Here is a 57671-nt window from a genome sequence, read left to right as displayed (position 1 = left end):
CCAATCCAATGCCTGCGGCTGTCCGCTGCTGAAACTCAGGCGCAAATCGTTGCCTTCCAGCACGGCGGTAATTTGCATGCCGCATTCCGGCCACTCCCAGTGGGCCGACGCCATAGATTGCCGTAATGAACTCACTTCATGGGGTATCTTAGGACTATTCACCAGCCTGTCGCCGACGCTGATTTGCAGCGTGGCCGGATCAATATCAAACAGCGCGGATCCCTGCTGCAATCGCACGGCATCGGCAGGGGCAAGGGTAAGGGCGAACAGGATCAGGCCGGCGACCAAAGTGATAGAGAACGGATTTTTTTTCATCAGGGGGAAAGTTCACCTTATGATTAAACGGAATTCAGCGTGGCCACGATACGGTGTAAAGCATAAACGGAGCATCAAGACAGGCGGCATAACCCACAAAGCAGATTAATACCATGAAGGGGGTACTGTATGAGGGAGGATAGCTAATTTAGTTACAACATACATATGTATAATTATCATTCTTACATTAGCTACATTTGATAAACCACACTTTCCGCCAGGGCCGGTGGCGCCCTATAAGGTCCCCTGACCGGCCGCTGTCCGGAAAGGGGGGAATAACGCCGTTATCCTGGGTTAAAATAAAAGCCGGCTGCTACTTCAGATTAGGAAAACACAGGCGACGCACCGCCAGTTCCACACCCCTGACTTCGGCCAGGCCTTTTAACCGACCGATGGCGGAATAGCCGGGGTTGGTTTTCTTATGCAAATCATCCAGCATTTGGTGTCCATGGTCCGGGCGCATGGGAATAGGGCGCTGGTCGCCCATATCCTGCCGGCGCTGTTCTTCCCGTAAAATGGCGGTAACAACTCCCACCATATCCACGTCGCCCTGCAAATGCGCCGCTTCATGGAAGCTTTTGGGGTTCTCTTCGCGGACGGTAGAGCGCAAATGGGTAAACCAAATGCGATCGCTGAAGGTTTCCGCCATTTTAACCAGGTCGTTATCCGCCCGCACGCCGTAAGAACCGGTACAGAAGGTGAAGCCGTTGGTGGGGGCGGGGACGGCCTCTTTCAGCCACTGCATATCCTCAATGGTGGAGACGATGCGCGGTAAGCCCAGGATCGGACGCGGCGGATCGTCCGGGTGTACCGCCAGACGGATACCCGACGCTTCGGCCACCGGCACGATTTCCCGTAGGAAATAGGCCATATGTTCGCGCAGGGCCGCTTTATCGATATGGGCATATTCCGCCAGGCGCGCCCTGAACTGCTCGAGAGTATAACCCTCTTCGGCCCCCGGCAGGCCGGCGATGATGTTATTGGTCAGTTGGGTAATATCCTGCTGGCTCATATGATCAAAATAGGCTTTTGCCTGTTTTTTCTCATCATCGCTGTAATCCGCCTCAGCACCGGACCGCCGCAGGATGTGCAGCTCGAACGCCGCAAAAGCGATATGGTCGAAACGCAGCGCCTTGGAGCCCTCCGGCAATTCGTAGCCCAGGTCGGTACGCGTCCAGTCCAGCACCGGCATAAAGTTATAGCAGACGGTATCGATACCGCATCGGCCGAGATTGCGCAGTGTTTGCTGATAGTTGGCAATGTGCTGCCTATAGTCGCCGGTTTGGGTTTTGATTTCCTCGTGCACCGGCACGCTTTCCACTACCGACCAAACCAGATTCTTGGCCGCCAGTTCCGCTTTGCGCTTTTCGATTTCCTCTACCGACCAGACTTCGCCGTTGGGAATATGGTGCAGGGCGGTCACCACGCCGGTTGCGCCGGCCTGGCGGATATCGTCAAGGGAAACCGGATCGCCTGGTCCGTACCAACGCCATGTTTGTTCCATAGTTCAATCCTCATCATACAGGTAATTAAGCCGCAACCGCCGGCCAGTCAACCGGCGGTTTTTCAGCAAAACAGTCGGCTACTCGTTTATAACAGCGGGGATGGAGGTAAAAAGATAGCCGTCGAACCCCGGGTCCTCGCTGTCGGATAAGGTCAATAAAGTCTGTTTGACGTTTTCCAGATGCTGCCACATCGCCTGCCGGGCCTTTTTCGGGTCCCGCTGCTGTAAAGCCATCAGTATGCCATGATGATCCTCAAGCCACTTCAGGCGGTAATCCTGCCCGACAATATGGGTGTGTAATTTTTGCCACATGGGACTGCTTTGCCGGCGCAGCCACAGGGTATAGACCATCTCCTCCAGCAGGGCGTTTTGCGTGGCGCGGGCAATCAGCAAATGGAATTTTTCATCGCCGTCATAATCGGTCAGGCCCGCTTCCAGCGATTGACGTTCGTGGGCCAGCGCCTGCCGCATCTCGGCGATATCGGATTTATTCACCTGCGTCGCGGCGAAAGCCGCCACCTGGCTTTCCAGCAGCTGGCGCGCCTGCAGCATTTCGAAAGGGCCGACATCATCGCCGAAGGGTTGGTAATCACTCTGCCGGCTGCTGTCTTGTGACGGCAAGCGCAGCACATAGACGCCGGAGCCGCGGCGGACCTCGAGAATATCTTCCACCTCCAGCATTACCAGCGCTTCGCGAATCACCACCCGGCTGACGCCCAACAGCTCGGCGATATCCCGCTCGGGGGGCAATCTGGAACCCACCGCATACTGACCTGATGCCAGCAGTGTTTTCAACTGCGCACCGACCTTTTGATACAACCGTTTCGGTTCCGCCATTGCTTAACTCTTCCTTTGATTGACTGGATCGCGCCGATGCGGCAATTTCTTACATTTAACCGCTGATAATCTCATAGCGGGCTCGATAGTCGCCCGTTGTCTAAATTGGTTATCCAATTTAACGGTCATTGCCAGACAGGATGCTGGCTCCGGACAGCAAAGTCAAAAGTTCCGGCTGAATTGGTTGATCAAGTTCACAAATCTAATAAATTAAACAGACCAATATGGTATTTTTACCAAAATTGGTATGATATCTATCGCGGTCACATCATAGGCACCACGGGATCCGACATGATCCTGATGGCTCTCTTTATTGTCCTTTCTTCATGGAGAACACATGGACACCACCATAGCCACCGCCGAACTTCCCGCCGCCATTTCCCAGCCTGCCTACGATCGCGGCATGCTGCGCAGCCGTATCGTCCATCTGGGATTCGGCGCCTTTCACCGGGCCCACCAGGCTTTATTGACCCACAGGGTTTTATCGCTCGAGGGTGGGGATTGGGGCATCTGTGAAATCAATCTGGTGGGCGGCGAGGAGCTGATTAGCGCTTTGCGCCAACAGGACCATCTGTATACGGTGCTGGAAAAGGGCGCCGAAGCGAGTCATGGACATATTATCGGGTCCGTACATGAATCAATGCATCCCGCTTTCGACGGCATGGAAGCGGTACTGGATAAACTGGCCGAACCCCAGGTGGCCATCGTCTCGCTGACCGTAACCGAAAAGGGCTATTGCATGCTCGCGGGCGGCCGTCATCTCGACTTAAACAATCCCATGATAGCCGCCGATTTAGCCGCACCGCAAAATCCCTCATCCGCGCCGGGCGTTATCGTTGAGGCGCTGCGCCGCCGCCGGGAAAGAGGCCTGGGGGCGTTTACCGTGCTGTCGTGCGACAATATCCCGGAAAACGGCCATGTGGTCCGGCATGCGGTGCTTGAACTGGCCCAGGCGCAGGACGCCGGCCTGGCGCAGTGGATAGCATCCTCGGTCACTTTTCCCAATACCATGGTGGATCGTATCGTGCCCGCTGCGACGCAGGATACGCTAAATGACATCGCACGGGTGTTGGGGGTCCGGGATCCCTGCGGTATCGCCTGCGAACCCTTTATCCAATGGGTGGTGGAAGACAATTTCGTCGCCGGCCGTCCGGCGTGGGAAAAGGTCGGCGCCGAGCTGGTAAAGGAAGTCTTGCCTTATGAAGAGATGAAGCTGCGGATGCTGAACGGCAGTCACTCGTTCCTGGCCTATTTGGGTTACCTGGCCGGCTACCAATATATTGACGCCGCTATGGGCAGCGATACCTATCGCCGGGCTATCCGCGCGCTGATGATGAATGAACAGGCGCCGACGCTGAGTATCACCGGCGTGGATTTAGCCGCCTATGCGGATCAGTTGGCTGAGCGGTTCACCAACCCGTCGCTGCGCCACCGGACCTGGCAAATCGCCATGGATGGCAGCCAGAAACTGCCGCAGCGCATGCTGGATCCGATTCGCTGGCATTTGCGCCACGGCGGCCGGTTTGATTTCCTGACGCTTGGCGTGGCGGGGTGGATGCGTTATGTGAGCGGGGAGGATGACCGCGGCCAACCCATCGATATTCGCGATCCGTTGCTCAAAGAGATCCGTTCCGTCTGCGAAACCGGCCCCGACGGAGCTGAACGGGTCAAAGCCTTGTTGTCACTGGGGCATATTTTTGGTACGGACCTGCCGGGAGACAATGATTTTGTCCAGAGCGTGACCCGAGCCTACTTGCTGTTGCAGCAGCAGGGTGCGGAGAAAACCGTTAGCCAACTGGTGCAAGAGGGTATCCGCTAATCCAGGAGCGTTCGCCAAGCCGCGGGCGTCAAACCGGCAAAAAACAGGCAATAATTCCAAAGCGTAGAGAGCGAGGTATATAACGGTCCGGGAACCCGTTATGATAGGAAATGCAGTCTGATCTTCTTAGGGGAAAAGCGCTATGGGGAAAAAGTATTCATCGCTGCAAATGGGTTTTCACTGGGTTATCTTCATTCTGATCGCCACTGCCTACGCCGCCATGGAACTCAGAGGATTCGCCCCCTATGACAGCGCCCTGCGAAAAGGGATAACGACCTTGCATTATACCGCCGGCGTCAGCGTACTGATCCTGATGGTACTGCGCATCCTGGTGCGTCTTGCCGCTCAAACGCCGGCCATTGTTCCGCAACCGCCGCGCTGGCAGATGATTCTGGCACACCTGGTACACGGCGTGATGTACCTGATGTTTGTCTGCCTGCCGCTGCTCGGGCTGCTGACGCTCTATTTTGGCGGCAGGGAGTGGGTCTTTTTCGGTTATGCCATGCCGGTGCGGGATATCCCGGACGCCGATATGCAGTCCCGGTTGCGCGATATCCATGAGCTGATTGCCAACACCGGCTATTTTATTATCGGCCTGCACGCGGCGGCGGCGCTGTTTCATCATTATATAATGCGCGACAACACCCTGGAGCGAATGCTGCCCGGCAAGCCCCGTTAAAAATAAGGTTCCGGCGAAACATTATCAGATTCTTTAATCAATCGATGCACCGCGGGTAATTTGGTTATTGTCCATCGACGTTATTTAGGTGATACAATTATCGCCTTGGATTGAACATAGAGTAACAAAATGAAAGTGTTAACTTTTGGTGAAATGATGCTTCGATTGAAACCGCTCGGCAACAATCGCATCATTCAGTCGGATGTTTTGGAAGCAACCTACGGCGGCGCTGAAGCCAACGTCGCCGTATCTTTAGCCCTTTTAGGCAATGACGCTGCGTATTTGACCAAATTGCCGGGCAATCTGCTGGGAGACACGGCGCTGTCCGCGTTGCGTAAATACGGCGTGGATACCTCGAAAATTCTACGCGGCGGCAGCCGTCTGGGCATTTACTTCTTTGAAAAAGGCGCCAGCGTTCGCTCCAGCAATGTGGTGTACGATCGGGCCGGCAGCGCCTTCGCCGAAGCTGCCCGTAATGAGTTCCAATGGGATGAGCTGCTCAAGGGCGTTGATTATTTTTATTTTTCGGGCATCACCCCGGCCATTTCAGCAGAATTAGAGCAGGTGGTTACCGACGCCTGCATTTATTGCAAGGCGCATAACATACCGGTTGTTTGCGATATGAATTACCGCGGCAAGATGTGGAAGCCTGAAAAAGCCCAGGTGGTCATGTCCAAGCTGATGAATTATGTCAGCATTTGTATCGCCAATGATGAAGATTTTGAAGCGACGCTGGGCATAGAAGCCTTCGACGGCGATATGTCCCGCGGCATTGAGCAAAAAGATTCATTCAAAGCCGGCATGCTTGCCGTCGCCAAAAAGTATCCGGGCTGTAAAATAGTAGCCAGCGTCCTGAGAAACATCCACTCAGTGGAAGAAAGCCAATGGATGGGATTATTGCTTAAAGACGGCGAGTTTTACGAAACCACCCGCTATAATTTGCACGTCATGGAAGGGGTGGCCGCCGGCGACGCGTTTGGCGCCGGGTTGATGCATGGACTGCTGCATGGGTTTGGCGCACAGGAAAATATTGATTTTGCCATTGCCGCCAGCGTATTAAAATTGACCGTCAGCGGCGATTTAAATCTGGTGCAGGAATCTGAAATACGCTCAGTGATGAAAAAGGGCGGTGGCGCCAGCATGAGCCGGTGAGTTATTGCAAGTATTGACTCTTTAGCACGTCATCCGTACTGTTTAATGCGAAAGAACAGAAGGGGATACCAGCAGGTATCCCCCTAATAAATGTCGGACGGTCAAGCAGAGAGTGTTGTGATTTCTTTGAGTGCTTCAAAGGTAAACTGATATAGCCATTCATGGTTGTTCCTGCCAAAATTTTTCAAAAGATGCTTTTTCCTCGCCGCACGGCTAAAACCAAAAAAATTCGCTAATGTTATTTCGATAAATTCCGATTAAGTTAATATTGGCACCGTTCCCGTTATTGGGGCATCGTGATTATTGCCTATAAGTCCCGCCGGTATACTCGGCTTGAGGTGTTCATATCAGGGCAGCAAGGGTTGCTACTCAGGCTGTCATTGACTGATGATCCTTAGTTCGATTAAAAACACAGCAATTAAAAAAGGAGCGTGTAGTGCGATCATTTCAATTAGGGAATTTTGCAATTACCACTGTCATTGCCTGCTCTTTGAGCGGATGTGCATATCGAGGCAATCAACCTACTGGGCCAAATATCACTGCTCTAGCGATAACTCTGCATCTTGAAAAAGACGAATCCTACAAAAGTAATGAGCAATGGAAGGGGCTTATGGCGATGATGAAACTGGATCATGATGTCGCACCTGCGTCAGGTGATTATGCATTGTTTGAATGGGCGAATGTCAAAACCACTGGAAATGAGGATCAGGACTATCTTAAAATAGTCACAACAACGCCAGGTAATAGTATGTGGGCATATACCTTTTATCATCAGAGCTCCCATGATCTTTTAAATAAAATAATCAATGAAAACACGTATCCAAATGATATCCATAGAATTGGACCTTGGGTAGAAGTGATGGATATTTTTTTAAATACGCTAGCTAAGCCGGGTGAGGTCGATAGAATATATAATGATTATTCGCGGGATCGTCAAAAAATGGGGCTAATCACAGTGAGCGAAAAAATATTTAAAAATAACTTGTCTTATGCGGCAGAAAATAGAGATACGTTTGGTCAAATATATATGAATATATTTGAACAAAAAGCTAATGTTGTTGATCCGAATGAACAATACATAATGAAAAACATTAGAGTTAGAATAGAGATACATCCCACTAATAAAATAGAAAAAGCCATACAAAATCAATTAAATAAATTACCGTTCAATGAGGATGTTTTATACTCGAAAGAGGGCAAATATCAAGGGGCATTGTCATTAAAATTAGGCATTCATAGTGCTAACTACACAGAGGATGAAATAGTTCGTATGATAGATACCAGTCTTGCACGATGCCATAGCATAGCCGAGCGTACATATAACCCCAAAGCCGAAGAGTTGTGCGGTCAGGAAATAATCCAAACAATACCTAAATGGGTTAATGAAGCTGGTATCTATCTACCATAACGCATTTAAATCTGTTGCCAAAGAGATTGTGCAGTCTGGGAAAATGCGTTGTTTATCTGCTGGACTAGATTAATGGGGACGGTAAATCTTTACACCTAAGAGCCGGTTCCGACTGAGATGCGGAGTTTTGTCTTGACCATCATACTGTACTGCTTTTTTTCGATGGTAACTGTCTATAGAAAAGAAGTCGTTTCCCCTGTATTTTTATTCATGGCGTGAGAAACGCGACGCGTTTGATCCGCGGCAGCGCATGGTCCTGCTGACCGAAAGTCCTGTATAGGGCAATATTAATGTCGTTATTGTGAAAGGAACCGGGGATGTCGGTAAAAGATACGCTGTTGGCGCTGTTGGTGGTGGTCATTTGGGGCGTTAATTTTGTGATTATCAAGATAGGCCTGCACGGCATGCCGCCTTTTTTATTGGGCTGTTTGCGGTTCCTGCTGGTTGCGATTCCGGCCATCTTTTTTATCCCGGCCCCCAAAATCCCCCTAAAATGGCTGGCGTTATATGCGTTAACCATCAGCTTCCTGCAGTTTGCCTTCCTGTTTGGCGCCATCAATATCGGCATGCCCACCGGCATCGCCTCATTGATTCTTCAATCCCAGGTTTTCTTCACCATTATTCTGGGCACGTTTTTCCTGTCGGAAAAAATCAAGGCCATGCAGATTGTGGGTACGCTCATCGCGGCGGCGGGCATAGGGATACTGGTTGAGGGCGGCATGACCAATACCTTGTCCGCCATTCCGCCGCTCGGGTTGTTATTGACACTCACCGCCGGGCTGTTCTGGGCGTTTGGCAATATCAGCAATAAAATCATTATGACCAACTCGCCCAAGACGCCGATTCTTTCGCTGGTCGTCTGGAGCGCGCTGATTCCGGTTGTTCCCTTTTTACTGTGTTCCTGGCTATTTGAAGGGCCCAAGGCCATCGTTGACAGTCTTGTCAATATCAAGGCGCCCACGATATTTTCACTGATTTATTTGGCTTTTATTTCCACCATTATCGGCTACGGCTTATGGGGTAAGCTATTGTCCCGCCATGAAACCTGGCGCGTGACGCCGTTTGCGCTGCTTGTGCCGGTTGTGGGACTCACCAGCGCCGCGTTGATTTTGGGTGAAATGCTCAATGGCCTGCAATTTATCGGCGTTGCCGTCATTATGCTGGGGCTGCTGATTAATGTTTTCGGCCCCCGCTTGATGAACCGAAAAGCGGCGCATCAGATTTAATATCCTGACACTTCTGTATAGAATGGTATCAATTGGTTGTTTATTGCATCATATGATTTTTTGCTATATTGGCAGGTGATAAAAAAACGCTTAAACATTATTGATGCTCTTTGGTAGATATTTAAATTCATATTTCTATAGCATCCATTATGCAAAGTTGATTTGTTATTAATCCCTTTATAAAATAGGGGGTTTACGGTAACAAAAAAATGAGTTTCAGTAAAAGCATTGCTCTTATGGTATATGGCTTTTGATCGAAATGTTTTGATACCATTATCGGCTGTTTAACATACATACTGTCCTGGTAAATCGCGCCGGCGGATTGCGTGAGCATCCTTCCGGCTAACAGCAGAATTCTCTTAGTTCCCCCTTTGATGCATTCATCTCAATATGGATTTCTGTTATATTGACGTCCAGATCACTAAATACCTTATAGGACGATACCGCTCAATGATTAACCGATTCGCCCTGGCCGCTATTGCGGCTGCCTTTGCGCTGACAGGCTGTGCAAATCAAGCGGCCAATAAATCCGCTTCTGATTTTTCCGCCGGTGAAACCCTGGTCACTATTACTGATGTCCCCACAACGGCCTCCGATGGCTCGACCGTATACGTCACCGTTGACGGTAACGACGCAGCGGCACTGATAGGTGGAGAAAGCGTATCGCTGCATGTACCTGCAGGCAAGCATCAGATCGGCGGCTATGCCCGGTCGCTGGTCGGCCATGTCACCATCCCTTCGGTTCAGGTCACTACCACACCCGACAGCGAGAAGCATGTCGTTTATACGTTAGTGAACGGTAAACCGGTATTTGCCGAACGGGATGACGCCGCGAAATCAAAGAAGAAGACAGCTGCGGCAACACCTGCACCCACCACGACACCTGCACCCACCGCAACGCCGGCAGCCACCACGACACCGGCAACCACCACGACACCGGCGGCCACCACAACACCGGCAACCACCACAACGCCAGCAACCACTACAACGCCAGCAACCACCACGACACCGGCGGCCACCACGACACCGGCGGCCACCACGACACCGGCGGCCTCCACAACACCGGCGGCCACCACAACGCCGGCGGCCACCACGACACCGGCGGCCACCACGACACCGGCAACCACCACGACACCGGCAACCACCACGACACCGGCAACCACCACGACACCGGCGTCCACCACGACACCGGCGTCCACCACGACACCGGCGGCCACCACGACGCCGGCGGCCACCACGACACCGGCAACCACCACGACGCCGGCAACCACCACGACGCCGGCATCACAGTGATAAAAGATTGCCGCCAGGTCTCTTTTCCATTGTCATGATCTTCTGCGGCGCATCCCCGGTATGCGCCGCTGTCAAATATTGTCGCGAAGGTATCAAAACCCGATTGCTCACCAGGGTACGGTTTTTCCAAGATAATCAAGATAATGCAACCCGGAGCGCCCCTCGTGCGCCTCGATGGTGCCTATGAGTGCCGGAATGCTTTCTTGTATGCTCAAACGTGCTTCCGGTCCCCCCATGTCCGTACGTACCCACCCGGGGGCCATAAGCAGCAATGTCCGGGAATCTCCGCTGTGCCGCGCGGCAAAGCTGCGCATAAACATGTTCAGCGCTGCTTTGCTGCCCCGATACACCTCGTAATTACCGTTTGTATTATTGGTGATGCTACCTTGTCCTGAAGACATCACGCCAATGGTCCCGGTGGGCGCAACAAGATCCTGCAACGTCTCGATCGCCCGCATCGGGCTCAGAGAGTTCGTTACCATCACCCTGATAAACTCATCGGTGGAGACGTCCGCTATGGTTTCGCCATCGTTATTTTTGACGCCGGCGTTCACAAACAGCAGATTAAAACGGCGATGTGCCAGTCTTGCGTGTAATTCATTGACCTGGCGGGGGTCCGTAATATCCACCGTCTCAACTTCCAGCAGGGTGGGAAACTGTTCAGCAATCTGGTTAAGCCGGTCTTTCGAAGAATCACGCCCGGTTGCGACCACCTGCCAGCCGCGCTGCAGATACTCCAAAGCCATAGCAAAACCCAGGCCACGGGATGCGCCGATGAGAAGAGCCGTCTTATGCGTAGAATGTGTTGTCATCAATCATTTCCTCATGGTTTGCGCCTGGTGGCGATGACTCCGGAATCAAGGCCATCTTTGGCTGGTGATTTCATCGGATTTTACCATGCTTAATACCAGGCGGAAGGCGCAGCATCCGCACTGATAACATGCATCAGACGCCTTTCATCCTTTTTCAGGCCAGGATACAATGCGGTATGACTGAACCAGACCTCAATTTACTCATTGCCCTTGATGTGCTTCTTGCCGAGGGAAGCGTGGCCGGCGCTGCGCGCCGTCTTGGATTAAGCGCCTCGGCAATGAGCCGAACCCTCGGACGTCTTCGCACCGTAGCCGGGGATCCGTTACTGGTCAGGGCAGGGCGTCACATGGTGTTAACGCCTCATGCCGAAGCGCTACGCGAACGCGCTCAGCATGCGGTGGCGGAGGCTCGCGCCATACTGAGTCCCTCCACGGCAGAACTGGATTTACCAACGCTTGCGCGAACCTTTACCCTGCGTGCCAACGAGGGTTTTGTGGAGGTTTTCGGTCCTTTGCTTATCGCCCAGGCGGCGTTAATAGCGCCTTCGGTGCGTCTGCGTTTTGCGCCAAAGCCAGAGAAAACTTCATTGCCTTTACGCGAAGGACTGGTTGATCTTGAGATAGGCGTCTTGGGGGAAATGGGACCGGAAATACGTTTACAAATGCTGTTCAAGGACCGGTTCGTGGGAATTGTAAGAAAGGGCCATCCGTTGACACTGCTGCCTGAGGTGACAGCCGGGCAATATGTTTCTTTCGGGCATGTTGTCGCTTCCCGCCGCGGACGGATAAGCGGACCGGTAGATGAGGCATTGGCCGAATTAGGGTTGGAACGTAAGATTGCTGCCGTGGTGCCGAGCTTTTCCGCCGCGCTGGCTGTGGCCATGGCGTCAGATTTGGTGGCGCTTGTGCCGAAATCTTTCCTTAAATATCAATATATTGACAATGATGGCGTAGCTTCCGGCACGCTCTATGCCTTCGAGCTTCCTGTGAAAACCAAAGGGATTACGGTATCGCAGATGTGGCATCCGCGTTCAGAAGTTGATCCGGCTCATCGCTGGCTCCGGCAGTTGGTGCTAAGCGTTTGTCGCCAGCGGGCGCCGGAGCTGCATAACGGTTCTGCTTTAAAGACTGAGGTGCGCTGAATTCAGGCCCGCTGTGAACGAAAAGAAACAGAGTGGAAAAGATCAATTTAACGGTGCGCTACGTGAAATCTGCAAGGAAATGGTAGCCAGTTAGTTTCAGATTTCAAGTATCGTCATCATAAGAGGAGGGTGTTTAGACTGATTCGCCCGGGCTTTTATCAGTTCTTTAAACCATGGATTCAATTTAACATAATATACATTATACGCACCAATAAAGCAGAGGCAAAATTGTTATGCTGCTTTTAAGCTGGTTCAAGGTCACCGGATATGACCGCGGGCAGACATCTGGATCCCACATGTCCGCCGCTAGCCCCGTATACATCAGCCACGTCATTGCAGCGACTGGCGCGGCGAACCAAGGCGCTGACATTCCATTTAGTTGTTTTTTAGTTGTTTGTTCCTGGCTGATCGCCATGCTCCTCCAACTGCTGCACGTCAACAAATACGCCGCCAGGGTCGTATTCCAGCCGGAGCCTTTGCAGTTGCTCCCAGTTCTCAGCGGCGAAGCACCTGCTGGTCTCGCTGGCCCTGGTCTCAAGATCGTACTCATTGATATAACTGCTGCGGGCAATCTCCTGAAGCTCGTCATACATCCGTTTTAACCAATTTCGATTCATACTGTCATCTTTCGCATCGTTCCATTGGGCATAGGTCGTTACAAAAAACTTGCCGTATGCCGAAAATGCTGCTTGCGGATAGGTGGTCACACCCCGCCAGAGAATCACTGCAAGGGTACGCTGGGAAGGCGCGTCTGAAAAATACCGGGATAGGATGGAAACCAATTCCTGCGTGTTATCTGTAAGGATATTGTCGGCACAAAACCTTTTTGATGCCACCATGTTGTTGAACTGCTCGTAAATGGCCTCGAAGTTTGAGGGCTGATCGATGGCCAAAGCTGTAAGTGGCAGCTCCAGGCTGGTTTCAAAAGATTCGCGTAGCGCTTGCGCTTGTTGTGGACTATCGGCAAACGTCAAGATATTTAACAGCGCTGCTGGTGTGCCACCCGATGTCGGGGGGCTGACAGACACCATTGCCTGAAGATTTGTAGGAGGAGATGCGTCTACAAACCGCGCCAATAAATCGTGCAAATGCGTGAAAGGTAGCGTGTATAAGCTGTTGGTTATTACCCGAGGCAGTGAGTAGCAGCTGAGGTAAAAACGGGTCACAACAAAAAACGAACAGGGTCCAGCGCCACGGGCGGCCCAGAACAAGTCTGGCTCCTGGGTTTCGGAAACATGCCGTAGACGACCGTCCGCGGTGACAATGTCCAGGGCTTGTACGTTGAATACGCTCATCCCTCCCCATTGGCTACAGTTGATTCCGAGCCCTCCCCCCAACAGGAATCCGCTGATACCCACATCTTTTACATGCCCTGTGGGAAAAGCCAAACCGTGCAAAGCCAGTGCATGACTCAATTGACCGCTACTGACCCCAGGTTCAACGATGGCGCGCTTGCGCCGGCTATCGATATCAAGTCCCTTCAAGCCGGAAATGTCCAACATCAGCGTATCAAAGCGAAGAAAACAACCGGAATAGTTGTGCCCACTGCCACGTACGCTCACTTCCATGCCTCGCTCCTGGGCAAATACAATCGCGCGAATCACATCGGCCTCAGTCGCGGCGCGTACTATTACCGCAGGTCTACGTGTTGGACCTCGACTTTTCCAGGCACTGGTGAGATACCACTCATCAAAGGCGGGATGCGAAGCAAGACGAACCTCGCCATCCAGTTGCGAAGCCAGCTTCAGTCGAGACAGAGAAGTCTGCGTAGCGGCGGATATTCCCGGATCCTGACTGATGATGGAATAGAGTCGTTGCGGTTTAAACCCCAAGAGAGTCTTGATGCGGGAATTCAAGCGGCCGCACTCGATAAGATTAATTCCTCTTTCGAATGCATAGCGATACACGGCAGACGCGCCCAGGGTGTAAGGGCTGAAATCGGAACTCTCATAATCCATGCCTGCCGACCAGATATGGAGAGCGCCATCTTCCTCGAAGCAGATAAAGCCGCTGACAATTTGCCCGTTCTGTTCTACGACGCTAAGGCGAACCAGATCGCCGCAAAGACGGCAAAAACCGGCCAATTGTGATTCTGGCCAATAATGGGGCGTTCCCAGCCGTTTGGCGGTCGGATAACACAACAGGGCCAGTTTCTCAATTTCATTATCAAAGGGAGGAGCAAGTATTCGAACTCTCGCATCGCTGCGGTTAAAGATACGAAGCTGGCGTACCATTTCGTAACGCCCGTATTTGGGCAAAGACTGCATAAAACTGTCAAAATCCGGAAAAGCATCCAGTTCGATTGAAAATTTATCCACCATGTAGTTTATATCTAGCCCATAACGTTGAGCCTCACGCAAGAGCACACCATCCTGTACATTGAGAAAACAGAAATAACGCGCCTGCTCAGCCTGTGCGATACCCGTAAGAGCATCGAATATTTGGGCATACAGAATAGGGGCATCGCCCAACATCGGTATTGTGGTGTCCGTACAATGTATAAAATGACTAAACAGTCCGCGCTCTTCAGATTCTATCGAGAGCTTAGCGGAGGAAACCAATAACCCTAACGGATCAACGGACCGAAATTCTTGAAGATAAATCGGGACCAGAGCAACCAGCCTTCCCTCGTCCCGCGCAAGCAAATAGAAGATTTTAATGACGTTTAATAAGGGTGACTGCTCAGCCGCGATAAGAAATCGCAGATCGTAAAATATGGGCGCCTTGCTTTGAAGAAAAAACGCGCGATACTCAGCCGGATCTAGGTCTTTAGCACTATTGAGAATATCAAGGGTGGTCGTCATTAAATCCTCCATAGTTTATCGGATTGGCAGATAATTTGACTGAATGGCATAACCGTAACGACTTTGTACTCAAGTTGACTAAAATAGGCTGGCAGATAATTCGGTGGATTGGATATATTTTGTAGCATACATCTTTCATGTGGATCTTGATCAGCATCTCATCATCACCAATTCTAAAAAATTGGAACATCCCCCTTCTTCAATCTCTTTTTAAAGTTATAATATTTTTTCTTTAATATGTTGAAGCGTACTGATATAAATAGATTATCTGACGACAAGACGCCGTATTTTCCGCGACGATATGAGAGCCTGATATAATTCTGTTTTGCAAAATCGCCGCATTCCTTATATAAAAAATATTAATCAGGTTAAAAACCTGAATATACCGATTTATGAAATAAAATAAACCCGCGCTCAGGCAGGTTTATACGATTCGTCTGCAATGGCGATAAAGGCTTGATTTAAAGACGGAGCGTTCCGTCAATCAACGTGCGCACCTCGCCGCCTATCCAGACCTCGTCATCAACGAAGCGTACCGAAATCCGTCCGTCACGCTCTAATGCGGTACCCTGTCGGGCAAGATATTTTATCGCTGTGTTGCCGCCATCGGGAAAACCGGCGCTTTTCAGGATGCGCGCCAAACAGGCATTGGCGCTGCCGGTAACCGGATCTTCCACCAGGGTATGATGCTCAACCATAAAAGCCCGAACCTCATAATCCGCCGGACCGTTCGCCTCATGCAAACCATACACCGCGACGCCATTCACATTGAGTACTGACTGTAACAATTCAATTGCCGCCAAATCCGCGGCGATATCCAGACAGGATTGTGCATCGGCCATGCGCACCATCAGCCAGCTTACTCCCATGTCGGCGATCGTCGGCACGCCGCCGGGAAGGATCGTACCGCTCGGCAAGGCTTTTTTTAGCAGCGCCTGGTGTTCGTCAGATATTGGCTGGAGTGTAACGGGCGGTGCGGCGAATGCCAGTCCGTCATCGCCTTGCAATTTCACCCGCACCAGTCCGACCCCGCACTCCTGCAATAAAAATCCAGGCCGTTTGGGTTTCAAGCCCGCTTCCAGCAAAGCATGGGCCGTGCCCAGGGTCGGGTGCCCGGCAAAGGGCAACTCTTTATCGGTGGTAAAGATTCTCACCCGGTAATCCGCCGCGGGATCCACGGGCTTAAGCACAAAGGCGGTTTCGGAAAGATTGGTCCAGCGCGCAATAGACGACATCTCGGCGTCGGTCAACCCTTCCCCATCCAGGATCACCGCCAGAGGGTTACCCTTTAACGGTTTGGCGCTAAATACGTCGACTTGTTTAAATTTCCGCGGTTTTTGGGTGCGAATTTCCAATTTTTTCTTCCTAAATAGAGCTTAAATTATGTTTATGCTTTTTTTTTACTGAGCCTGAGCTCACTTTCCTTTACAATGATTGTCCTTGCCATCCTCAGGTAAATATTTATGCCCATTCCAAAGCTGACGCAGCAAGACATGACGGAAAGCGAGCAACGCCAACTGAAGACTTTACTTGATAAGGCCCGTATAGCACAGGGTCGTCCGCTGACAAACTCTGAAACGAACCATATCAAGGATGATTATATCGACAAACTCATGGCGGAACGGGAAACGATCGCCAAAAAGGCCAGGGCCGAACATAAAAAGAAAAAACTTAAGCCTGATATCTCAGCAACGTATGAATGGACTTCCAATATGCATACTCGTGGTCGCCGCTGAATTTCTCGGTACGGATATGTCTTGAAAAGCAGGCCAACGCCCCGGGGCGCTGGCCTAAGGTGAGAAATGATTTAACTCGTTTCATTGCGGACGATTCTTTTAGTCGTCTTTCAAACCGCGATAATTAAGCATCGGTTCGATAGCGGGAATTTTTCCACGCCAGTTCACATAGAGCTGTTCCAAATCCTGGCTATTGCCTCGGGATAAAATCCTATGGCGAAAATCCCGGCCATTTTCCTCCGTCAGCCCTCCCCGCTCCTTAAACGCGTCGAATGCATCATCCGCCAGCATTTGTGTCCACAAGTAGGCGTAATATCCCGCGGCATAGCCGCCGCCCCAAATATGCTGAAAATAGCTGGAACGATAGCGCGGCGGCACATAAGGCAAATTAACGTTATCCCGATCCAGCGAGGCGGCTTCAAAGGCGGCAACATCCATATCCGGCCGGGTTTCTTCCAGAGTATGCCAATGCATATCCAGCAGAGCGGCCGCCAAGAGTTCAGTCATGTCATAGCCCTTATTGAATCGAGACGCTTTTTCAATCTTTTTCATCAGGACATCGGGCATGGATTCTCCGGTTTGATAATGCCGGGCGTAATGGGCAAAGATGCTCGGTTCATCGGCCCAGTGTTCATTGAACTGAGAGGGAAATTCCACGAAGTCCCGTGGCGTGGCGGTGCCTGACAGACTGGGGAACTCCTGGTCAGCGAACAGACCGTGCAGGGTATGGCCGAATTCATGGAACAGGGTAACGACATCATCCCAGGACAATAGCGCCGGCTCGCCGTCCGCGGGTTTACTGAAATTAGCCACGTTGTAGATAACCGGTCGGGTGCCGAGCCGGGTGGACTGATCGGCAAAATTGCCCATCCATGCCCCGCCGCCTTTATTATCGCGCTGAAAATAATCAGTATAAAACAATGCCAGCGCGGAGCCGTCTTGATCAAGGATCTCATAGACCTTGACATCCGGATGGTAAACCGGAATATCGGCGCGTGGCGTAAAACTGATACCGTACAACAGGCTTGCGGCGTGGAATACGCCCTGTTCCAGCACCTGGTTAAGCGGGAAATAGGGTTTTATTTCGGCATCATTGAGATCGTATTTATTTTTACGTACCCAATCGGCATAAAATTGCCAATCCCAAGCGGCCAGCTCAAAACCGTCCCCCTGCCCGTCGATTAAAGCCTGAATATCAGCCGCCTCCCGGCGGGCCCTTGCCGTGGCTGCCGGGACAATCTTGCGCATAAAGTCCAGCGCCGCCGCCGGCGTTTTGGCCATTTGATCTTGCAGCGCCCAGCTGGCGTAATCGGCAAACCCCAGCAGTCTGGCCTGCGCAGCCCGTATTTGGGCCAGCCTGAGGATGATGCGCCGCGTATCATGCTCATCGCCTTTTTCCGCCCGGCTGATGGACGCTTTAAAAAGCGCCTCTCGGGTATCGCGACGGCTTAATGACTGCAACAATGGCTGCTGTGTGGTGTTTTGTAATACGAGCAGCCATTGATTTTGCAAACCGTGTTCATCGGCCGCGCGCCGCGCGGCGGCAAGCTCGGCGGCGGTCAACCCTTCAAGCATTGCCGGGTCCGTTATCGCCAGCGCGCCTTGACCGGCGGCGTCCAGCAACAGATGGGTAAAGCGAGTGCTTAATGTCGCCGCTTCCTGATTGAGCAGCGACAGCTGCTGTTTGTCCGCGGGGGACAATTGCGCGCCTGACAGCAGGAAATTTTGGTAGGTGATGTCGATAAGCCGCCGGGATTCCGCGGAGAGGGACAGCTCGTTGCGGCCCTCATATACCGTCTGCAAACGGTTGAATAATGCGCTGTTAAGCTTGATGGCATCGTTCATGGCCGCCAGTTTAGGCGATTGATGTTCATCAATCCCCCGCAGCGTGTCGCTGGTATTGGCGGAGGACATCGCCCCGAAGATACTCATTACCCGCTTTAGTAGTAATCCGGACTGTTCCAGCGCGGCATAGGTATTTTCAAAAGTGGGGGGCGCAACCTGATTTGCTATTGCATCGACTTCAGCCAGATAGGCCCGGATCCCCTCTTCTATTGCCGGATTATAATCCTCTTCCGAGATCAGATTAAACGGCGGCGCTTGATATGGCAGAGTGCTGGCCTGAAAAAACGGGTTCTGGTAGCGCGGTTGTTGCGTCATGCTCGGCTCCTGCACGTATAAAGGGTTACCGCGCCGTATCACCATTATCGGCATGGCGACAAGCGCGGTATTTACGTCAGTTTACCCCAAGCATATCGGGCATGGATAGGCCGATGGCGCTTATGCCCTCTTAGGCGTTTTCCAGGGATGCCATATCAATAACGAACCGATAGCGAACATCGCTTTTCACGACCCGTTCGTAGGCGTGATTGATTTGCTGGACGCCAATCATCTCGATATCGGAGACAATGTCATGTGCACCGCAGAAATCCAGCATCTCCTGGGTTTCCTTGATGGAGCCGATGCCTGATCCCGCCAGGCTGCGCCGTCCATGAATCAACGCACCGGCCGCCAGGGGAACCTTATTCTCCGGAATGCCCACCAGTACCATCGAGCCGTCGATTTTCAACAGGGAAAGATAGGCTCCCCAGTCAATTTCCGCCGCTACCGTGCAGACAATAAGGTCGAAAGTATTTTTCAGCTTTTCGAAGGTGGCCGGATCCTGTGTGGCGTAATAATGATCGGCGCCCAGGCGCAGACCGTCCTCTTTTTTCGATAGGCTCTGGCTGAGTACGGTGATTTCGGCGCCCATGGCGTGACCAATTTTGACCCCCATATGGCCCAGGCCGCCGAGACCGACAATCGCCACTTTTTTACCGGGCCCGGCCTGCCAGTGCCGCAGCGGAGAATAGAGCGTTATGCCGGCGCAAAGCAACGGCGCGGCGGCATCCAGCGGCAGGTTCTCGGGAATGGAAAGGACATAGCCCTCCTTTACCACGATATGATCGGAATAACCGCCCATGGTGGGAGTCTTGCCGTCGCGCTCCAGGCTGTTATAGGTTAACACCAGCCCTTCGCGGTACTGTTCCAGATCCACATCCCGTTCGGCGGAATGGGTACAGGAGTCGACAAAACAGCCGACCCCGACGCGATCGCCGATATTGAATTTTGTTACGGCGTCACCCTTGGCCACCACTTCCCCGACGATTTCATGCCCCGGCACCATGGGGAAAATCGCGCCGCCCCACTCATCCCTGGCCTGGTGGATATCGGAATGACAAATACCGCAATAGGCGATTTTTATCACCACATCATCTTTGTTCGGGGCGCGGCGTTCAAAATAGTAGGGTGTCAGAGGGGCTTTGGCAGCCAGCGCGGCATAACCTTTTGCTTTAGACATACAGCGAACTCCCGATTGGTTGGTTGTAAAGTTGACGGCACAGCTCCGTCACTCTGTCTAACAGGCCTTCCACTTTGCCTGACAACGGCGGCGCCAGGGTAGACTGATATTGTTTCATCATTGCCTGATCCTGCAAAATCGCCGATAGAGCTGAAAAACAGCACATATTATCTATATTAAAACTCTAGGTTAATGGCGGATAAACAATAAATCCGTTTCAGCTGATTTTTAATGTGTTCTGGTTAAAATACGCCGGTATAACGATATATTTAGATATATGAACTAATAATTTAATTATACATAATGTTCACTTTCTTGATTATTTCATTTTTTGCAACAGGCCAACATGAAAAAAATAAATAAAGCCCTGATGGGCATGCTTACCTTTATGGGAAGTATGATGCCTCTGTATGGCGATGATACGGTCCCCTCGGGAGTAAAAACGATAAAGTCATCCAATAAAGCGCCCCCGGGAGGGAAAACTTCGGCGGATGTCATTTCAAATCAGCGTTTTCAGGGAAAAAACGCGCAAAAGACAAATAATAAAACCCACGGCGGCGATGGATTGCTAATCAAACCCTTATTAGGCCATGCCTCGCTGAAAAGCGTCATCTCGGCGGGTGGCGCCGGTAATAGCGGCGGCCATGGCGTCGCCGCCTATGGGGGGGTAAAAAAGCTGAATATGGACGGCAGCACCATAACCGGCGGCGCGGTTAAAAAAGTAAAGACTCTCTTGCCGGAAGACTTAAAAAGCCCTGTTTTTGTCGGTGGGGCCGGAATATTTTGTCAAGCCCCGCCCCTCCAGGCCGTTGATATCACGATTAATAACAGTACGATTACCGGCGGCGCGGCATCCGGAGTCGGTAATCTTCTTGACTCAGTCGGCAATGGCCTTGCGGTGATGGGAAGATCTGATATTTTGCTCAACAACGCCGCTGTCCTCAGCGGTAACAATGGCCGTGGAGGGGACGCCGTTAACGCTGGCGGTGGTTCTGTCACTGTGGTTAAAAGCCTGGTTAAAAGCCATGGCGCCGCGGGTATCGGGGTAACTGGCCCCACTCTTATCCGCGTGGATAATACCAGTAAAATTGATGGGGGCAAGAATGGCGGCATCGGTATTTACACCCGTCACGGCAGCAGCGTGGAATTAAGCGGAACAGTAAAAGGAGGACGTTATGCCGTTTTGTTCAGTGGAGATAATAATACCTTGACGTTACGTAATGGTTTTAATCTACAGGGTAAGATCGCAGCGGACGGAATAAACAATCGGCTGAATTTAATGAGCGCTAATCAAGATGAAAATAGCTTTGACCTAAGCATTATCGGTATAGCCAATAATCGGCAGGGATTTTCCGCGCTTGATAAAATGGGCGAGGGAAACTGGACGCTGAATAATAATAATGTTGCCGCCGGCGGTCTGGAACAGGTTGCCGTAAAACACGGGAGCTTGACCCTGGCCAAAACGGCGATATTATCCGCCGGTGAAGTGTACAATGGCCCGGCTGCTTTTTTAGGCGGCAGCGGGACCATCAGAGGCAACGTGAAAAATGCCGGGACGCTTTATATGGGTAAAATGCAGCCTATCGCCCCCTTTCAGTCCCTGATTATCGAGGGCGATTATCACGGCGAGCAGGACTCCCTTATCCGCTTCAATACTCGGCTGGAGGGGGACGATTCCCTGACCGACCGGCTGGTCGTCCGAGGTAAAATTACCGGCCATAGCCTGGTGCAAATCAATAATTTTGGCGGCGCCGGCGCCAGGACGGATAAAGGCATTCTCATCATCGAGGCGCAGCCGGGTAATAACCCGCCGGCGGCGGACACCTTCAGCCTGAGTCACCGGGTTGTGGCGGGTGCATATGATTATTTTCTTAAACAGGAAGGCAATCGTTGGCTGCTCAGCACCGATTTGCCGGGACAATCCGTCTCCCCTCCCGTTGGAACGACAACATCCGCATCCGAACAAACGCAAGGGAACCTGCCTCCGCCAAAACCCCCGCGTAGTTTTTCCCATAAGGCGCCGGAAGAGGACCTGGAAGCGCAAAAATCCCCGCCTCCGCCAAAACCCCCGCGTACCTTTGATCAGTTAGATGAATCGGCGACGGCTGAAACGAATCAAGTTCTTGTTACTGCATTCACACGCCATGACCAGGGCATTACCGCAGCGGATACCTTAGCTGAAACGAAACACCCGGATGTTGCCTGTTTAACAATGGATGAGGTTCCTTTCACGTTGATGGCGCCAGAGGCTGAAACGGACATAACGGCGGTAAAGCCGATGGCAAGAGAGATTGACCCGCCGGCAACGGCTGATGAAAGTGATTACCACCCTCTTCCCGTCGTGTCGGTAATGGCCGGGCAAGCGCCGCTGCGGCCGGAACCGGGCATTTATGCCGCCAATCTGGCCGCGGCAAATACGCTTTTTATCACCGGCATGCACGACCGTATAGGCGAACCCGCCTACCCCGGCGCCTTGGCTTCCCTTGACGAATCGGTTTATCCCGCCCTATGGATAAGGATGGTCGGCGGACGCAATAAGGCATCCATGGCGAACGGACAAATAGCGACGCGAACGGATAGTCAGCTGGTCCAGCTTGGCGGAGAAATTCTGCATATCGGCGGCAACGGGTCCCAAGGCACGCATATAGGGCTGATGGCCGGTGGCGGACAAAGCCGCAGCCGCAGCCGCGCCGCCGTTACCGGTTATCAGGCAGCCGGGGGAATCGAAGGTTACGCCGTGGGCCTTTACGGTACCTGGCATCAAAACGATTGCGGGCAGAAAGGGCCGTACCTGGACGTCTCGCTGAACTATGGCTGGTTCGATAACCGGGTCAAAGGCGAATCGCTGGCGGAGGAGCGCTACCGCTCCAAGGGCCTGGCAGGAAGCGTTGAAGCCGGTTATCACAGGAAATTCCATGAAGGCTCGCAGGTTAATGCCTATCTGCAGCCCCGGTTGCAATTGACCTGGATGGGTGTGCGGTCCGCGCATACTGAAATAAACGGTGACAGGTTTGTCCTGCTTGGCAGCGGTAACATACAGTCCCGTTTAGGCAACCGAGTCTACATTGAGAAGCATGTCCAGGGACTCAATGGCCGCCAGCATATATTTAAACCCTATATTGAAACCAGCTGGGTCCATAATACCCGTGCATTTGGCGTGTCGATAAACGGCGATCGGTTGCGGCAGGAAGGCGGAAGAAACCTCGCCGAGGTGAAAATCGGCCATGAAGGACAAGCGAACCGCCGCGTTGCCGTTTGGGGTAGCCTGGGGTACCAGGCCGGGACCGGCGGTTTCAGTAATACCGTCGGCACCTTGGGTATTAAAGCCCGCTTTTAACCGTACTGTCCCGGCAATAGGCGGGCTGACCCTGGATCCAGGTTTGATAGATATTGCGATCGTCGCCGAGCATCATCAGCGCGAACATCCGTTCGGCAAAATCGGTGCTTTTTTGCTGCCGCAGCCGTTGCAGCGGGGTCGCGGCCGGATCAAGCACCACAAAATCCGCCTCTTTGCCGGGCATGAAATTACCCAATACGCCATCCAGGGCAAGCGCCTGCGCCGCCCCCAGCGTGGCGTGATAAAACGCCTCGTACACCGACAGGCAATAGCCCTGCAGCTGGCCGACCTTATAGGCTTCCGCCAGGGTTTGTAACAGATTAAAGGTGGTGCCGGCGCCGACATCCGTGCCGATGCCCAGCGGGATGTGGTGATCCCAGCATTTTTGCAGATTGAATAATCCGCTGCCGAGAAAAAGATTCGAGGTGGGGCAAAAAGCGATGGAGGAGTGGGAGCGTTCCAAGGTACGCCACTCTTCGGCGTCCAGATGCAGACAGTGGGCGAAAACGCTTTTGCGGCCGGTCAGGCCATAGTGGTGATACACGTCCAGATAACCGGCATGGTCGGGAAACAAGGATTTTACCCAGGCGATTTCATGGCGGTTTTCACTGAGGTGCGTTTGCAAATACAGGTCCGGGAATTCCCGGCGCAATCCGCCGACCATGGCCAGCAGATCCGGCGATGACGTAGGGGCGAACCGGGGCGTTAACGCATAGCTTAAACGTCCTTTATGATGCCAGCGGTTAATGAGGGCGCGTGTTTCCGCTTCGCTGTGTTCCGGGGTTTCCAGCAATTCCGGCGGCGCATTGCGATCCATCATGACCTTTCCGGCGATAATGCGCATATTGCGTTCCAATGCGGCGGCAAACAATGAATCGACGGATTGGGCATGTACGGTGCCGAAAATCATCGCGGTGGTGGTGCCGTTGCGCAGCAACTGGTCGAGAAAAAACGACGCCATTTCCCCCGCGTGTTCCGGACAGTGGTACTGCTCCTCGGCGGGAAAAGTATAGGTGTTCAGCCATTCCAGCAGTTGGTTGCCGTACGACCCGATGATTTCCGTCTGGGGATAATGCAGGTGGCTGTCGATAAAGCCCGGCACGATGATTTTCCCTGGGAAATGGCATATCTCCATACCAGGGGAAATATCCGGCGCGGCAGTGGACCAGGGGCGTAAAGAAAGGATTCTGCCCTGCTCCATCAGCAGCAGGCCGTCATCCATAATCCGTGCGGATTGCGCCAGCTCACCGGCATGGGAAACCGGTTGGGTAAAGTCAAAAAAGCGGCCGCGGACGGCTTTGATATCACTCATGGCATCGGCCTTTATCATTTGCAGCATTATGCTCTTGGTAAATATGGCAAATTCCATGCCATTGTCGCTACAGCGGAATTCATGATAAAGAATCTAATTATCAGTGTATTACCACCAAATGTATGGCAAGTTGCGGATAAACAGAAACTGCCGGCCTTGAATTGATGCTAAGCAAACGGTTGCTTTTTGTTGTAATCCATTCCTCGCGTTCATTTCATTTTCATTGTACTTTGTATGACGATTCATATTTCTAAAGCGCTGCATAATTAGGCAATAATCAGCCACTATATAGCTTGGCTATGTTAACAAAACGCACGATGATAAAACCCGCGCACTAAAATGACGCATTGCGATATCAATCAGCCCTTAAAGTACCCTTGCTAGGAGAATTCATATGGAATATCGTCAACTTGGCCGTTCCGGCCTGAAAGTATCGGTATTGAGTCTCGGCACCATGACCTTCGGCGGTAAAGGCAAATTTGCCAAAGTCGGCGATACCGGCGTGGCTGAAGCCCGCCGCCAGCTCGCCCTGTGTGTCGAGGCGGGTATAAATCTGTTCGACACCGCCGATGTTTATTCCCAGGGAGTATCGGAAGAGATCCTGGGCGAGGTCCTGAAGGAAAAACGCACCAGTGTTCTGGTTGCTTCCAAGGCCCGTTTCCCTATGGGCACCGGTCCGAACGATCGCGGTTCGTCCCGCCATCATCTGATTCGCGCCTGTGAAGCCAGCCTTAAGAGGCTGAAGACCGATTATATCGATTTGTATCAATTGCATGAATGGGATGGGGTGACGCCCCTGGAAGAAACCCTTTATGCCCTGGAGCATCTGGTGGACAGCGGCAAGGTGCGTTACGTGGGCGTATCGAACTTTTCCGGCTGGCATTTGATGAAAACCCTGGGCGTGTCGGAACGGCTGAAGCTGATTCGGCCGGTCAGCCAGCAGATCCACTATTCCCTGCAATCTCGTGAAGCCGAATATGAACTGCTGCCCATTACGCAGGATCAGGGTTTGGGCGTACTGGTATGGAGTCCGCTGGCCGGCGGCCTGTTATCGGGGAAATACCGCCGCGATCGCCAGCCGGAAGGCAGCACCCGCCATCTGGAGGAGTGGAATGAGCCGCCGATTTACAATCAGGACGCGCTGTATGACATCATCGACGTTTTGGTGGATATTGCCGACGCCAGGGGTGTTTCAGCGGCGCAGGTGGCCCTGGCCTGGCTGATTAGCCGTTCTTCGGTGACCTCGGTCATTATCGGCGCGCGTACCGAAGATCAACTAAAGGATAATCTGCTGGCGGCGGATCTGGTACTTAACAGCGATGAAATCAATCGCCTCTCCGATGTCAGCCGCCCGCCGTTGATCTATCCTTATTGGCATCAGGCGCAAACCGCTTCCGACAGATTATCGGCGGCGGATCTCTCTTTGATTGCGCCTTATTTACGCAAGCCGTAGTCCGCAAAGCATTGCGAGCCGATTTAAAACGAGTCGCTTTACCGTACGTTACGAGGAACCGTTAGATGATTATTTTCGTTACCGGCGCAACCGCTGGGTTTGGTGAAACCATCACCCGCCGGTTTATTCAGCAGGGCCATAAGGTTATCGCTACCGGCCGCCGTCAGGAACGCCTTGATGAATTGAAATCCGAGCTGGGGGAAGCGCTGTTCACCCTAAAGCTTGATGTACGCGATCGTGAAGGGGTTCAGAAGGCGGTGGACTCCCTGCCCGCCCAGTGGCGTGAAGTGGATGTGCTGGTGAATAATGCCGGCCTGGCGTTGGGCATGGAGCCGGCGCACAAAGCCAGTCTCGATGATTGGGAAAGCATGATCGACACCAATAACAAGGGACTGGTCTATATGACCCGCGCCCTGCTGCCCGGTATGGTGGAGCGCCGCCGCGGGCATATAGTCAATCTTGGTTCCACCGCCGGCCGCTGGCCTTATGCCGGCGGTAACGTTTACGGCGCCACCAAGGCGTTTGTCCGCCAGTTCAGTTTGAATTTGCGCACCGATTTAGTGGGCACGAAAGTGCGCGTGACGGATATTGAGCCGGGTTTGGTGGGCGGTACTGAGTTCTCGGCGGTGCGGTTCAAAGGGGATAACGACAAAGTCGCCAATACCTATAAAAATGCCGACCCGCTCATGCCGGAAGACATTGCCGAGGCGGTGTATTGGGTCACGACGCTACCGGCCCATGTCAATATCAACGTGCTTGAAATGATGCCGGTCAACCAGTCCTTTGCCGGACTGAGCGTTCATCGGGATTAATCCTGCGGCGGGCCGCTTATATTGCCGGTCCGCCGAAATTTCGTCCCCCTCGGGATTTATCTGTGGTTTCCTCCCTTTTATCTCCCCATCCCCTGCTTCCATTAGCCTGATCAGCGGCGTTTAGACGCTTTTGGCCCAACCGGAAACAATGATCAATACGCCGGCAAAGATCACCGCCGCTCCCAGCCAATCCTGCTGCGTCAATTTCACCCCGTCGATAAATCTGAGCCATAAAAACGCCGTCAGGATATATACCCCGCCATAAGAGGCATAAATGCGTCCGCTGGCGGCCGGATGCAGCATCAGCAAGCTGACGAAGACTGCAAGACTGGCTGCGGCGGGGATCAGCAATAAAATACTGCCGCCCTTTTGTACCCAAAGATGGGGAAGATAGCAGCCAAGAATCTCTGCGACGGCGGTGGCGAAAAACAACAGGGTGGTTTTCAGCATTGACAGTTTTTCTCCACTATAGGTAACAAAATGTGTACAACAAAGATGTCATATAGGGTAAGGCAATGTTATTATGGCAATAAATAGTTGAGCCACAGGCGCCGGCAGCTGTATTTACCTAGTTGTACCTACTCATAGACGAAAGGGAAGATAGTATGAAAACCACTTCACATCAACGACTGTTCCGCGGGATGCTGCCGGTCGCTTTGCTGGTCTTTTCCGCCGCCACCGGCGCGGCAAGCCGCAGCCAACACATTATTATCGACTCAGGCGATAATGCCATGACCCGAGAAGAGGCAAGGGAAAACCGGGAGCAATGGGATGCGACGCGCAGTCTGCGCAATAAGATAAACAGCCGGGCGGAAAAGGATTTTGATAAATATGACCGGACGGCGGACCTGCGGGACCAATGCGTGAACAGTGATAATCTTAACGCCTATTGGGAGCCCAATAACGGCCGCTGCCTGGACCGCGGTACCGGTCGCCCGGTAATGATGCCTTAACCTGATGAATTACCCAATTCCAGTGGGGCTGCTATCCTTAAATCGGTAATTCTTCTAAGGTCACATTTCAAGGTTACATTTTCTGATAAGGACGATAAGATGAATAAGTTAAGCATGTTAGGGACGCTGCTGGCCCTGTTGATACCTGTAGCGGCGCAGGCCTCCTGTGAAAGCGTTAAAGCGGATATCACCCAGAAGATTGTCGCCAACGGCGTGGAGGAATCCAGCTTCCATTTGGATATAGTTCCCAGCGATCAGGCTGACCAGGCCGGCGGACAGGTTGTGGGCCATTGCGACAATGATACGCAGAAAATAGTTTATCTGCGTACCGGCGCCGATACCAACAGCGCCCCCAGCCCCTAGCACAAACGATATGACATCAGGGCGGCTCCCCTCGCCCTGGCTATCACGCATAGATATACTGTGCCGACAGCACAAAACTCATTACGCTTTGCATAATTTGTTAAGCAAGCAAATCAACTTCAAGATCAAGCGAACGCTATATCTTTTTGATCCATGATGCTGCCTAATTCAATATAACCGGAGAGATCGCGCTGTTCCGGCCGAGGTAAATAAGGCAATTCACCTAATTGAGGTGCGGGTATTTTGGTTCTCAGAACATCCATAATTTCCGCATAATGGGCTAATCCGGGATTGATACGATTGGCCACCCAGCCTAATAATGGTAAGCCATCATGAATGATGGCCTGCGCGGTTAATAAAGCGTGATTAATGCAGCCAAGTTTAATACCGATCACTAATATTACCGGCAATTGCTCCTGGATCACCCAATCTGAATAAGGGCGGTAGTCACTCATGATCGTCCGCCATCCGCCGCTGCCTTCCACCACCACCGTGTCGGCTAATTCGCTCAAATGCTGCAGCCCTTGGGACATCAGGCCGTAATTGATTTCACCGCCGGTATAGGCGCTGATTTCCTCTTCCCGCAGAGTAATAGGATTTATCTCAGCATAAGGCAGCTTAATGGAAGAAGAGGCACCGAGGATCACCGCGTCCTTATTGCGTAAACCTTCGGACGTTTCCTCGCTGCCCCGGGCGATGGGCTTATACCCTACCGCGGTCAGCTTACGGGCCGCCAGGTTTTGCAACAGCGCGCGCGAGACAATGGTCTTGCCGACAGCGGTATCAGTACCGGCAACAAAAATACGCTTCAACATGACAACTCCAGCCTGTCGTTAATCCATTGGACATGTTTAAATGATCGGATAAGAGAAATGTACGTGATATTCTCCCGGCACGGCTTGCGTTAGCTCAATATTTTATCGGAAGATGCACTTATGATACGAATTTAGGCCGGAAAGTGTGTGTCGCTATGCCGCCGCCGTATACATAAGGGTTGGTTCAAGCATGCATAAGGAAAAGCAAACTCTCCCCCGCGCATGCATTGATTTGTTAGCTGCTACGGACATTGCATCTCATCTCCTGGATAAGAACTGTTGCATAGCATTCCTCAAATGCTCACGGGGGTCTCTGGTTGGCTCATTTCCATTCGTTATTGCTGGTCTGGATAGCTGCTCGGGAAATTGAGTATTTGCTGGTACTAATTCATTCCCTTGAGGATTGGCTATCGCACGCCAGGAAGTCTGTTGGGAAAACGGAGTATTAACCCTGACTAATTCATTCCCACGGGTATTCCCATTGGTTAAAGCGGGTCTGGTAGGGAGTTGCTGTGTAGGAGGGTAATAGTTTGATATTATTGCAATAAGGTCATTCACGTTAGAAAAGCCATTTAAATCAGGGTTAGAAACCCGTGTGGGATATTGCCAGCCGGTACCTTGATCGAATACCGTGCCAAAATTTGAGTGAGTTGATTGGTAAGTTGATAAGTGGTCTATGCTGATATCTTTATGCGCTTTGACATGACCAGCATTAGAGTTAATGAGATTCACATTGGAGAATTCTGATGTCAAATATTTTTCTGATGCTTGGTCACAATTTATTGTCGTAAGTTCTTTGTGAGCTTTGACATTTGCACCAATCAAGCACCCCTCAAGTTTAACATTGCCAAATTTTGATTCAATGTTAGCATCGATAATGACAGCATTGCGTATTTCGATATTTTTGTCCGCATGGATTTTCCCAGTGACAAAATAAGGCTCTTCGGGGTTGTCAGAGCCTATAAAGACTCCGCCAAACTCCGAATGAACATTTTTAATATGCTGAGAAATTTTCGAGTTACTGCTGATTTTTATATCGTTTTTGGAAGTCACATTGCCAGGACGCTCCTGGGGGAATACAAACGACGATATAGCGGTAGTTGAATTATTCATGTGTTAACCTTTTAACAACAGATGATTTATGAAAAGCTTTTCTTAGGACAACTCTATTTAATAACAACAGAAGACGATTTCCAATAAACCTTCTTTAAATAAAGTGTGATATCTTAAAATGATGGCTGATGTATAAAGGGAGATAGATAGGATTATTTGGTATTGACGAAATTAACCCTGCAGCAGTTTCAACAGCAGCGAACCGTCGTAAAGCGCATCTTTTACCAACGCGGCGCCGGGCATGGTGCCCTGGTTCATAAAGCGCGTCGCTTGTACTGTGATGTTTTTACTGTAATCCGGCAACGATTGCTGACGGATATTGGACAGGATCACCGGGAAGAGAATGTCTGAAGCCGGGTTGAGCGGCGAACCCACCAGAATCTTTTCCGGATTGAACAAATTGACCATAATGGCCAGTATCCGCCCCACGCTGTTGCCGATGCCGACGATAATGTCGCGGGCCAGGGTATCCCCGGCGTTGGCCGCGGCGCAGAGTGACTCCACGCTGACGCCGGTGTCGTTCAGGGCGGAATCCATATTAAGGGCCAAGCGCTGGCGGGTCAGGTCAAGAATGCTTTCGATACCGGCCACGGTTTCCAGGCAGCCCCGATTGCCGCAGTAGCAGCGTTTGCCATAAGGCTCCACCTGGGTGTGGCCGATTTCCACCAGGCTTCGGCTGCCGCCATGCAGCAGGGTTCCGCCGGTAATTACGCCGGCGCCGACATTGTGATCGATGACGATCTGGATGACGTCGTTGCAACCCCGCGCCGCGCCATACAGCGCCTCGGCCATGGTCCAGGCGCAGATATCATGCTGCAGGTAGACCGGTACGCCGATATGCTCGCTCAGGGCGGGCCCCAGGGACAGGTTATCCACATTGTACCAGGGCATGCGGTGTACCATGCCCGCCGAGGCGTCGATAATGCCCGGCAGGGTCACGGCGATAGCCGTCAGCCGTTCCAACAGGCTTTGATGGCGGATAAAAAACTGGTCGATGGTCTGTATCAGGCGTACCAGTAATGGCTCAGGCGCCTGTGCCGCCAAAGGGACCGTATCTTCAACGATAAGATGGCTGCTGAGTTCACGCAGGGCCAAGGTAATAGTGCCGTGTCCGATACGCACTGAAAGAAAATGCCAGGCTTGGGTTTCCACCACCAGGCCGATGGCCGGCCGGCCGCGCAGCCCGTTTTCCTGATATTCGGTTTCCGCCACCAGATGGGCTTCCACCAGTTCACGGACAATCTTGGTGATGCTGGCCGGGGCGAGCCGGGCTTCTTTCGATAAGGCGATACGCGAAATCGGACCAAAAGAATCAATCAGACGATAGACAACACCCGCATTGGTCTGTTTGATTTGATCGATATGCCCCGGTTGACCATGGCCAATCACTCACCCTGCTCCTGATATTTTCACGCTATAAAATAATTGATTCCGGCTATGGTGAGACTTTTAGATTTAACCGTCAAATATTTGATTAGTTATGTGATTTAACGCACATTATCAGCTGTGTTCGGCGTCTTTTACCGTAGCAGCCATGGCGGAAAAGGACATTCGTGACGCTCGCGCCCGCTATAGGTCTTTCCTTGATACCAAGTCTACCATTATTCTTTTAACATTAAATTGATCAACATCTTGGCCGCGGCGGAAAGTGTGCGCTGCCGGTGGGTGACCAGCCAGACCTCCGTCTTGGCTTCGGGCTCCTTTAAAGTAAGATAACGCACGCTGTCCACCCTGATTCGCGCGAAGGAAGCCGGCAGTATGGATACCCCCAGTCCGGCGGAAACCAGGCCGATAATCGTCATTGCTTCGCCTACTTCCTGAGTGATATAGGGCTGGATATCGAACCGTTTTAGCAACAGCAGCGTATCGTCATACAGGCCCGTTCCCACCTTGCGGTCGAAAAAGACAAACGGCTCACGGGCCAATTGCCGAAGTGAAATCACGCTATCCGGCTCCTTGGCCAGCGGATGATCCTGGTGTACCAAGGCCATCAGCGGTTCGCGGAGCAATAATTGATGATCCAGTCCATCAGGCAGAGTGGTATTACGCATCAACCCGATATCGAATTTACCGTTAAGCAAGGGTTCAATCTGCTGCTTCGTGTTGGTTTCCACCATTTGAATATGGATATCGGGATGCTGCTGCCGAAAGGCCAGCAGGCTGGCGGAGATGCTTCTGATAAAGGGGGTGGATGAGGTAAACCCAACGGTAATCTCTCCCAGCTCACCACGATGGATCCGGGCGGCGCGGTCCGCCGCCTGATTGACCTGCTCGATAATCAGCCACGCCTGCTGCAAAAATAGTTTTCCCGCCGGGGTCAGGCGCACATTGCGATTATTGCGTTCCAAAAGCTGGGCGCCCACCTGTTGTTCCAGTATCTGGATCTGCTGGCTTAACGGGGGTTGAGAAATATGCAGCTTTTCAGCGGCGCGGCCGAAATGCAGCGTTTCAGCGACGGCGATGAAATAGCGTAAATGGCGCAGTTCAATATGACGCAACTCAGTATTCATACTTTAAACATATCAATTGAGATTATTAATATATTAGACAACAAAGACAAATATTCCTATGATTTCCCTCAAATACTTCCAAAGGATATAGTGTGAACACCCCATCGCGTAACACCGCGCATGAGCCTGCGACGCCTCATCAAACGTCAGCCGCCATTCATCATCTTCCGGTTAAACTCGCCTTCATTGAACGTGGTACGCCGCAGTTTATGCGGTTGACGTTAGCGCTTTTTTCCGCCGGTTTGGCCACGTTCGCCCTGCTCTACTGCGTTCAGCCTATTTTGCCGGTCTTGTCACAGGATTTCGGCGTATCGCCGGCCACCAGCAGTCTGTCGCTTTCGGTGTCCACCGGCCTGATGGCGTTGGGACTGCTGATAACCGGTCCGCTGTCCGATGCCGTCGGACGCAAATCGGTGATGGTAGTGGCGCTTTTGCTGGCGGCGCTGTTTACCCTAATGAGCGCGTTTATGACCAGTTGGCAGGGAATCCTGATAATCCGCGCGTTGGTCGGGTTATCCTTAAGCGGTGTGGCGGCGGTGGCGATGACCTACCTGAGCGAAGAGATCCACCCAAGCGTGGTGGCCTTCTCCATGGGGCTCTATATCAGCGGTAACTCCATCGGCGGCATGAGCGGCCGGTTGTTAAGCGGGGTTCTGACCGACTTTTTTTCCTGGCGTATCGCCATCGGGGTTATAGGCCTGCTGGCGCTGGCCAGCGCCGTGATGTTTTGGCGGATCCTGCCGGCATCGCGTCATTTTCGCCCGTCTTCCCTAAAACCCCATACGCTGGCTATTAATTTCCGGCTGCAGTTTCGTGATGCCGGTCTGCCGATGCTGTTCGCCGAAGGCTTTTTGTTGATGGGCGCCTTTGTTACGCTGTTTAATTACATCGGTTATCGCCTGCTGGCCGCGCCCTGGTTTCTCAGCCAGGCGGTGGTGGGCCTGCTTTCAGTCGTCTATCTCACCGGCACTTACAGCTCACCCAAAGCCGGCGCCCTGACCGCCCGCTACGGCCGCGGCCCGGTATTGATGGTGTCGATTATGATTATGCTGGCGGGGCTGCTGATTACCTGGTTTGATTCCCTGATTATCATCCTCATCGGCATGATGCTGTTCACCGCCGGTTTTTTCGCCGCCCACTCCACCGCCAGCGGCTGGATAGGAAGGCGCGCGCGCCGTGCCAAGGGGCAGGCATCCTCCCTTTATCTCTTTTGCTATTATGTCGGGTCAAGCACCGCCGGCACGCTGGGGGGATTTTTCTGGCACAGTTTCGGCTGGACCGGCGTGGTGCTGTTCCTATCCTGCCTGCTGCTCATAGCCCTGTTTGTGGCGCGGCGGTTGCGTCATCTACCTGAGCTACGCAGGCTTTAAACGCGCTCTTCTTCAAAATCCCCGAGATCCTGCCAAGCGACTGGGATCTCGGTTGTTAAGGGGTGGCTTTGTTTGGCTATATATTGTATGTTGTAACTAAAGGAGTCTTTCTTATGCGTCCTCTTGACCTTATAGTCCGGCTTAATGAGCGTTTCACTACGCTGCAAGAACGCCTGAGGAATTTTCAGTTCCTGCTCACTGACGCCCCCTGGCTCACCGGCCGGGTTTTCGAATTGCCGGAAGTGCAAAAAGGCCGCGAGCATCAACCCGTTACGGGTATCCCGGTTATTCAGCATCTCGGGGCGCAGGCCCTCAACCGGGGATTGGAGCACTTCCAGCGGATGTTTATCTACCATCAGAATCAGAACAGCAGCGCCAAGGCGGCCATTCGCCTGCCCGGCGCCCTGTGTTTTGATGTTGATGAGGCTTTGCTTGAGAACGTGCTGGCGTTGACGGCGGAAATTAATCGCCTTAAAGCCGAGTTGTCCCATATGATTACCGTGGAATCGGCATTGCCTCCCGAACAGCGTTTCGAGTTTGTCCACACGCATCTGCGCGGCTTGAAAACCCTGAGCGCCTATCGGGCATTACAGGTTATTGTCGATCCCTGGAGCGTCCGTTTCGGCTGGGCCAATAAGCAGATAATAAAAAACCTGACCCGGGCGGAGGTGCTGGCCATGCTGAAAAAGAGCCTGGAGGCAGGCCGTGCGGTGCCCCCTTACAGTAAAGAGCAGTGGAGCGAGAAAATACGGCAGGAGATGGATGTCATCGGCAAACTGCCGCCGGATATCCGGTTGAAAATAAGGCGGCCGGTGAAGGTACAGCCCATCGCCCGCGTGTGGTATCAGGAACAGCAGCGGCAGATTCAATACGCCTGCCCTTCCCCGCTTATCGTTTTGTGCCGGCGGCATGCCGGGGCGCCGGTGCCCCAACTGGGGGAATTAACAGATTATCGACGCGATACCATTAGGCATAAATACAAACCGGCCTCACGGCCGGCGCATTTGGTTATTGAACGATTGCATCTGTATGTCGCCGAAGACTAACGCCTTAGCTTGCGGCTGATTAATTTTTAAGACTGCCCACCATATCTTCCGGCCGGACCCATTGATCGAACTCCTCTTCGGTCAAATAGCCCAGCTTCAGCGCCGAGGCCTTCAAGGTCAGCCCCTCTTTATGGGCCTTTTTGGCGATCTCCGCCGCTTTGTCATAACCGATATGGGTATTGAGGGCGGTAACCAGCATCAGGGACTCGTTCAACAACTGTTCGATGCGGGGCCGGTTGGGCTCGATTCCCACGGCGCAGTGGCGGGTAAAGCTGTCAATGCCGTCCGCCAACAGCCGTACCGATTGCAGGAAATTATGAATGATCATCGGCCGATAGACGTTTAATTCAAAATTGCCCGAGGCGCCGCCGATATTCACCGCCGTGTCATTGCCCATAACCTGGCAGCACAGCATGGTCATGGCTTCGCACTGCGTCGGATTGACCTTGCCCGGCATGATTGAGCTGCCCGGTTCGTTCTCGGGGATGCTGATTTCGCCGATACCGCACCGGGGGCCGGAAGCCAGCCAGCGCACATCGTTGGCGATTTTCATCATTGACGCCGCCAGCCCTTTCAGCGCGCCGTGGCCGTGAACCAGCGCGTCGCAGGTGCCCAGCGCTTCGAATTTATTGGGGGCGGTGACAAAGGGATGTCCGGTGAGCTCCGCCAGGGCTTTCGCCACCCGCACCGCGTATTCGGGATGGGTATTCAGGCCGGTACCGACCGCGGTGCCCCCCAGCGCCAGCTCGCATAAATGAGGAATGCTCTGCTCGATATGGGTGAGACTGTGGTCCAGCATCGATACCCAGCCGGAAATTTCCTGACCCAGGGTCAAGGGGGTGGCATCCTGCAAATGGGTGCGGCCGATTTTGACGATATCACGAAAATCGGCGGATTTTTGCGCCAGGACTTCCCTTAATGCATTGATTTTGGGGAGCAGGTGTTCGTTAAGGGCGATGACCGCCGCCACATGCATGGCGGTAGGAAAGACGTCGTTGGAGCTCTGGCTTTTGTTAACATCGTCGTTGGGATGCACCAGGCGCCCCTCCGCGCCGCGTCGTCCCCCCAGGAGTTCGCTGGCGCGATTGGCCAGCACTTCATTCATGTTCATATTGCTCTGGGTGCCGGAACCGGTTTGCCAGATAGCCAGCGGAAATTCTTCCGGATGCTTGTGGTCCAGCACTTCGTCCGCCGCGCTGATAATGGCGTCGGCGCGATCGGCGGGCAACAGGCCCAAATCCTTGTTGACCTGCGCGGCCGCGCGTTTGGTCCGGGCCAGGGCGGCGATGAGGGCTGGCGGCATTTTTTCACTGGAAATACGAAAGTGTTCCAGGGAGCGCTGGGTTTGCGCTCCCCACAAACGTTCGGCCGGTACTTCGATCGGTCCCATGGAATCTTTTTCGACGCGGGTAGCTGTCATTAATGCCTCCTGGTATTCTTCCTAATGATCAATATCCTGCCCGGCCACGGTTCCAAGCCAACGCCGGACATTGATAGTATAGTGCCGTAGAAAAGCTTACCATTATGCGACCGGCTCGCGATATCACATTTGGGATTCAGTAAGGGCAGTTAACAATGAAAAAAATGATCAACTCTGTTCAGCATTACGCCTGGGGCAGTAAGGATGCCTTGTCCAGACTGTACGGCATTGCCAATCCGGACAACCAGCCGATGGCGGAGCTCTGGATGGGCGCGCACCCCAAAAGCAGCTCCGTAATAAGCGATGAACAGGGCCATGACATCAGCCTGCGGGATTACATAGCCCGGCAGCCGGCGGCGCTGCTGGGCAAGGCGGTGGCCGAACGTTTCGGCGAGCTGCCGTTTTTGTTCAAGGTGCTGTGCGCCCAGGAACCCTTGTCCATTCAGGTCCACCCCAGCAAATCCGCCGCCGAGCGTGGTTTCGAGCTGGAAAACCGCCGGGGCGTACCCTTTGACGCCGCTAATCGTAATTACAAGGATCCTAACCACAAGCCCGAACTGGTTTTTGCCCTGACGCCTTTTCAGGCCATGAACGGCTTTCGCGAACTGTCATCGATGGTTTCCCTGCTGCAGCCGGTGGCCGGCGCCCATCCCTCCATCGCCGCGTTTTTGCAGCACCCGGATCCCTCGCATCTGGCTCAGCTGTTCGGCGACCTGTTAAGTATGGCCGGCGAGGAAAAATCGCTGGCGCTGGATATCCTGAAAAATGCCCTGGGCCATCAGCACGGCGAGCCATGGGACACCATTCGCATGATTGCCGGTGATTATCCGGATGACAGCGGTTTGTTCTCCCCGCTGCTGCTCAACGTGATTACCCTGCAACCCGGCCAGGCCATGTTCCTTTATGCCGAAACGCCCCATGCCTATTTGCACGGCGTGGCGCTGGAAGTCATGGCCAACTCGGATAACGTGCTGCGGGCCGGACTGACGCCGAAATACATCGACGTGCCTGAATTATTGGCGAACGTGAAATTTATCGCCAAGCCGCAGGAAGAATTGCTGACCCAGCCCACCGGCAGCGGCGCTGCCCTGCGCTTCCCGATTCCGGTGGAGGATTTCGCTTTTTCGCTGCATAACCTGTCTTCGAACCCCCAGGCGCTGGCACAGCATAGCGCGGCCATTCTGTTTTGCGTCGAAGGCCAGGCGGTGCTGGAAAAAGGGGGGCAATCCCTGCGGCTCAACGCCGGCGAATCGGCATTTATCGGCGCGGAGGAGTCGCCGGTCAACGCCAGCGGCACCGGCCGGCTGGCCCGAGTTTTTAACGAACTTTAACGGTTGTTCCGTCAGGAAGGCCCGCTATTGCTGCTATTATTGATAGCAGGTGTACCCGACAGCCTGTAACAGGAAGGGTATAAGGCAGGGTTCGTTTATTGGCTCGTTACAACAACTTGGAATGGGAAATAATAATAAGGATGAATCGACAATGAGAAAATCACTTATCGCCGTCGGCGTTATTGTCATTTTAGGCGCGGCATGGACCGGCTCGGCCTGGTATACCGGCAAACAGTTTGAACAACGGTTGCCCGCCCTGCTGGATGAAGCCAACGCCCGCATCAAAACCACCTTTCCCGAAGCCGGGGTGAAACTGGCGGTGCAAGATTACCACCGGGCGCTGTTCTCCAGCCGTCTGAACGTGGTATTGCTGTCGGACGGCAGCACCGGTGACAATAAGCCGCTAAAACCCGGCGACGAAATCGTCATCAGGGAAAACGTCGATCACGGTCCTTTTCCCTTCGCCCAGCTGAAAAAAGGCGTGTTTATCCCCAGTATGGCGTCTGTCCAGAGCCGATTGGCCGAGACACCGTTCGTCAAGCCGCTGATAGCCGCCAGCCAGGGTAAGTCGCCGGTATCCGCCGTCACCCGCGTCGGCTATAGCGGCGATACGGTGTCGGCCATCGATTTCGCCCCCCTCGATTATAAAGATGCCGATTCGCTGGTCCGCTCCAGCGGCGGCCAGCTTAATGCCGCCATTGATCACGACCTGAACAAGGTTACGCTGGATGGCGCCCTTTCCAGCCTGGTGGTGGCGGGGATTAATCAATTCCAGCAGCGGGAACAGGTGACGTTGCATGATGTGAGCGTCGACAGCGATACCCATAAAGGTAAGCAGGGTTACAGCATCGGCGACAATACCCTTAAGGTAAAATCGCTGATTTACAACCTTGATGGCAAGGACATGCTCAACACCGACAACCTGTCCCAGGTAACCACCGCCACGGAAGACGGCGATAAGCTGAATGTACAGGTCGCCTACAGCCTGGATATGCTCCATGTGCAGGGTCAGGAATTCGGTTCCGGTAAATTGACCGTCAAGCTGTCCAACCTTGATGCCAAGGCCATCGCGCAATTCAGCGATCGGTACCATAATCAGGTACAGCAGATCATGCAGCAGACCGGCGCCGCCGATCCGGCTGTGCAGCAGGAACAGATCACCCAGGCGTTGATTACCAGCCTGCCGCTGGCCCTTAAGGGCAGTCCCTATTTGTCTATCGCCCCCCTGAGCTGGAAAAACAGCAAGGGCGAAAGCGCCTTCAACCTGACGCTGAATGTAAACGACCCGTCCCAGCTGCCGCCCGGCGCGCCGGCGACGACGCCGGAGCTGCAACTGGCGAGGTTTGTCAATAAGCTGGATGCCAAGCTGACCATCCCGCTGGATATGGCCACTGAATTAACCACTCAGTTCGCCAAAATCCAGGGTTATAACGCCGATGAAGCGCAAAAACTGGCTAAGCAGCAGGTGCAGGGATTGGCGGCCATGGGCCAGATGTTCAAATTGACCACCGTGGATGATAATGTTCTTAGCAGCAGTTTTCACTATGCCGACAATCAGGTGAATCTGAACGGCCAGAAGATGTCATTGCAGAACTTTTTAGGTTTGTTCGGCCTGTTCGGCGCACCGGACAGCCCGACGCAGCCGGTACAGCCCCAGGCCGTGCCGCAGCCTTAACGGCAAAACCAGAGCCCCCTATCGCCAGATCGGGGGCCCGACAGCCTCATTTGAGCCTCGCGGCGCCGATGGCCCGGTCAATGCCGGTCATCCCCCGCCACGTTCGGAGAACCGCTCCCATGATTGATAAATCCCTGCCGTTAACCGATATCCATCGCCATTTGGACGGTAATATCCGCCCGCAAACCATACTGGAACTGGGCCGCCAATTCGGATTGCCCTTGCCGGCGGACAATCTTGAGGGACTGCTCGCACATGTTCAGGTCACCCGCACCGAACCCGATCTGGTGAGCTTTTTGCAAAAGCTGGACTGGGGCGTGGCGGTATTGGGATCCCTGGATGCCTGCCGACGCATCGCCTACGAGAACGTGGCAGATGCCGCGGCGCTGGGACTGGATTATACCGAACTGCGCTTCTCACCCTACTATATGGCTATGAAGCATCAACTGCCGCTGCCGGGCGTGGTTGAAGCGGTAATAGACGGCGTACGCGCCGGCTGCGAAGATTATCCCGTGATGGTGCGTTTAATCGGCATTTTGAGCAGGACTTTTGGCGAGGACGCCTGTACGCAGGAGCTTGATGCCATCCTGTCCGGCGGCGACGGCATCGCCGCGCTGGATTTGGCCGGTGACGAGCTGGGTTTTCCCGGCAGCCTGTTTTTAACGCATTTTACCCGCGCCCGGGATGCGGGTCTGCATATCACCGTTCATGCCGGCGAAGCCGCCGGGCCGGAGAGCATCTGGCAAGCCATCAACGAGCTGGGAGCCCAGCGCATCGGGCATGGGGTGAAAGCCATTGAGGATCCGCATTTGATGGATTTTCTGGCGCTGCACCGTATCGGCATCGAAAGTTGCCTCACCTCTAATGTGCAAACCAGCACCGTGCCCTCTCTCGAGCAGCATCCGCTGAAACGTTTTTTAGAGCATGGCATACTGGCCACAATAAATTCAGACGACCCGGCGGTTCAGGGCATCGATCTGGATTATGAGTATCGGGTCGCTGCCCCCGAGGCCGGGTTGAGCCCACAGCAAATCCGCACAGCGCAGCAAAACGGATTGACTCTTGCGTTTATCAGCGAAGCGGAGAAGGAGATGCTGCGTAAAAAGGCCCATGCCCGAGGGAGCAGGTAAATCCCCGTTTGGCACAACGTTCATAGGACAATGCCCGAATGAATGAGCAGCGCTTGGGGGGAATTTCCCCTTTCTTTTTTATGTAAAAGAACACTCATTATTATCAAAAGTCGCAAATATAACCGGGTTATTACCGTCGAGAAAATATTCGCGCAATTTGTCTAAACTTGTATCATAATCAGAAACCAGAAATTTCAAGGCAAATGCGCCTTTGCTATTCATTTCATCAACAAACCCTTCCAGCGATTTGTTCAGGTTAAGGAGGTCAATTTTCCGGCCTACAGAATTGGCCACCCCTTCCAGTTTATCCACATAAGGCTTAATTCCCTCATTCAGAGCACGTCCAGTCGGTGATGGACTGTGTATTACCACGACCTTTCCGCTGCTATTAACCGAGCAATTCAAGGCGCAATCCAGATAAACGATTGAGTCACCTTCGGATAATGCCTTTTTCACGTTTAGCAGATCCTCTTTAGACGCAGGCGATGCCATTAACAGATAAATACCATTCGCCTTTCGGCCTCTTCTATAGGCCTTCCTCGAATAAGCATGCAATCAGAATCATAATCCGCCGTGGAAGAGGAATCTGTTATCGCTCTCGGTGGGGAGACATTTAACACCACAACCGCGCCTTGATTTTTGTCGTTATCCGACAAAAAGTTATGGTCAATCGATTTTCTAAAATAGGCCTGTTCAGTGGTGAATGCCTTGACATTTTCGTTTCCCGCCTCAACCTTGAAATCCTTCCGGCACTGCTCGTAGCCGCTATTTTGATAGTCCAGGTCGATAACGCGCCAGTATAACTGCCGATAGGCCGCTTTTTTAAGTTGCTGATGTATAATATATTCAGTCAGGAGACCACCCGAACCGAGGGACACGAGCGTAACGGGGCTTTCCCTCAGCGGGATGGACTCAATGATGCGCGAGGTGGTCTTGTTGATGTAATCGATTCGGCCCTTGAGGGAAGAACACTCGTTCTCCACCCAGGAGAAATGTCTCATGCGGCGATGATTTAAAGGATCGCCATGCTCCAAGCGGGTCATTTTCAAAACATCGCCGACGGTTAAAGGAGCCATTTTGACATCTAGTTGGGGAGCAGAGGTAGGTAAATCCCTATTTTTGACCATTGAAGGAATCACTGTTAATCATCTCCATTTGATTAATTAAATTTTTATATGTGAAATAAAAAATTTTAAATATTATTGAAATTCCACTTTAAATAATGAGAGATCCTTTAAAATGGAACTTTACATCACGCAGGGTTACATGAAAATTCACTCATTTAAAAGACAATCCAAACCATATTCATTATACGATCTTTCACAACCATGTAACAATTTAATATGTGTTTTTTTTATTTTCATTGTATTTTCAATGGGAAAGTCTTTTAGAAGCCGATCACCCATTGAAAATAATCTTGGATAAGCTGCGGCCGCATCATTAATCCTCTTAGCAAAATCAATATCCGAGATTATTGTTGAAAAAAAGCGGACTGAATGAGCCGCCATGGCTTCGGTCCGCTTTTTAATTTTACAGTCGCAACAATTGCCAAAATTATAAGAGTTATAATTACTCGCCGGGCGTGGCGCTTAGCGCGCTTTTCTCCCGCTGTGACGCCTGCTTGCGGGCGTAGCGCTGCGCCAGCACCGCGCACACCATCAGTTGGACCTGATGGAAGATCATCAGCGGCAGCACCATGGTTCCCACCGCAGCCGCCGGGAACAAAACGTTTGCCATGGGGATTCCATTGGCCAGGCTCTTTTTGGAGCCGCAGAACACGATGGTGATTTCATCGGCGGTACTGAACCCGAGCAAACGGGCGGTCCAGGTATTGATGACCAGCACAATGGCCAGCAGCATCAGCGAGTATACCAGAATCGACACCAGCGACCAGCCTGTGATTTGGTGCCAAATGCCCCCTACCACCGCTTCGCTGAAGGCGGTATAAACCACCAGCAGTATTGATGACCGGTCAGTAATATTAATCAGCTTTTTATGACGGTTCACCCAGCCGCCAATCAGCGGCCGCGCCAGATGGCCCACCACAAAAGGCACCATCAGTTGCAGGATGATTGAACCGATGGCATGCAGCGTATTGTTCGATCCGCCGCCTTCCTGGGTTTTCATCAGCAGGCCCACCAGCACCGGCGATAAAAATACCCCTAAAATACTCGAGGCGGAGGCGCTGCAGATAGCGGCCGCCACGTTGCCGCCGGCCACGGAAGTAAACGCGATAGCGGACTGAACGGTAGCGGGCAGCGCACACAGATAAAGAAAGCCCAGGTAGACCGGCGTGGACAATAGCGACGGCTGAAAAATCTTCATGGCAAGACCCAGCAGCGGGAACAGTGCGAAAGTACTGAGGAAAACCACCAGATGCAAACGCCAATGGCTCATCCCGCCGATGATGGCATCCCGCGACAGCTTGGCGCCATGCATAAAAAACAGTAAAGCAATGGCGGCGGTGGTGAGGTATTCAAACAATGTTTTGAAAACGCCGCGACAAGGGAAAAGAGACGCCAAAATAACCACTGAAACCAACACCAGTAAAAACTTATCAATACGTAAACGTTGCAACCACGACATGACCACTACCCTTACCGTCGACCGAAACCAGGGCGATCCCAGGATCGCCCAAAACCCCTACCATGTCATTAACTGTTCTTTACCGCTAATGTTTTTTTCTGTTCCGATGAGGAGATACCCAGCTCAATCAACTCCATTACGCGAATAGCGTCGGACGGAGTTACCGGATTATCGCCTTTTCCCAGGATAGCATCCCGGATAGCGGCGTAATAAGCAGGATAATTACCGGGCTGGGTGCGGACGGTATGCTCGGTCATGACGCCGCCTTTCGGCAGCGTCAGCACGCCGTCCTGGGTATCGACGCCCCAGTCGGGCTGCGGCGGAACTTCACCGTTTTTCAACCGCGCTTCCTGAGCGTCGAGACCGAACTTAACGAAGCTGCCTTTGGTGCCGTGAATGGTATAGCGGGGAGTGGGCGCCGCCGCCGACATGGAGCCGTGCAGCACCACCCGCCGTTGCGGATAGGTTAGCGTGGCGTGAAAATAGTCATCGGTGAGCGCGCCGGGACGAAGCAGCGCCAAATCGACGTTTATCGCCACCGGCATACCGAACAGCACCAAGACCTGGTCAATCAGATGCGGTCCCAAATCGTACCAGATACCGCTGCCGGCGCCGGGCTGTTCGCGCCAGCGGTCCTTCACCTCCAGGCGGAACCGGTCATAATGGGACTCGAAATACAACACGTCGCCGAGGATACCGTCGCGGATAAGCTGGCGAGCGGTAAGGAAATCGCTGTCCCAGCGGCGGTTATGGAATACCGACAGCAGCACCTGGCGATTTTCCGCCAGCTGCTTCAATTCCTGTGCTTGTGACAACGTCACGGTAAAGGGTTTATCCACGATAACGTGCTTGCCCGCCAGCAACGCCTGTTTTGCCAGCGGAAAATGCGTTTCGTTCGGGGTGGGAATCACCACCAGTTGGACCGCCGGGTCGTTGATAACCTCATTGGGATCCGCCGCCACCTTTACGCCGGGCAAATCCCCCTGAACTTTACCCGCATCGCTGGAGGAGACCGCCGCCACCCGCAGGCCGTCAGTGCCCTTGATCAAAGGAGCGTGGAAGGTTTTACTGGCAAAACCATAACCAATCAGTCCGATTCCGATATTTTCAGCCATCGTTATTCCTCTTTTAGGCTTATTTTCGATGGAGCCGCCCTCGATGGGAAGACGGCAAATCAATCTTTACCGGACCAACAGTAGCAATAAATTATTATTCTCCGATAGCCTTTTCGCTTTGCAACTGCCAGTTATTGGCGGCCTGGATGCTGCGGCCGGGATAATTGATCTCGCTGCTGCGCCGACGGAAATCGCTCGGACTAACCCCCACGCGCTTGCGGAATACCCGGGAAAAGTAGAGCTGATCGTCATACCCAACCACCCGGCCGATGGTGGCAATGGATTCCTGCGTGGTCTGCAACAGCAGTTTGGCGCGGATAACCCGCTGGTCTTCCCGCCAGCGCAGGATATTGATTCCCACCTGTTCGCGGAATAAATGCGCCAGGCGCGAAGGGGATAAACAGACGTGACGGGCCACTTCGTCGATACGCAGCTCGCCGGACAGATTACCGGTGATGAACTGGCAAGCCTCGATAATGCGCGGGTCCATGATTTTGCTGGGGCTTTGCGGGTCCTCTTCCATGGCGCGCAGCAGCAGGCGTTCCAGCAGATTCATGCCCAGCTCTTCGGAAAAACGCCGGCCGGAGCGCTGGGTCTGCTCTATGTTGGCCAGCAGGCGGTCGAACTCGGTGAGCAAATTGTCATTGCCCAAAGAAAGCCGTCCCACATCATGAATCTTGCTGTGCCACTCCAGCCAATCGGCCCAATAGGCCCGGGGGCGGAAATAGACCCAGCGATGATACCAGCAGTCGCTGTCCGGAGAACGGCCGTAATAATGCGCCGACTTCGGCGGAAACAGCAACAGATCGCCGGGGTTGCAAACAAATGAACGGTCGCCTTCGAATATTTTTCCTTGGCCTTTGATGGTCAGGTTAAGAATAAACCCTTTCATGCCATCAGGACGATCGATGAAAAAATCCAGCGGCCCGCCGGCAATGATCGGCGTTAAGCCGGCAACCAAATAGGCATTGAACATATAGCCGGGCAAGAGCGGATTTGATTGCGTCTCGTGAGTCATTCTATGATACATCTCACCTCCGGACAGGTTGTCGTCTGATTGAGAATATCCGCAAGAGCGTGGAATAGCCTGCAACGGTTATAAAACTGTGAGCGGACCGGCGCTTTTCGTCGCGGCGGCCCGCAAAACCTTACACCGTGCGTTTCGCCTTTTGTTTGTAGCGGTCAAATATTACCGCCGCCAGCAGGATTACCCCGCGCACCACGTATTGGGAGAACGGTGAAATATTCAGCAAATTCATCGCGTTTTCCACCGTACCGAGAATCAGCACCCCGGCCACTACGTAAGAGATTTTACCGATACCGCCTTTCATCGATACCCCGCCCAACACGCAAGCGGAGATGACAATCAGTTCATATCCCAACGAGGTCATCGGCTGGCCGCTGGTCATGCGCGAGGCCAGGATAATACCCGCCACCGCCGATACCAGGCCGGAGAGGATAAAGATGATGATCTTGGTGCGAACCACCGGCACCCCTGCCAGGCGGGCGGCTTCTTCATTGCCGCCGATGGCCAGCGTGTTGCGGCCGAAAGTGGTCTTGTTCAGCAGAAAACCGAAAATGATCATGCAAATAGCCATGATCCATATCGGCGCCGGCAGGCCCAGCCAGTTGGAATTGCCCAGCACAAAGAATCGTTCATCTTCGATGCCCACGGCTTTACCATCGGAAATGATATAGGCCAGACCGCGCACAATCTGCATGGTGGCGAGGGTGGTTATCAAGGCGTTGATTTTCAGCTTGGCGATGACGAAACCGTTTACAAGGCCGCAGATTACCCCCAGCACCAGCCCCGCCAGCACACCGAGCCACAGGCTGTCTGCGGCATTGATGACCACTGCCGTGGTGACGCCGGCGCAGGCGATAACCGAGGCCACCGACAAATCGAAATCGCCGGAAGCCAGGCAGAACAGCATGCCGCAGGCGACGATGCCGGACATTGAAACCGCCAGGCCAAGGCCCTTCATATTGATAAAGCTGGAGAAATTTGGAACGAAAATGGTACAGGCGACAAACAGTACGACAAATACCACCAGCATGCCGTAGTTATCCCAAACCCGAGACAAACTTAACGATTTATTCGCCTTTGGCGAAGATGTAGTGACCGTTGACATCTTTGACTCCTTCACAATCAGGCAACCGCATCCGCGGGGCTGGTATGGGTTGTATGTAACATTGCCAGGCTCAGGGCTTTTTGTTCACTGGCTTCCGAGTGGGTGAGCTCGCCGGATATCGTCCCTTCGCGCATCACCACAATACGGTCCGCCAGGCCTAATACTTCCGGCAAATCGCTGGATGCGAACAATACGGCAATTCCCCGTTTCGCCAATTCGTAAATCACGTGATAGATTTCATGCTTGGCGCCGACATCGATGCCGCGCGTCGGTTCATCGAGCATGATCACTTTCATGTCCTCCGACAGCCAGCGGCCGAGGATAGCCTTTTGCTGATTGCCGCCTGAGAGGTTCATGATCAACTGTTCGGCTGAAGGCGTTTTGATGTTCAACGCACGAATATGCTCCAGGGCATTGGATTTTTCCCATTGATCGTTTATCAAAAAGCCGGCTTTAACGGTATTGCGCCGGGCGCTGATATTGATATTTTCCCGCACTGAATGTACCGGAATCAGGCCGTCGGCCTTGCGGTCTTCCGGACAGAGCATCAGCCCGGCGCTGATGGCATCAATGGGGGAACGGATGGAAATGGGTTTGCCGTCCAGCAGCAATTGGCCGCCGGTAATCAGCGTTCCGCCGAAGAGGCCTTTCATCAGTTCGCTGCGCCCCGCTCCCACCAGTCCGAACAGACCGACGATTTCACCGGCGCGTACCGATAAGGAAATGGGAGTCTTCACCCCCACCGCCTCTATTTTGTCCAGTTCCAGCCTGACGTCGCCGTGGGGACGGGGAACATAATCATAAATGTCCCCCAGATTACGCCCCACCATGGCCTGCACCAGAATGTCGTGGTCCACGGCGGTCATGTCGTCAAAGGTGCGCACATATTTGCCGTCTTTGAATACCGTGATGGCGTCCCCCAGCGTAAAGATTTCTTCCATACGATGGGAAACGTAAAGAATGACCCGTCCCTCGGCGCGCAGCTCGCGGATAACACGGAATAACTGCTCTATTTCCCGCGCCGACAATGAACTGGTGGGCTCGTCAAAAGCGATGATTTTGGCATTACGGGTTAATGCCTTGGCGATTTCAACCATTTGCCACTGGGCGATGGACAGATACTTAAGCGGCGTTTCCGGCGCGATATCCAGCCCCAAATGCTCCAGCTGCAGCTTGGTTTCATAATTCAGAATGCCGCGGTTAACAAAACCGTGCTTGTTTGGTAATTGACCCAGATAAATATTTTCCGCCACCGTCATCTCGGGAACCAGATGCAGTTCCTGGTAAATAATCGCTACCCCGGCGTTCAACGCATCGGTGGTGGTATTGAAATGAACCGGCTGCCCCTTGATCAGGATTTCGCCCTGCGTCGGCGTATAGCTGCCGCTGAGAATCTTCAGCAAAGTCGATTTCCCGGCGCCGTTCTCCCCCATGAGGGCATGGATTTGACCCGAATAACAATCGAAGCTGATATCGTCCAGCGCTTTCACGCCGGGAAAGGTTTTACCAATGCCGCGAAACGATAGATAAGGTGTCTGAATTGTCATGAACACATCCTCGCGTTAACAGATCCGGACAGTGCGCCGGCAATCCCGCTACGGTAACTATCAGGGGTTTTGACTGACACGGACACATCCTCTTGATGAATGACGTCGTCATGGACCGGGACGGCCTCGGCCGTCCCGGCAAACACTTGTTCCGTTAAAAATGTCGGTTAAAAATTACAGGCCTTTTTTCTTCAGTTCTTCTTTGAAGTTATCGCGGGTAATCAATACCACGTCGGTGACTTCGGTGAATTTCGGCGGTTCAACGCCCTTGGTTACCCAGTCATGCATCATCTGGATACTCTTGTAACCGTGTACGTCGGGGCTGGGCAATAAAGAACCGTAGAAACCGGTGGATTCGTTTTTGGACAGCTCATTCACCGCATCCACGCCGTTGATGCCGACGCCGATAACGTCAGGCGCCTTGAATCCCTGACCTTCGGTGGCGCGCACGCCGCCCAGCACGGTATTGTCGTTCATGCCGACAATCAGCCAGTGTTTCACGCCGGGATGCTGGACCAGCAGTGAGTTGCCGGCGTCAAACGCGCCGGGGATATCATTGGACTTGGTGGGGACCTGGTAGATTTGTTTATCCGGTATGCCGGCGGCTTTTAACGCATCCATGGCGCCGGTGGTGCGGCGACGAGCGGTATCGAGCTCATTGGCGGTAATGGCCATGACCCCGGTGTCGGCCACTTTCCAGCCGCGCTTGGTCATTTCCTTGAACTCTTCCTGGCCGGCGCGCTGGCCCAGCTGGGTGGCGGCCATCATGACGATGGGAACGTTAACCATGGGTTTGCCTTTGGCGTCGACGAACTGGTCATCCACCGCCATGACTTTCATATCGTAGCTGCGTGCTTTGGCGACAATCGCCGAGCCAAGTTTGGGATCGGGGGTACAAATGACAAACCCTTTGGCACCGCTGGCCGCCAGGCTATCGATCGCATTAAGTGTTTTTTCACCATCGGGTACGGCAATTTTAATCACGTCAAAGCCCATATCTTTGCCGGCTTTGTCAGCAAAACGCCATTCGGTTTGAAACCAGGGTTCTTCAGGTTGTTTCACCAAAAAACCCAACTTCATGTTCTCCGCCATAGCCGAATGAGACATAACAGCGGCTACTGCAATTGCCGCCAGTGCCTTAGTGAATTTATGCATGGAACTCTCCGGTAATTATTATCGCTCTGCTTCGAAATGCTGAAGCGTGTAAGCGTTATCAGTCGGTAAGATTTTACCCGGTGGTACTGCCAGGCGGCCTATGAGTCGCCATTTATCCAATCGGGCCCTTTAGACGGATGTAGTTTTAACGTTTACGTGTTACCAAAATGTAGAGCGTTATCACAGTTCTCAATAACAGCAGTTTTGTGCATAGATACAGCAAAATTCATCTGTGAAGGACTTTATGAGGAACATCACATTTCAGTCACTGGCGGCAGGAAAGTGCATACTTCCAGCTAACGTCTCCTCACTGCCCGATTAAAACCCCCTTATGGTTATCGACATCATCAGGTTTCGGGTTAACAGGAGATACGAGCATGACTGAAGAGGCCATTAGCCTCGGGCTTGATTTCGGCAGTGATTCAGTGCGCGCCCTGGCGGTTGCCTGCGGCAGCGGTAAAGAGCTGGCCACCGAAGTTGTCTGGTACCCGCGCTGGCGCGAGGGCCGGTATTGCAAACCCGCGGATAACCAGTTCCGCCACCATCCGGCGGATTATCTGGAGTCCATGGAGCAGGCGATCCGCGCCGTGGTGGCGCATTTGTCGCCGGCGCAGCGGGAAAGCATCGTCGGCATCGGGGTGGACACCACCGGCTCGACGCCGGCCCCCATTGATGCCGAAGGCCGGGTTCTGGCCCTGCGGCCGGAATTCGCCGATAATCCCAACGCCATGTTTATTTTGTGGAAGGACCATACCTCCATAGAAGAAGCTGAAGCCATCAACCAACTGTGCCGCAGCGGTGAATTCCCCGACTATTCCCGCTATATCGGCGGTGTCTATTCATCGGAGTGGTTCTGGGCAAAAATCCTCCATATCACCCGCCAGGACCGCCAGGTCCGCCAGGAAGCGGTCTCCTGGATTGAGCTGTGCGACTGGATCCCGGCGGTATTGTCTGCCACCACGCGTCCTGAGGAAATCAGGCGCGGCCGCTGCTCCGCCGGACATAAATCCCTCTGGCATCCGGTATGGGGCGGCGTACCGCCAAAAGCGTTTCTCCATGCCCTTGATCCGGTATTGACGGAAAATCTGCAATACCCGCTCTTTACCGACACCTATACCGCCGACCTGCCGGTGGGCCGCATCAGCGCCGAATGGGCGCAAAAGCTCGGCGTGCCGGCTACCGTAACCATTGCCGGCGGGGCCTTTGACTGCCATATCGGCGCCGTGGGGGCCGGCGCTCAGCCCTATACCCTGGTAAAGGTCATCGGCACGTCCACCTGCGATATCCTGATAGCCGATGAACAAAAAGTCGGCGAACGCTCCATTGCCGGTATCTGCGGCCAGGTGGACGGCAGCGTCATTCCCGGCTTTATCGGCCTGGAGGCGGGACAGTCGGCTTTTGGCGATATTTATGCCTGGTACGGCAAGGTGCTGGGCTGGCCCCTGCGCCGGGCCGCACGGCAAAATCCTTCCCTACAGCCGGCGCTCGAGGCCATAGAAACCGACATGCTGTCGGCGCTGGCCGAAGCCTGGGCTGAGGAACCGTCCCTGGAACATCTGCCGGTGGTGCTGGACTGGTTCAATGGCCGCCGCACTCCTTATGCCAACCAGCGCCTGAAAGGGGTTATCACCGGACTTAACCTGGGCACCGACGCGCCGGCGCTGTTCGGCGGGTTGATTGCCGCCACCGCCTTCGGCGCGCGCGCCATCATGGAGTGCTTCGTTGATCAGGGCATTCCGGTGGAGAACGTGCTGGTGCTGGGGGGCATTGCCCGCAAATCGCCGATCATCATGCAGGTGCTGGCGGATGTCATGAATCGTCCGCTGCAGCTGGTGGCCTCCGACCAATGCTGTGCCCTGGGAGCGGCGATTTTCGGCGCGGTGGCGGCGGGTACCTACGGGGATATCGCCACGGCCCAGCAGCATATGGCCAGTAAAATCGAACGCGTCCTACAGCCGGACCCTGACAAAGTCTCCTCATTCCAGGTCCTGTATGAACGCTACCGGCACTGGAGCGAAATCGCTGAACCCGCCTATGCCGTAACGGCTGCCATCGGGCATTAACCAACAAAAACCGGGCCGCGGGAAAGACCGCCGCCCGAAACCTCCCTTTGACGGAGACGCACAGGAGTCATTATGGAAAATTTTCAACAGCACGAAGTCTGGTTTGTGATAGGCAGCCAACATCTTTACGGCCCGGAAACGCTGCGGCAAGTCACCGAACATGCGCAGACCGTGGTCAAGGGCCTGAATGATGAGGCAGGCCTGCCGGTCAAGCTGGTTTTGAAACCCCTGGTCACCTCGCCGGATCAAATCCTGGCATTGTGCCGCGAGGCCAATTACGATACCCGCTGCATCGGCTTGCTCACCTGGCTGCACACTTTTTCTCCGGCCAAGATGTGGATAGGCGGCCTGAGCATCCTGAATAAACCCCTGCTGCAGTTCCATACCCAATTCAATGCGCAAATCCCGTGGGAAACCATGGACATGGATTTTATGAACCTGAACCAGACCGCCCACGGCGGCCGTGAATTCGGTTTCATCGGCGCGCGGATGCATTTGAATCATCAGGTCGTGGTGGGCCACTGGCAAGACCCGCAGGCCCATGCAGGCATCGCCAAATGGATGCGCGCCGCGGTGGCCCGCGAAGAGAGCCAGCATTTGGTGGTGGCCCGGTTCGGCGACAACATGCGTGAAGTGGCGGTGACCGAAGGCAATAAGGTTGGCGCGCAAATCCAGTTCGGCTACTCGGTTACCGCTTACGGCCTGGGGGATCTGGTGAGCGTGGTGGATGAAGTTTCGCACGGCGATATCGACGCGCTGGTGGAAGAGTATGAAGCTTCCTACATCCTCACCGACAAAATCAAGCACAATGGCGAAAAACGCCAGAACCTGCTGGATGCGGCCCGTATCGAACTGGGCATGAAACGCTTCCTGGAGCAGGCGGGCTGTAAAGCCTTCACCACCAACTTTGAAAATCTGTACGGACTCAAGCAGCTGCCGGGGCTGGCGGTGCAGCGCCTGATGCAGCAAGGCTATGGCTTCGCCGGCGAAGGGGACTGGAAAACCGCGGCCCTGCTGCGCATCCTTAAGGTCATGGCCGCCGGTCTGCCCGGGGGCACCTCGTTTATGGAAGATTATACCTATAACTTCCAGCCGGAGAATAACCTCGCCCTTGGCTCGCATATGCTTGAAGTGTGTCCGAGTATCGCCAAAGAAGAAAAACCCACCGTGGACGTGCAATTCCTCGGTATCGGCGGCAAGGCGGACCCGGCGCGGCTACTGTTCTCCACCCCGGCCGGCCCGGCGGTTAACGCCTCGGTTATCGATATGGGCGACCGGTTCCGTATGCTGGTGAACGTGGTGGATACCATCGAGCAGCCCCATCCCCTGCCGAAGCTGCCGGTGGCCCGCGCCATCTGGAAGGCCCAGCCGTCCCTTGAAGTGGCGGCGGAAGCCTGGATCCTGGGCGGAGGTGCGCATCATACCGTATTCAGCCAGGCCCTGAACCTGGATCATATCCGGCTCTATGCGGAAATGAACGGTATCGAACTGCTGGTTATCGATAATGACACCCGCATTCCCGACTTCAAGCAGGCCCTGCGCTGGAATGAACTCTATTATAAGCTAGCGGCGAAATAAGACGTTTTGTTTATAAGGCCGGGGACAATCCGTTCCCGGCCTGAACGCCCCGCGCTTTTTTAGCTTTTTATAGCGGAATATATGGACACCGGAGCCGCACTGAATATACTACTTTGCTTATATTTCCTTCCCTGAACGCTCAACAATGACTGCGCAAGAGTACTTATTAAAATTCCGTAAGGTAAACACCCCCGAGAGCCTGGAAAAGCTGTTCGATCATCTGAATTACTCCCTGGTGGACAGCGGTGAAATCATCAATATGTACCGGGCGGCGGATCACCGCAGGGCGGAACTGGCCTCCGGCGGCCGTCTGTTCGATCTCGGCCAGGTGCCTAAATCCGTATGGCGGTTCGTGATTTGAACGCCGGCCACGCTCCGGCGGGCTCCCCGCCGCGTATCGGCGGCTGGCTGTGGGTCGCGACGGCCTACCTTGGGGTGGCGCTTATCAGCGCGAGCCTTATCATCATTATCTTCCTGCTGGCGCTGGTGAACCACTGGGACGCGCTTTCACAGTCCGCGCAACACTCCATGTTCGGTCTGCAATGGCTGGCCTCGCTGCTCACCGCCGCCGCCATGTGGTGTTTTACCTTCTGGACGCTGCGGCTGATGCTCCGACGCTCCCTGCGCTTTCCCAAGATATTTATCCTCTGGCTGCTGGCGGGGGTTTTATTGGCCCTGAAGGCCTTTGCCTTTTCCCCTATCACCGACCAGTTGGCGCTGCACCAGCTATACTGGCCGCTGCTGGCGGCGGCTCTCGGCGTGCCTTACATAAAACGCTCGCAGCGGGTTAAGCATACCTTTATCCAGCCATGATATCGGCCATGGCCACCGGAAGGCGGAAATCCGCTATCGGCATAGGGCATACCGGCCGCCGGCGGATAATAACCCTACGGAAACTGTGTTGTCGAAAGGGAACCTATGCCGGATAATAGCCCGCGTCTTTTTAAATGGGTACGGCAATGAATGGTTACCTGCTACTGTTTATCGGCACGGTGCTGGTAAATAATTTCGTCCTGGTCAAATTTCTCGGCTTATGCCCGTTTATGGGCGTATCCAAAAAGCTGGAAACGGCAATGGGTATGGGCATGGCCACTACCTTCGTCATGACGCTGGCGTCCATCTGCGCCTGGCTGATAAATGACTTTATCCTGCAACCCCTGGATCTGGCCTATTTACGTACCCTTTCCTTTATTTTTATTATCGCGGTGGTGGTGCAGTTCACCGAACTGGTGGTGCGAAAGACCAGCCCCTCCCTCTACCGTCTGCTGGGCATTTTCCTGCCGCTTATCACCACCAACTGCGCGGTACTCGGCGTGGCGCTGCTCAATATCAATCTTGCCCATAACTTCCTGCAGTCCGCGGTGTATGGTTTCAGCGCCGCGGCGGGCTTCTCCTTGGTGATGATCCTGTTCTCCGCCATCCGGGAACGCATGGCGGTGGCCGACGTACCGGCGCCCTTCAAGGGTTCGTCCATCGCCCTGGTGACCGCCGGACTGATGTCGCTGGCCTTTATGGGCTTTAGCGGGCTGGTGAAATTCTGATGGTCTTGGTCTATGCCGTCGGCGCGCTCAGCCTGCTGGCTTTGCTATGCGGGGCCCTGCTGGGGTTTGCCGCCCGCCGCTTTACCGTAGAAGAGGATCCGGTCGCCGGACAGATCGATGCCCTGCTGCCCCAAAGCCAGTGCGCGCAGTGCGGTTATCCCGGCTGCAAGCCTTATGCCGAAGCGGTGGCGGTCCATGGCGAAAAAATCAACAAGTGCGCCCCCGGCGGAGAACCGGTGATGCTGAAAATCGCCGGTTTGATGAACGTGGAGCCGCAGCCGCTGGACGGCGGCGGCGAGGCGTCCCGCCCCGTGGCCACCGTGGCCTGGATCGATGAGGCCAACTGCATCGGCTGCACCAAATGTATCCAGGCGTGTCCGGTGGATGCCATTATCGGCACCACCCGGGCGGTGCATACGGTGGTGAGCGAGCTCTGCACCGGCTGTGATTTATGCGTCGCGCCCTGCCCGACCGACTGCATTGAAATGCGGCCGCTGGCGGACACCGCGCAAAATTGGAAGTGGGATCTTTCCCGCATCCCGGTTCAGGTCATTTCCCTGGAGCACCATGTTTAATTTATTCTCCGAACTGCGCAAAGACCGCATCTGGGAATTTGACGGCGGCATTTATCCTCCGGAAATGAAGGAGCAGTCCAGCGGTACGCCGCTGCGCGCGGTGCCGTTGCCGGACCAGCTCATTATCCCTCTCAAGCAGCATCTTGGACCGGAGGGTGAACTGTGCGTCGCCGCCGGCGACCGGGTGCTGCGCGGGCAGCCCCTGACCCGCGGCCTGGGGCGCACCTTGCCGGTCCATGCTCCCACCTCCGGGGTGATTGAGTCTATTACTTCCCATATCACCGCTCATCCGTCGGCGCTGGCTGAGCTTTGCATCATCCTGCGCGCCGACGGCTTGGACAGCTGGTGCCCGTTGCAGCCGGCGGCCGATTTCCGCCGGCATAGCGCCCAGTGGGTGCTGAATCGGATACATCAGGCCGGCATCGCCGGTTTGGGCGGCGCGGGTTTCCCCACCGCCGCCAAAATCACCGGCGGCGGCAGCGTTGAGACCCTGATTATCAACGCCGCGGAATGCGAGCCTTATATTACCGCCGACGACCGGCTGATGCGGGAACGGGCCCATGAAATTGTCGCGGGCATTGATGTGGTGGCCCATGCCGTCGCCCCCGGGCGCGTACTCATCGGCATCGAGGATAACAAACCGGCCGCCGCATCCGCCCTGGAGCAGGCATTGGCGCAGCGGCCGAATTACCTGCTGCGGGTTGTGCCGACCAAATATCCTTCCGGCGGCGCCAAGCAGCTGACGAAAATCCTTACCGGGCGGGAAGTGCCCTTCGGCCAACATTCGGCCTCCATCGGCGTGTTGATGCTGAATGTGGGCACGGTTTTCGCCATCAAGCGGGCGGTAATAGACGGGGAGCCTCTTACCGAACGGGTGGTGACGCTGTCCGGCGGCGCCTTGAAACAGCCGGGCAATGTCTGGGGGCGCATCGGCACCCCGGTGGGGCATCTGCTGCGCCATGCGGGCTTTGTTGCCGAAGGGGAGCAGTTGGTTATCATGGGCGGGCCATTGATGGGATTTACCCTGCCGTCTCTCGATGTCCCCATCGTCAAGATCAGTAATTGTATCATGGCCCCCGCCGCCGGGGAGCTGGCCAAAGCGCAGCCCGAGCAAGCCTGCATTCGCTGCAGCCTGTGCGCCGATGCCTGCCCGGCCGGACTGCTGCCCCAGCAGCTTTACTGGTTCAGCCGCGGCCAGGAGCACGACAAGGCCCGGCGCCATCATCTGTTCGATTGCATAGAATGCGGAGCCTGCGCCTATGTTTGCCCGAGCAATATCCCGCTGGTGCACTATTACCGTCGGGAAAAAGCGGAGATCCGGGCCCTCGATGGGGAAGCGGAAAAATCAGCCACCGCCAGGGCGCGTTATGAGGCCAAGCTTGCCCGGCGCGAACGGGAAAAAACAGCCAGAGAACTGCGCCACCGGCAGGCGGCGGTGAAGCTGGACGAAATCGTCCCGCGGATGCCGGCAAAAGTATCCCTTGGTGATACCGTCCCCTCCAGCGCGACAAAAGTCGTGTCCATGGCGTCCGGCGCGCCGCAGCGGCCTGCTGCTGACGGTGACGGCGTCACTTCTGACCTGCATCATCAGCAGCAGGATGCCGTCGCCGCCGCCATTGCCCGGGTAAAAGCCCGTAAAGCCGCCGCTGCAAAACAGCCTCAAGAGGAATAAATGGCTTTCAGAATAGCGAGTTCACCATTTACCCATAACCGGTTAACCACCGGCCAGATCATGTCGCAGGTGATTGCGGCATGCCTGCCGGGCTTCCTCGCCCTGAGCTATTTCTTCGGTTACGGCACGTTGATTCAGGTGGTGTTGGCCTGCATCACCGCATTGCTGGCCGAGGCGGCGGCGGCGGCGCTGCGCAAACAATCCGTACCGGCAAAACTCACCGACTACTCCGCGCTGCTGACGGCTGTCCTGCTGGGGTTAAGCCTGCCGCCCTTGGGTCCCTGGTGGGTCATTGTCCTGGCGACGCTGTGCGCCATTATCATTGCCAAGCAGCTTTACGGCGGCCTGGGGCATAATCCCTTCAATCCGGCCATGGTGGGGTATGTCATCGTGCTTATCTCTTTTCCGGTACAAATGACCAGTTGGCTGCCGGAAGAGAGCATGCGGCTGCACCCCGCCGGACTGGCGGATACCCTGGGGCTTATTTTTTCCGGCCATACGTCCCTGGGTCTGGATTTACAGCAGGTGCGCCAGGGGTTTGACGGGATTACCCAGGCCACCCCGCTGGATAATTACAAAACCGGCCTGCATGCCGGCCGCGATGCGGCCCGGCTTTTGCAACAGCCGCTTTATAACGGCTGGCTGGGGGGGCTGGGCTGGCAATGGGTCAATCTTGGTTTCCTGGCGGGCGGCTTGTATCTGCTGCTGCGCAACATCATCAGTTGGCATATCCCCATCGCCTTTCTGGCGAGCCTGGGTTTTTGCGCCGTCCTGGCCTGGCTGTTGATGCCCCAGGCCGCGCCGCCGATGCTGCACCTGTTTTCCGGCGCCACCATGCTGGGGGCGTTTTTTATCGCCACCGATCCGGTAACCGCCTCCACCACCCATCGCGGGCGGCTGATATTCGGCGCGCTGACCGGCGGTCTGGTCTGGCTTATCCGCACCTACGGCGGCTACCCCGAAGGGGTGGCTTTTGCCGTATTGCTGGCGAATATCTGCG

Annotated in this window: 49 protein-coding genes and 1 pseudogene (2 of these 50 only partly in view); 26 read left to right on the top strand and 24 right to left on the bottom strand. The window is 53.9% G+C overall.

Annotated features, from left to right (window positions below; all coding sequences use genetic code 11):
• From ACL2XJ_RS21990 to ACL2XJ_RS21980, 3 genes are all read right to left on the bottom strand, one after another.
• On the bottom strand, window positions 1-315 hold the 5' portion of the coding sequence (locus ACL2XJ_RS21990; RefSeq protein ID WP_413724492.1) for a glycoside hydrolase. The gene continues 1887 nt to the left of window position 1, outside the view; the window shows 315 of its 2202 coding nt (coding positions 1-315); it begins with the start codon at window positions 313-315; its stop codon lies off the left edge, out of view.
• A 313-nt stretch (window positions 316-628) separates the two neighbouring features.
• The gene (gene uxuA, locus ACL2XJ_RS21985) at window positions 629-1819 is read right to left on the bottom strand and encodes a mannonate dehydratase (RefSeq protein ID WP_413724491.1); all 1191 of its coding nucleotides are present in this window, start codon (window positions 1817-1819) and stop codon (window positions 629-631) included.
• A gap of 78 nt (window positions 1820-1897) precedes the next feature.
• Window positions 1898-2656, bottom strand: coding sequence for an FCD domain-containing protein (locus ACL2XJ_RS21980; protein WP_132921540.1), 759 nt, complete (start codon window positions 2654-2656; stop codon window positions 1898-1900).
• Window positions 2657-2993: 337 nt separating this feature from the next.
• On the opposite strand from ACL2XJ_RS21980, the gene ACL2XJ_RS21975 reads away from it, so the two are divergent.
• The 6 genes from ACL2XJ_RS21975 (at window position 2994) to ACL2XJ_RS21950 (ending at window position 10233) form a co-directional block, all read left to right on the top strand.
• Window positions 2994-4475, top strand: coding sequence for a mannitol dehydrogenase family protein (locus ACL2XJ_RS21975; protein WP_413724490.1), 1482 nt, complete (start codon window positions 2994-2996; stop codon window positions 4473-4475).
• A 142-nt stretch (window positions 4476-4617) separates the two neighbouring features.
• Entirely contained in the window at window positions 4618-5154 is a 537-nt protein-coding gene (gene cybB / locus ACL2XJ_RS21970) for a cytochrome b561 (protein WP_413724489.1), read from the top strand.
• A gap of 129 nt (window positions 5155-5283) precedes the next feature.
• Window positions 5284-6306 (top strand): sugar kinase, encoded by a 1023-nt coding sequence (locus ACL2XJ_RS21965; protein WP_413724488.1) that lies wholly within the window; start codon window positions 5284-5286, stop codon window positions 6304-6306.
• 436 nt (window positions 6307-6742) lie between these two features.
• The gene (locus tag ACL2XJ_RS21960; protein ID WP_413724487.1) at window positions 6743-7714 is read left to right on the top strand and encodes a hypothetical protein; all 972 of its coding nucleotides are present in this window, start codon (window positions 6743-6745) and stop codon (window positions 7712-7714) included.
• A gap of 317 nt (window positions 7715-8031) precedes the next feature.
• The gene (locus ACL2XJ_RS21955; RefSeq protein ID WP_413724486.1) at window positions 8032-8940 is read left to right on the top strand and encodes an EamA family transporter; all 909 of its coding nucleotides are present in this window, start codon (window positions 8032-8034) and stop codon (window positions 8938-8940) included.
• Window positions 8941-9390: 450 nt separating this feature from the next.
• Window positions 9391-10233, top strand: coding sequence for a hypothetical protein (locus ACL2XJ_RS21950; protein ID WP_413724485.1), 843 nt, complete (start codon window positions 9391-9393; stop codon window positions 10231-10233).
• Between the two features lie 107 nt (window positions 10234-10340).
• On the opposite strand, the gene ACL2XJ_RS21945 is transcribed toward ACL2XJ_RS21950, so the two are convergent.
• Window positions 10341-11045, bottom strand: coding sequence for an SDR family NAD(P)-dependent oxidoreductase (locus ACL2XJ_RS21945; protein ID WP_413724484.1), 705 nt, complete (start codon window positions 11043-11045; stop codon window positions 10341-10343).
• Window positions 11046-11221: 176 nt separating this feature from the next.
• On the opposite strand from ACL2XJ_RS21945, the gene ACL2XJ_RS21940 reads away from it, so the two are divergent.
• Window positions 11222-12187, top strand: coding sequence for a LysR family transcriptional regulator (locus ACL2XJ_RS21940; protein WP_413724483.1), 966 nt, complete (start codon window positions 11222-11224; stop codon window positions 12185-12187).
• A 386-nt stretch (window positions 12188-12573) separates the two neighbouring features.
• On the opposite strand, the gene ACL2XJ_RS21935 is transcribed toward ACL2XJ_RS21940, so the two are convergent.
• Window positions 12574-14991, bottom strand: a complete 2418-nt coding sequence (locus tag ACL2XJ_RS21935; RefSeq protein WP_413724482.1) for a GNAT family N-acetyltransferase — start codon at window positions 14989-14991, stop codon at window positions 12574-12576.
• A 461-nt stretch (window positions 14992-15452) separates the two neighbouring features.
• Window positions 15453-16346, bottom strand: a complete 894-nt coding sequence (locus tag ACL2XJ_RS21930) for a PhzF family phenazine biosynthesis protein (protein ID WP_413724481.1) — start codon at window positions 16344-16346, stop codon at window positions 15453-15455.
• A gap of 108 nt (window positions 16347-16454) precedes the next feature.
• Between ACL2XJ_RS21930 and ACL2XJ_RS21925 the strand changes: the two genes are divergently transcribed.
• Window positions 16455-16727 carry a DUF3811 domain-containing protein gene (locus tag ACL2XJ_RS21925; RefSeq protein WP_203521390.1) on the top strand — a complete coding sequence of 91 codons (273 nt, stop codon included), beginning with the start codon at window positions 16455-16457 and terminating at the stop codon, window positions 16725-16727.
• Window positions 16728-16826: 99 nt separating this feature from the next.
• Here the strand turns inward: ACL2XJ_RS21925 and dcp are convergent, their stop codons facing one another.
• The 3 genes from dcp to ACL2XJ_RS21910 all read right to left on the bottom strand — a co-directional run bounded on the left by dcp (window position 16827) and on the right by ACL2XJ_RS21910 (window position 20188).
• Window positions 16827-18941: a peptidyl-dipeptidase Dcp gene (gene dcp, locus ACL2XJ_RS21920; RefSeq protein WP_413724480.1), complete on the bottom strand. Its 2115-nt coding sequence runs from the start codon at window positions 18939-18941 to the stop codon at window positions 16827-16829.
• 76 nt (window positions 18942-19017) lie between these two features.
• On the bottom strand, window positions 19018-20067 hold the full coding sequence (locus ACL2XJ_RS21915) for an NAD(P)-dependent alcohol dehydrogenase (protein WP_413724479.1): 1050 nt from the start codon (window positions 20065-20067) through the stop codon (window positions 19018-19020).
• Window positions 20060-20188 carry a hypothetical protein gene (locus ACL2XJ_RS21910; RefSeq protein WP_279433130.1) on the bottom strand — a complete coding sequence of 43 codons (129 nt, stop codon included), beginning with the start codon at window positions 20186-20188 and terminating at the stop codon, window positions 20060-20062. The genes ACL2XJ_RS21915 and ACL2XJ_RS21910 overlap by 8 nt, the downstream gene beginning before the upstream one ends.
• Before the next feature lie 225 nt (window positions 20189-20413).
• Here ACL2XJ_RS21910 and ACL2XJ_RS21905 point away from each other — a divergent pair, with 225 nt between their 5' ends.
• The gene (locus ACL2XJ_RS21905) at window positions 20414-23404 is read left to right on the top strand and encodes an autotransporter outer membrane beta-barrel domain-containing protein (protein ID WP_413724478.1); all 2991 of its coding nucleotides are present in this window, start codon (window positions 20414-20416) and stop codon (window positions 23402-23404) included.
• On the opposite strand, the gene guaD is transcribed toward ACL2XJ_RS21905, so the two are convergent.
• Window positions 23388-24716, bottom strand: a complete 1329-nt coding sequence (gene guaD, locus ACL2XJ_RS21900; RefSeq protein WP_413724477.1) for a guanine deaminase — start codon at window positions 24714-24716, stop codon at window positions 23388-23390. The two genes, ACL2XJ_RS21905 and guaD, sit on opposite strands and share 17 nt — an antisense overlap.
• A 394-nt stretch (window positions 24717-25110) precedes the next feature.
• Here guaD and ACL2XJ_RS21895 point away from each other — a divergent pair, with 394 nt between their 5' ends.
• Window positions 25111-26169 carry an aldo/keto reductase gene (locus ACL2XJ_RS21895; protein ID WP_203521394.1) on the top strand — a complete coding sequence of 353 codons (1059 nt, stop codon included), beginning with the start codon at window positions 25111-25113 and terminating at the stop codon, window positions 26167-26169.
• Between the two features lie 65 nt (window positions 26170-26234).
• Entirely contained in the window at window positions 26235-26981 is a 747-nt protein-coding gene (gene ydfG / locus ACL2XJ_RS21890; RefSeq protein WP_132921552.1) for a bifunctional NADP-dependent 3-hydroxy acid dehydrogenase/3-hydroxypropionate dehydrogenase YdfG, read from the top strand.
• Window positions 26982-27101: 120 nt separating this feature from the next.
• Here ydfG and ACL2XJ_RS21885 read toward each other — a convergent pair whose 3' ends face one another.
• Window positions 27102-27431: a YnfA family protein gene (locus ACL2XJ_RS21885; protein WP_413724476.1), complete on the bottom strand. Its 330-nt coding sequence runs from the start codon at window positions 27429-27431 to the stop codon at window positions 27102-27104.
• A gap of 155 nt (window positions 27432-27586) precedes the next feature.
• Here ACL2XJ_RS21885 and ACL2XJ_RS21880 point away from each other — a divergent pair, with 155 nt between their 5' ends.
• Window positions 27587-27934: a DUF1283 family protein gene (locus tag ACL2XJ_RS21880; RefSeq protein WP_203521396.1), complete on the top strand. Its 348-nt coding sequence runs from the start codon at window positions 27587-27589 to the stop codon at window positions 27932-27934.
• A 99-nt stretch (window positions 27935-28033) separates the two neighbouring features.
• A complete protein-coding gene (locus tag ACL2XJ_RS21875) occupies window positions 28034-28297 on the top strand; it encodes a DUF1161 domain-containing protein (RefSeq protein WP_132921555.1) in 264 nt (87 codons plus the stop codon).
• Window positions 28298-28422: 125 nt separating this feature from the next.
• Here ACL2XJ_RS21875 and bioD read toward each other — a convergent pair whose 3' ends face one another.
• The 4 genes from bioD to ACL2XJ_RS21855 all read right to left on the bottom strand — a co-directional run bounded on the left by bioD (window position 28423) and on the right by ACL2XJ_RS21855 (window position 32735).
• A complete protein-coding gene (bioD, locus tag ACL2XJ_RS21870) occupies window positions 28423-29112 on the bottom strand; it encodes a dethiobiotin synthase (protein ID WP_132921556.1) in 690 nt (229 codons plus the stop codon).
• A 258-nt stretch (window positions 29113-29370) separates the two neighbouring features.
• Window positions 29371-30225, bottom strand: coding sequence for a hypothetical protein (locus ACL2XJ_RS21865; RefSeq protein ID WP_413724475.1), 855 nt, complete (start codon window positions 30223-30225; stop codon window positions 29371-29373).
• A gap of 171 nt (window positions 30226-30396) precedes the next feature.
• Window positions 30397-31614, bottom strand: a complete 1218-nt coding sequence (locus ACL2XJ_RS21860; protein WP_132921557.1) for an ROK family transcriptional regulator — start codon at window positions 31612-31614, stop codon at window positions 30397-30399.
• 212 nt (window positions 31615-31826) lie between these two features.
• Window positions 31827-32735, bottom strand: a complete 909-nt coding sequence (locus ACL2XJ_RS21855) for a LysR family transcriptional regulator (protein ID WP_132921558.1) — start codon at window positions 32733-32735, stop codon at window positions 31827-31829.
• 155 nt (window positions 32736-32890) lie between these two features.
• On the opposite strand from ACL2XJ_RS21855, the gene ACL2XJ_RS21850 reads away from it, so the two are divergent.
• Entirely contained in the window at window positions 32891-34105 is a 1215-nt protein-coding gene (locus ACL2XJ_RS21850) for an MFS transporter (protein WP_413726936.1), read from the top strand.
• A 113-nt stretch (window positions 34106-34218) separates the two neighbouring features.
• Window positions 34219-35151, top strand: a complete 933-nt coding sequence (gene tus, locus ACL2XJ_RS21845) for a DNA replication terminus site-binding protein (RefSeq protein WP_413724474.1) — start codon at window positions 34219-34221, stop codon at window positions 35149-35151.
• Window positions 35152-35170: 19 nt separating this feature from the next.
• On the opposite strand, the gene fumC is transcribed toward tus, so the two are convergent.
• Window positions 35171-36571 carry a class II fumarate hydratase gene (gene fumC, locus ACL2XJ_RS21840; protein ID WP_132921561.1) on the bottom strand — a complete coding sequence of 467 codons (1401 nt, stop codon included), beginning with the start codon at window positions 36569-36571 and terminating at the stop codon, window positions 35171-35173.
• Between the two features lie 155 nt (window positions 36572-36726).
• On the opposite strand from fumC, the gene manA reads away from it, so the two are divergent.
• The 3 genes from manA (at window position 36727) to add (ending at window position 40707) form a co-directional block, all read left to right on the top strand.
• Window positions 36727-37902, top strand: coding sequence for a mannose-6-phosphate isomerase (gene manA, locus ACL2XJ_RS21835; RefSeq protein ID WP_413724473.1), 1176 nt, complete (start codon window positions 36727-36729; stop codon window positions 37900-37902).
• Between the two features lie 151 nt (window positions 37903-38053).
• On the top strand, window positions 38054-39577 hold the full coding sequence (locus ACL2XJ_RS21830; RefSeq protein ID WP_413724472.1) for a YdgA family protein: 1524 nt from the start codon (window positions 38054-38056) through the stop codon (window positions 39575-39577).
• A gap of 119 nt (window positions 39578-39696) precedes the next feature.
• Entirely contained in the window at window positions 39697-40707 is a 1011-nt protein-coding gene (gene add, locus ACL2XJ_RS21825) for an adenosine deaminase (protein WP_413724471.1), read from the top strand.
• A 78-nt stretch (window positions 40708-40785) separates the two neighbouring features.
• On the opposite strand, the gene ACL2XJ_RS21820 is transcribed toward add, so the two are convergent.
• From ACL2XJ_RS21820 to ACL2XJ_RS21785, 8 genes are all read right to left on the bottom strand, one after another.
• Window positions 40786-41163, bottom strand: coding sequence for a hypothetical protein (locus ACL2XJ_RS21820; protein ID WP_413724470.1), 378 nt, complete (start codon window positions 41161-41163; stop codon window positions 40786-40788).
• A 35-nt stretch (window positions 41164-41198) separates the two neighbouring features.
• A complete protein-coding gene (locus tag ACL2XJ_RS21815; RefSeq protein WP_413724469.1) occupies window positions 41199-41846 on the bottom strand; it encodes a hypothetical protein in 648 nt (215 codons plus the stop codon).
• Window positions 41847-42276: 430 nt separating this feature from the next.
• On the bottom strand, window positions 42277-43293 hold the full coding sequence (locus ACL2XJ_RS21810; protein ID WP_413724468.1) for a bile acid:sodium symporter family protein: 1017 nt from the start codon (window positions 43291-43293) through the stop codon (window positions 42277-42279).
• A gap of 68 nt (window positions 43294-43361) precedes the next feature.
• Window positions 43362-44408 carry an oxidoreductase gene (locus ACL2XJ_RS21805; RefSeq protein WP_413724467.1) on the bottom strand — a complete coding sequence of 349 codons (1047 nt, stop codon included), beginning with the start codon at window positions 44406-44408 and terminating at the stop codon, window positions 43362-43364.
• Between the two features lie 94 nt (window positions 44409-44502).
• Entirely contained in the window at window positions 44503-45438 is a 936-nt protein-coding gene (gene araC, locus ACL2XJ_RS21800; protein ID WP_132921568.1) for an arabinose operon transcriptional regulator AraC, read from the bottom strand.
• A 118-nt stretch (window positions 45439-45556) separates the two neighbouring features.
• The gene (araH, locus tag ACL2XJ_RS21795) at window positions 45557-46540 is read right to left on the bottom strand and encodes an L-arabinose ABC transporter permease AraH (protein WP_132921569.1); all 984 of its coding nucleotides are present in this window, start codon (window positions 46538-46540) and stop codon (window positions 45557-45559) included.
• A gap of 17 nt (window positions 46541-46557) precedes the next feature.
• Window positions 46558-48087 (bottom strand): L-arabinose ABC transporter ATP-binding protein AraG, encoded by a 1530-nt coding sequence (gene araG, locus ACL2XJ_RS21790; RefSeq protein ID WP_132921570.1) that lies wholly within the window; start codon window positions 48085-48087, stop codon window positions 46558-46560.
• A 174-nt stretch (window positions 48088-48261) separates the two neighbouring features.
• A complete protein-coding gene (locus ACL2XJ_RS21785) occupies window positions 48262-49242 on the bottom strand; it encodes an arabinose ABC transporter substrate-binding protein (RefSeq protein ID WP_132921571.1) in 981 nt (326 codons plus the stop codon).
• Window positions 49243-49619: 377 nt separating this feature from the next.
• Here ACL2XJ_RS21785 and ACL2XJ_RS21780 point away from each other — a divergent pair, with 377 nt between their 5' ends.
• The 8 genes and pseudogenes from ACL2XJ_RS21780 to rsxD all read left to right on the top strand — a co-directional run.
• The gene (locus ACL2XJ_RS21780; protein WP_413724466.1) at window positions 49620-51305 is read left to right on the top strand and encodes a ribulokinase; all 1686 of its coding nucleotides are present in this window, start codon (window positions 49620-49622) and stop codon (window positions 51303-51305) included.
• A gap of 72 nt (window positions 51306-51377) precedes the next feature.
• A complete protein-coding gene (gene araA / locus ACL2XJ_RS21775) occupies window positions 51378-52883 on the top strand; it encodes an L-arabinose isomerase (protein WP_132921573.1) in 1506 nt (501 codons plus the stop codon).
• A 145-nt stretch (window positions 52884-53028) separates the two neighbouring features.
• Window positions 53029-53244: a transcription modulator YdgT gene (ydgT, locus tag ACL2XJ_RS21770; protein WP_132921574.1), complete on the top strand. Its 216-nt coding sequence runs from the start codon at window positions 53029-53031 to the stop codon at window positions 53242-53244.
• A complete protein-coding gene (locus tag ACL2XJ_RS21765) occupies window positions 53226-53696 on the top strand; it encodes a DUF2569 domain-containing protein (protein ID WP_203521416.1) in 471 nt (156 codons plus the stop codon). Before ydgT ends, ACL2XJ_RS21765 begins: the two co-directional genes overlap by 19 nt.
• Window positions 53697-53842: 146 nt before the next feature.
• Complete coding sequence (rsxA, locus tag ACL2XJ_RS21760) at window positions 53843-54424, top strand: electron transport complex subunit RsxA (RefSeq protein ID WP_413724465.1); 582 nt, start codon at window positions 53843-53845, stop codon at window positions 54422-54424.
• A complete protein-coding gene (gene rsxB / locus ACL2XJ_RS21755; RefSeq protein ID WP_413724464.1) occupies window positions 54424-54999 on the top strand; it encodes an electron transport complex subunit RsxB in 576 nt (191 codons plus the stop codon). The genes rsxA and rsxB overlap by 1 nt, the downstream gene beginning before the upstream one ends.
• Window positions 54992-56644 (top strand): annotated as a pseudogene (rsxC, locus tag ACL2XJ_RS21750) (electron transport complex subunit RsxC); the annotation flags it as partial. The gene rsxB and the pseudogene rsxC, both read left to right, overlap by 8 nt.
• Before the next feature lie 27 nt (window positions 56645-56671).
• A protein-coding gene (rsxD, locus tag ACL2XJ_RS21745; RefSeq protein ID WP_413724463.1) for an electron transport complex subunit RsxD crosses the window boundary here: on the top strand, window positions 56672-57671 show its 5' portion. Its footprint extends 50 nt past the window's final position; only the first 1000 of its 1050 coding nucleotides appear in the window; it begins with the start codon at window positions 56672-56674; its stop codon lies off the right edge, out of view.

The organism is Sodalis sp. RH16 (assembly GCF_047324245.1).
Lineage (GTDB): Bacteria > Pseudomonadota > Gammaproteobacteria > Enterobacterales > Enterobacteriaceae > Acerihabitans > Acerihabitans ligni.
This window is presented reverse-complemented; position numbering and strand designations above follow the sequence as displayed.

Excerpts from the sequence above, each read along its gene's own strand:
- uxuA (WP_413724491.1), bottom strand. The coding sequence starts at position 1,819 with ATGGAACAAACATGGCGTTGGTACGGACCAGGCGATCCGGTTTCCCTT.
- ACL2XJ_RS21980 (WP_132921540.1), bottom strand. The coding sequence starts at position 2,656 with ATGGCGGAACCGAAACGGTTGTATCAAAAGGTCGGTGCGCAGTTGAAA.
- ACL2XJ_RS21975 (WP_413724490.1), top strand. The coding sequence starts at position 2,994 with ATGGACACCACCATAGCCACCGCCGAACTTCCCGCCGCCATTTCCCAG.
- cybB (WP_413724489.1), top strand. The coding sequence starts at position 4,618 with ATGGGGAAAAAGTATTCATCGCTGCAAATGGGTTTTCACTGGGTTATC.
- ACL2XJ_RS21965 (WP_413724488.1), top strand. The coding sequence starts at position 5,284 with ATGAAAGTGTTAACTTTTGGTGAAATGATGCTTCGATTGAAACCGCTC.
- ACL2XJ_RS21955 (WP_413724486.1), top strand. The coding sequence starts at position 8,032 with ATGTCGGTAAAAGATACGCTGTTGGCGCTGTTGGTGGTGGTCATTTGG.
- ACL2XJ_RS21950 (WP_413724485.1), top strand. The coding sequence starts at position 9,391 with ATGATTAACCGATTCGCCCTGGCCGCTATTGCGGCTGCCTTTGCGCTG.
- ACL2XJ_RS21945 (WP_413724484.1), bottom strand. The coding sequence starts at position 11,045 with ATGACAACACATTCTACGCATAAGACGGCTCTTCTCATCGGCGCATCC.
- ACL2XJ_RS21940 (WP_413724483.1), top strand. The coding sequence starts at position 11,222 with ATGACTGAACCAGACCTCAATTTACTCATTGCCCTTGATGTGCTTCTT.
- ACL2XJ_RS21935 (WP_413724482.1), bottom strand. The coding sequence starts at position 14,991 with ATGACGACCACCCTTGATATTCTCAATAGTGCTAAAGACCTAGATCCG.
- ACL2XJ_RS21925 (WP_203521390.1), top strand. The coding sequence starts at position 16,455 with ATGCCCATTCCAAAGCTGACGCAGCAAGACATGACGGAAAGCGAGCAA.
- dcp (WP_413724480.1), bottom strand. The coding sequence starts at position 18,941 with ATGCCGATAATGGTGATACGGCGCGGTAACCCTTTATACGTGCAGGAG.
- ACL2XJ_RS21915 (WP_413724479.1), bottom strand. The coding sequence starts at position 20,067 with ATGTCTAAAGCAAAAGGTTATGCCGCGCTGGCTGCCAAAGCCCCTCTG.
- ACL2XJ_RS21910 (WP_279433130.1), bottom strand. The coding sequence starts at position 20,188 with ATGATGAAACAATATCAGTCTACCCTGGCGCCGCCGTTGTCAGGCAAA.
- ACL2XJ_RS21905 (WP_413724478.1), top strand. The coding sequence starts at position 20,414 with ATGAAAAAAATAAATAAAGCCCTGATGGGCATGCTTACCTTTATGGGA.
- guaD (WP_413724477.1), bottom strand. The coding sequence starts at position 24,716 with ATGAGTGATATCAAAGCCGTCCGCGGCCGCTTTTTTGACTTTACCCAA.
- ACL2XJ_RS21895 (WP_203521394.1), top strand. The coding sequence starts at position 25,111 with ATGGAATATCGTCAACTTGGCCGTTCCGGCCTGAAAGTATCGGTATTG.
- ydfG (WP_132921552.1), top strand. The coding sequence starts at position 26,235 with ATGATTATTTTCGTTACCGGCGCAACCGCTGGGTTTGGTGAAACCATC.
- ACL2XJ_RS21885 (WP_413724476.1), bottom strand. The coding sequence starts at position 27,431 with ATGCTGAAAACCACCCTGTTGTTTTTCGCCACCGCCGTCGCAGAGATT.
- ACL2XJ_RS21880 (WP_203521396.1), top strand. The coding sequence starts at position 27,587 with ATGAAAACCACTTCACATCAACGACTGTTCCGCGGGATGCTGCCGGTC.
- ACL2XJ_RS21875 (WP_132921555.1), top strand. The coding sequence starts at position 28,034 with ATGAATAAGTTAAGCATGTTAGGGACGCTGCTGGCCCTGTTGATACCT.
- bioD (WP_132921556.1), bottom strand. The coding sequence starts at position 29,112 with ATGTTGAAGCGTATTTTTGTTGCCGGTACTGATACCGCTGTCGGCAAG.
- ACL2XJ_RS21865 (WP_413724475.1), bottom strand. The coding sequence starts at position 30,225 with ATGAATAATTCAACTACCGCTATATCGTCGTTTGTATTCCCCCAGGAG.
- ACL2XJ_RS21855 (WP_132921558.1), bottom strand. The coding sequence starts at position 32,735 with ATGAATACTGAGTTGCGTCATATTGAACTGCGCCATTTACGCTATTTC.
- tus (WP_413724474.1), top strand. The coding sequence starts at position 34,219 with ATGCGTCCTCTTGACCTTATAGTCCGGCTTAATGAGCGTTTCACTACG.
- fumC (WP_132921561.1), bottom strand. The coding sequence starts at position 36,571 with ATGACAGCTACCCGCGTCGAAAAAGATTCCATGGGACCGATCGAAGTA.
- manA (WP_413724473.1), top strand. The coding sequence starts at position 36,727 with ATGAAAAAAATGATCAACTCTGTTCAGCATTACGCCTGGGGCAGTAAG.
- ACL2XJ_RS21830 (WP_413724472.1), top strand. The coding sequence starts at position 38,054 with ATGAGAAAATCACTTATCGCCGTCGGCGTTATTGTCATTTTAGGCGCG.
- add (WP_413724471.1), top strand. The coding sequence starts at position 39,697 with ATGATTGATAAATCCCTGCCGTTAACCGATATCCATCGCCATTTGGAC.
- ACL2XJ_RS21810 (WP_413724468.1), bottom strand. The coding sequence starts at position 43,293 with ATGTCGTGGTTGCAACGTTTACGTATTGATAAGTTTTTACTGGTGTTG.
- ACL2XJ_RS21805 (WP_413724467.1), bottom strand. The coding sequence starts at position 44,408 with ATGGCTGAAAATATCGGAATCGGACTGATTGGTTATGGTTTTGCCAGT.
- araC (WP_132921568.1), bottom strand. The coding sequence starts at position 45,438 with ATGTATCATAGAATGACTCACGAGACGCAATCAAATCCGCTCTTGCCC.
- araH (WP_132921569.1), bottom strand. The coding sequence starts at position 46,540 with ATGTCAACGGTCACTACATCTTCGCCAAAGGCGAATAAATCGTTAAGT.
- araG (WP_132921570.1), bottom strand. The coding sequence starts at position 48,087 with ATGACAATTCAGACACCTTATCTATCGTTTCGCGGCATTGGTAAAACC.
- ACL2XJ_RS21785 (WP_132921571.1), bottom strand. The coding sequence starts at position 49,242 with ATGCATAAATTCACTAAGGCACTGGCGGCAATTGCAGTAGCCGCTGTT.
- ACL2XJ_RS21780 (WP_413724466.1), top strand. The coding sequence starts at position 49,620 with ATGACTGAAGAGGCCATTAGCCTCGGGCTTGATTTCGGCAGTGATTCA.
- araA (WP_132921573.1), top strand. The coding sequence starts at position 51,378 with ATGGAAAATTTTCAACAGCACGAAGTCTGGTTTGTGATAGGCAGCCAA.
- ydgT (WP_132921574.1), top strand. The coding sequence starts at position 53,029 with ATGACTGCGCAAGAGTACTTATTAAAATTCCGTAAGGTAAACACCCCC.
- ACL2XJ_RS21765 (WP_203521416.1), top strand. The coding sequence starts at position 53,226 with ATGGCGGTTCGTGATTTGAACGCCGGCCACGCTCCGGCGGGCTCCCCG.
- rsxA (WP_413724465.1), top strand. The coding sequence starts at position 53,843 with ATGAATGGTTACCTGCTACTGTTTATCGGCACGGTGCTGGTAAATAAT.
- rsxB (WP_413724464.1), top strand. The coding sequence starts at position 54,424 with ATGGTCTTGGTCTATGCCGTCGGCGCGCTCAGCCTGCTGGCTTTGCTA.